The following is a 57671-nucleotide window of genomic DNA, read 5'->3' as shown; positions in this document are numbered from 1 at the left end:
AAAATCATATCCGCAACACCCACACCTTCTAAAATTCTCGAAAACAATGTTCTTTTGTGGACTGGAGATGGGGTGATAAGATTCCCGGAGGTCATTTTTGAACCTCTTGATTGAGAGACGAGGGGTATGAATCTGGAAGAATTGGCGGAAGAGTTCCTCGAATTTTTGGATGAATCCGAATCTACGGCGATTCTTACCGGTGCCGGAGTTTCGACTGCAAGCGGTATTCCGGATTTCAGAGGACCACAAGGTTTGTATAAGAAACTCCCTCAATACGTTTTTGATCTCGTATTTTTTCCTGTCACAACCGGCTGAGTACTACAAGATTGCTGCAGATAGAATTCACAACCTTTTTAACAAAGAACCTAATGCCACTCACAGGTTACTGGCAATGCTGGAGAAAAAAGGAATGATAGAAGGAGTAATTACCCAGAATATAGATGGTTTGCATCAGAAAGCTGGATCAAAGAAAGTGATTGAATTGCATGGCAACGCTCAGAAATTCTTCTGTATGAGCTGTGGGAAGCGCTACACTGCAGAAGACGTTTTAAAAATGCTTGAAGTAAGTGATTTTCCTAAATGTACCTGTGGTGGACTCATAAAACCGGATGTTGTTTTCTTTGGAGAAGCTCTTCCAGAAAGTGCCATGGCTGAAGCTTACATCCTTTCAGAAAATGTTGAACTCTTTATTACCATGGGGACTTCCCTTGTGGTGTATCCGGCGGCCCATTTACCTACCTTTGCAAAACAAAAGGGAGCAAAATTGCTCATAATCAATCAGGGTGAAACAGGGCTTGATTATATAGCAGACAAGAAGTACGAGTGCGATTTAGCAGAGTTTTCAGAAAGGATTATTTCCCTTCTGGGCGAAGTATAGCGAACCGGATTTTACCGCTGAGATCTCTTCTGAATTTGACTGTGTAACGTTTCCGGTATTTCTTAAGAAAGTCTTTCAACGGATTCCGGGAGTAAGTGGCAATTTCAAGATACACGAATTTTCCCTCTGGGAGAACTTTTATAAACTCCCTGAAAAAATTCATTCCATCTTCACCGCCATCTAAAGCGATTATAGGCTCATAGTCTTTGACCCTTTTATCGAGTGATTCAAGGACCGTGGTTTTCACATACGGTGGATTTGAAACTATAATTTCTATTTCATCCATATAAGCTTCAAGGGGTTTAAGATTTTTCCCGTGAAGGAAGGCTATTCTTCCTTCTACTCCATTGATTTTCGCGTTTTCGAATGCAAGTTCTAAAGCTGGTTTGGAGATGTCGGTGGCGTAGATCTTTGATGCTGGGAAGTGTTTTGCTAGAGCGATTGCTATGGCACCGCTACCGGTGCCTACGTCTGCGAAGGCTTTTACGTTCTTACCTTTATGCTCGTTTATGATCATCTCCACGAGTTCCTCTGTTTCCGGCCTTGGGATTAGAACCCTTGAATCAAGGTTAAGCTTGGCTCCAAGAAAATACTTCCAGCCAATGATATAATCCAGCGGTTCACCAGCCTTTAGCCTTTTCACCGCGTCGAATAGAAGCTTACAGGTTTTTGTATCGATTTCTGTGGCAGTATCAACAAACACTTTATGTTTTTCTATCATTGCAATACTTTCAAGTAAAGTAAAAGTAACGAAGCGAGGATTTTCAATCCCCGCTTCTTTGAGTTCGAACGTGATTCCTTCAAACAACTCTTTGAGTTTCATTCTTATATTCCAAAGATTTTTTTTACTTCGTCAGAAGCTTTTTCGGGTGTCCATGGTGGATCGAAAGTCAGTTCAACATCAACTTTGTTGACACCTTCTATCTGTTGAACCTTACTTCTGGCATCCTCGATGATAAAGCCTGCAAGAGGGCACATTGGTGTGGTCAGCGTCATGGTTACCTTAACGTTGTTTTCGTTGTCTATCTCAACACCATATACAAGCCCGAGGCTAACAATATCAAAGCCGATTTCCATATCGTAAACCTCTTTGAGAGCTTCCATCACCTGTTCTTTTGTCACAGCCGCCATGTTCTATCCTCCTATTTCGCCAACTTCGATTATTGCCTGTTCCCTGAAAGGAACAAAATACTGTTCGATAAAGGTATTCCATATGTTCTTCTTTTTCTCTTCTAGAAGCTTTTTGGAAATTTCATCACGAAGCTCTTCGAGAGATTTTTCTCCCGAAAGATACACAACATAATGTTTGGTTTCAGTGCTAATGACCTTTGGATACAGGCCTTTTTTAAACTCATCGAACAGGAAAACAGCTGTATCCGTACTAATTCCCGTTTCTTTTATCAGGTTTTCGTATGTATATTCCCTGTCTTCAACGTCGAACAGGGATACAGGATCATCGGAAGCCTTTGCGTTGTTTAAGAAAGTATACGCGGGAGCGAAGGAGTCAAACCCCTTTATTTTTAAGACAATTTTTTTGTTTGCTTTGTAATACTGAACGATCTCTTCCTCGGTAACGGTAGCATCGGAAGTCAGAGCCTGATAGATAGCGTCATAAGTTTGACGATACGCGGTTTCGTTCAAAACCCTGACTTCGTACATCTCAAGACCACCAGTATAGCCTTTAAGCGTGTAGTATAAATCGGCGATTTCAATACTTATGTTATTCTCCTTGAGATTTTGTATGATGATATTGTGAATTTTCTCTTTAAGAGCTTGCATATCGATGGCAACGTCAAGCTGTTTTGCAAGCTGAAGGAAGAGTTTTCTTTCGATCATCTTTGCGAGTACTCGTTTCTCATATTCTGTAAGAAGCGTCTTTCCGGCTTCTGTTGAAGTTAAAACCTCAGAAAACAACGGATCGACTTCTTCCACTTTTTTGGCAATTTCCATGTAATTTGGCATTACTTCCGCAAGAAACTCGTACATGGTTATCGGTTCTCCATTGACAGTAGCGACCGGAGTAGTTTTGTCGGGATTAATTTCCGAAGTGGCGAATATACCAGCGGAAAATAACACCAAAAGAGAAATCACAAGGAATTTTTTCATTGTTTACCCTCCTTTATTTCATTCCAGAGTTCATCAAGTTCTTTCAAAGAAAGCTTGTCGATTTCAAGATTCCTATCTCTTATGAGACTCTCAACAGCCCTGAATCGGTTCATAAATTTTTCCGTTGCTTTTCTCAAACTTACCTCGGGGTCAACCTCTATGAATCTTGAGAGATTGACCATGGAAAAGAGTAAATCACCGAATTCTTCATTTATTTTTTTCTTGTCGCCAGATTTAATGGCGTTCATGAGCTCGCTCCATTCTTCTTCGACTTTTTCCGTAACATCTTCAAGATTTTCCCAATCGAAGCCGACTGCAGCGGCGTTTTCCTGTACTCTTCTAGCAAGGCTGAGTGCTGGTAAAGCGTGATTTATTTCTCCAATCGCAGAGATCTCTTTCTTTCCCTTTTCTTCTGCTTTTATCTTTTCCCATTGTTGATAGGAGTACCCTTTAGCATTACCAAAAACATGCGGGTGACGCCTGATGAGTTTATCACTCAGTGTTTCCACGACATCATCAATGGTAAAAGCATTTCTTTCTGATGCTATCTGACTGTGGAAGATGATTTGAAGCAGCAGATCACCTAATTCTTCGGCAAATTCTTCATCGTTACCTTTATCGATGGCAGCGAGAACCTCGTATGCTTCTTCTATAAGATAGGGTTTCAGAGATTCATGCGTTTGTTCTCTGTCCCATTCACAACCCTTTTTACTTCTGAGTATTCGCATCAGTTCAACCAATTTTTCAAAACGTTTTCCGGTTTCCACGCGATTCTACCTCCGCTAAAACAACATTCCAACTCTGAAAAGCCTTCGTTCAGATATGACATCATTTTGCAACCAAGATAAAACGATCTCTCTGTTGAGCAGCGCCTTTACCGGGCTGAAGGTTAATCTGTGCCACAAGGTTGGGCCGTAGATTTTTAAAGCTTTCAAATGTTCTGCGGTACCGTAACCTTTGTTTTTGTCCCACGAATATTCAGGATAGAGCACTGCCAATGCTTTCATCAATCTATCTCTGAATACCTTTGCCACAATAGAGGCTGCAGCTATGGAAGCGCTTTTTTGATCTCCGGAAACAATACACTCACCTCTGTTGTTCAACTTCAAGTGTTTTCCATCGATAATCACATAATCGGGTTGTATTGGTAATTTTTTAATGGCACGATTCATGGCGAGTTTCGTTGCTTCAAAGATATTGAATGTATCTATCTCGTCGGGACTGGATAGTCCGATACCAACCTTTGCTTTTTTTATAATCTTATCGAATAGTTCTTCTCTGACTTTCTCAGTTAGTGCTTTCGAGTCGAATAATCCCTCAATTTTTTCGCCGAGGATAACCGCTGCTGCTACAACAGGTCCCGCTAAAGGGCCACGTCCGGCTTCGTCCAGACCCGCTATCACGCCAAACTTCTCAATGTACATTCTATCAAAATCAAGCAGTTCTTCTGTATTTTCACATCTCATAAGGTTTCAACATTCGGGTACTCTTCATCTTAGAGAAAAGAAGAGAGGGGTTGCGCCTCCTTTCCTTGGTACTGTTGTATCTGTTCCATTGTATAATGTTCCTGATATGTATAGATAAAACAGACATGAGCATTTTTAGTATAGGTTTATCAAAGAGCGTGGAATCATAACCAGTGTTGCCTGTTAGGAGTTCCCGGTACAGAAATGGTCAGTAATTTGATTATACAGCAATTAAAAACATACTTCTATGAGTAGCTTCCCCTGGCATTTTTTGAAGGTTAGGATGTAATGTTATAATTTTTCTAGAACTTGAAGCAGAGGTGGCGCGATTGTGAAGATAAGTAAAAGAACAGCTAGAGACATAGAACAAACTCTGAGATCCATATACATAAAGATAAAACGTGAAGGAAGAAAGGTGTTGAAGGACTTTCCCATAACACCTGCCCAATTTGATGTGCTCCAGATACTTTATTTTGGTGGAAAGCGAAGAATGAGTGACATAAGCAGGGTACTTGGAATAACAAAAAGTACCACGACAGGTTTGGTATCAAGGCTTATAGATGCAGGATTTGTGGAGAAGAAGCGTTCTGATGTTGACAGGAGAGCTTACATAATCGATATTTCTGAATCGGGGAGGGCTCTTATCGAAAAGGTTATCGAAAGAAGGATCGCATACCTTCAAACAGTGCTTTCAAAATTCGATAGAGATAGAGCTAAAGAATTGAAGCAAATTTTAAAAGAACTTCTAAACAAGATGGATAGTAGCGAGACTTTAAGGGGGAACGCAAGATGAAGAAAAATATTATTGTTTTGGTTGTTTTTCTTTTGTTGGTATCATTACTGATTGCTGCTGGTACGGTAAAAATAAGGGCGAAAAATATTGTTGGGTCTAAAGACCAGGTTTATCTCACAGGAGATGTTTATATAGAGAAAGAAGGAGAGGTTTCTGTTGAAACCGATGAGGCAACTCTCCTGGCGAAGAAAGGTAACTGGAATTATATTGTTGCAGAAGGAAGCACATATGCTCTTTTTTCAACCGGAGAAGCCACAGCTACTTTTCTCGAGTACAATATGGATACCTCTTCAGGAGTTATGAAAGGAGATGTAATTGCATCTTTGAAAGATGATAAGGGGAAGCAGAAGCTTCTTGTGAAGAACGCGGCTGAGCTTGATTTCAATCTCGATACTGAAGAATTCATAGGTGAAACTCTATCCAAGAAAGATCCAGCTTTTAAGCCCGTGCTCATATACTACCGTGATGAACTTGAAGCTCGAGCGCTTTATTTTGAATATCATGGAAAAAAGGGTATTTTCTATCTGAAAGGCGATGTCTACATTGTTGATAAAAAGAACAATAGAACCATTACAGCTTCAGAATTGACTTATAATACCACCAACGATACATTCGAAGGTAAAGACGTTTACCTCGAAATAATACTTGAGGAGGGTGAGCAATGATAGATATCCGTCTTGTGCGTGAGAATCCGGAAAAAATAAGGGCGGCTTTGAAGAATAGATGTGTAGATGAATCTATACTCGATGAATTGCTCGAGTTAGATAAGGCAAGACGCGAAGCTATAAGTACTTCCGATAGGAAAAAAGCGGAGAGGAACAAGATATCTTCACAGATCGCAAAAGCAAAAGCTTCAGGTGATGAAGCTCTGGCTAAAGAGCTCATGGAAAAGGCAAAGGACATCTCTGTTGAGGTAAAAGAACTTTCTGAAAAGGCGAAGAAACTCGATGAAGAAATGAGAAATAAATTGCTTTACATACCGAACATTCCTCACGAGAGCGTTCCTGTGGGCGAAAGTGAGGAAGACAATGTTGTTGTTAGAAAATGGGGTGAGCCAAGACAATTTGATTTTGACTCCCTCGCACATTGGGATCTTGGTCCCAATCTTGGTATGATGGATTTCGAACGAGCAGCGAAGTTAAGTGGTTCGAGATTTGTAATTCTAAGGAAAGAACTGGCCAGGCTCGAGCGCGCTCTCATTAACTTCATGCTCGATCTTCATACTAGAGAGCACGGTTACGAAGAAGTTGCTTTGCCACACCTCGTAAAAAGGGAAACAATGCAAGCCACAGGGCAGCTTCCAAAATTCGAGGAAGAAGCTTATAAAACCGATCCGGACGATATGTTCCTGATACCAACAGCTGAAGTTCCTCTTGTAGCACAGCACAGGGACGAAATTCTTAACCTGAACGAACTTCCGAGGAAATATACAGCTTATACCCCGTGTTACAGAAGAGAAGCTGGAAGCTATGGAAAAGACGTGAAGGGAATGATAAGGGTACACCAGTTTGACAAGGTGGAACTTGTCTGGTTTGTTCATCCAGATGAATCTTACGAAGCCCTTGAAAAGCTTACCGCTGATGCGGAAGAGGTTCTCAAAAGACTCGGGCTTCCATACAGAGTAGTGGCTTTGTGTACAGGGGACCTCGGTTTTGCTGCGGCTAAAACCTATGATATAGAAGTCTGGCTGCCATCTTACAACGCTTACAAAGAAATCTCGTCATGCAGTAATGTTGAGGATTTCCAGGCGAGAAGGGGAAATATGCGCTTTAGAGATAAAGACAATAAATTGAAATACGTCCACACCCTCAATGGGTCTGGGCTTGCTGTTGGAAGGACTCTGGTTGCCATCGTTGAGAACTATCAGCTTCCGGATGGAAGGATAAGAGTTCCAGAAGTCCTGGTTCCTTATATGGGAACGGAGGTAATAGGCTGAGTGCCAAACGCTTTCTTTGTCGAAAGGGTTGAAGAAAAACGACTTATATTTGATGAGATTGAAGCTCATCATATGAAGGTTGTTCGTGTAAAACCAGGTGATGAGCTTGTTGCCACTGATGGTAAAGGCACACTCTATGAGTTTGTTCTCCAGGAGCTTTCAAAGAATTACTCTGTCGGACGAATGCTATCAAAAAAGGTCTTCCATCACGACGATAGAACTGTTATCGTCTCTGTGGCGTCTATGAAATGGCTAAGGCTCCGTTTGATTTTAGAAAAAAGTACGGAGCTTGGTGCGGATCGAATAGAGATCTTCAATTGTGAGAGGACCGTAGCCAGAGTTGATCAAAGAAAAGTTGAAAAATTTCGTAGAATAGTGAAAGAAGCAGCCAAGCAAAGTGTTAATCCCTTTTTACCTGAGGTAGTTATCCACGAAAAACTGCCACGGTTCAATTCGGATGATTTGAATATTTTCCTGGACTTTAAGAAAGAGAGCATCTCTACCTTGCAAGAGAAAATAAGAGGGTCGAATGTTGTTCGGATAATAGTAGGACCTGAAGGTGGTTTCACCAAAGAGGAAATCCGTGAGATGCAGCAAGACTCCATTTCCGTTTCTCTTGGGTCGAGAATCCTTCGAACGGAGACGGCTGTGATAGCTTCTTTAAGTTTCGTAAATTTCTCTATTGGAAGAATGTGAAGAAGTCAGGGGGTGAAATAATGGGAGAAAAGAAGTTCTTTTCTCATGTTAAAGAATTAAAAGAGATCGAAAGTGAATACAGGGAAAAGCTCATGGAAGCGAAAAACCCACCTCAGGTTGTCGATGTTTTTATAGATACCACTTTTAAGCTATTAAAGAAAATCGTGCCTGATCTTGATCTGCGGCATATCGAACACATTAGCTTTGCACCGGAAGAAGAAATACCTTTCCATTTCGATAAACCTTTAAGAGAGCTGCTTGAGAGCTATTTCGATAACAGTGATTTGGAGCAGATAATAGCCAAGCTTGCCGAGACTGCGAAACATAGATATATGCAAATCCTGCACGATGAAGACAGAACGGATATGTTCAGGAGATGACAGGATGATTTTCACTTTAACACTAAATCCATGTCTGGATAGATACCTTTACATCGATGATTTAATAGAAGACGATACTGTTCGTGTTAAAAAAGTTAGTGATTATCCTGCTGGTAAAGGAATCGATGTTTCGCGCGTTATAAATGAACTCGGAGGCCATTCAGTCGCTATTGCATTACTCGGTGGGCATACGGGACAAATCATACAAAAAATGCTCAATGAAGAGGGTGTCGTTTACGCTTCGGTTTTCACCCACAAAGAAACGAGGGTCAACACCATACTTCAAAAGGGCAACACACAGTACCGTATGAGCCTCCCGGGACCGGAAGTATCCGATGAAGAAGAAAGGAAGATTATAAAGACTATCGATACCTTACTCAGGCAAGGAGATTTTTTGATACTCTCCGGAAGCCTCGCGAAAGGAATAAAAAGTTCTATTTACCTGGAAATTTGCAAATTTGCCAGGAAAAAAGGAGCAAAGGTATATCTCGATTCTGACGGGAAACCCTTAATGCTGGGGATAAAATGCCCACCAGACGGGATTAAGCCCAATCTTCATGAATTCTCGCGCCTTTATGGAAAAGTACCTGAAAGTCACGAAGAACTGAAAGACGCGCTAATAGAGGTAAGCAAGAAGTACGGGATAAACGAGATTCTGCTGACATTGGGAAAAGACGGAGCTCTTTGTTACGTCGATAATTCACTCTATCGTGTTAGCGTTCCTGAAGTTCCGGTTAAAAGTGCAGTTGGTGCTGGCGACAGTTTCCTTGCTGCTTACTGTATGTACAGGGAAGCAGGAGAACCTGTCGAAGAAGCTCTCAGGGTGGCGGGCGCGGCCAGCAGTGCTACAGTAATAACACCCGGCACAGAACTTTGCCATAAAAAAGATGTCGAAAAACTTATGAAAGATGTACAGGTAGAGCGACTTTGATGATTGAGACAAAGAACGAGAGCGGGTGCTGGAGACTGGAGAAAGCTGCTTTGCAGCGGCACGAATCTCTTCGAGATTGTCACGACCGGCTTCGCCAGTGATACGAACTCCTTCGGAGTTGACATTACTTAAAATAAGAAACAGTTGCCAAAATTGCTCATTCCAGACTTAATCCGTAATCCGAATTTATTGTAGGGGCACAGCATGCTGTGCCCTTTACTCAGCGGCGTAGCCGCTCCAAGCATCAATCAGCGAAACTGATTCCAAGCATCAATCGCAACAGCGATTCCAAGCGTCATTGCCAAAGGCAATTCCAGCATCTGCGCATGCTTTCCGCGCTTCAGTACGAGATCCTGAATCGAGTTCAGGATGACAAGTTGGCTTTTGTAAAATCAGTTTTATCAGTTTTTTCAACTGCAAAGCAGTTCGGAACAACCACGCAGTGGTTCGAAACAACTCTGAAAGAGTTCGCAACAACCGCTTGCGGTTCGTGTCGCTTCACTAACTGGCAGTGTCTGCAAGCGTCCGGAGCGTAGCTCTGCACTTTAGCTGTGAAGCGGCTCAAAGCATCTCAACCTTCAAATTCTCGCCTTAAAATTCCATAGCGAAGAATATCCCAGTACTTACCGTCAACGTATCTCGCTTCCCTTAATCTTCCCTCGAGTTTGAACCCGAGGCTTTCCATGAGTCTTATAGAAGGCTCATTGAATTCCATAACTTCCGCTTCGAGGCGGTAAAGATTGAAAGTACCGAAAGCAAGTTCCATAATCTTCTTTAAGGCACGTTTCCCATAACCCTTTCCCTGGTACTCCGGGACGATGAATATACTTATCTCCGCCTTCCGATTGAACCAGCGTATCGTTTTCAACGAGACTTCACCGATTACTTTACCTTCGGACTCTATCCTGAAGCTCATCTGAGAGGGCATAGCAAAAGGGTACATCCTCGTTTCCGACATATGCTTCAGTATCCTCGCATCTTCCTGGAGTTTCTTTAGTTCGGGATCGTCTGCTATTGTAGAGCGCAAAATGAGCTCACCATCATGAATAAGCACTATCGCTTGCCCCCTTTCAAAGCGATAAAGCTCCCCTTTTCAACTCCGATATAACCGCTGACCACATCACATTTTGCCATTAACAAGAAATAGATCTCCCTGTCCAGATCACTTAAACTCTCAAAATTTCCCTGGCCTTTAGAGATAACGACATCAGAACTGTAAAGAATATCTTTGAACTTCGGAGTAATTCTGTCTAGAAGCGTGCCCGGAGCATTGGTACCACTTTCTATAACAGTTGCGACCTCTTCGATACCTATGAGCCTCGCTTCCCTGATAGTTACATCATTGAGAACAGGGGCACTTCTTACAGCGAAGTACTTAACAGGGATATCAAGCAATTCAAGAAAAAGTTTATCCAGAACAGCTTCTCCACAATTATCCCCTATTACCAGGATACTCTTTGCCTTTTTCAGATCTGCCAAAAGTTTGTCGAGGTCATTGACCGCAAACCCCGTTTTAATGGATTCCTTAAGGGTTCTCATAACATTTATTTCATGCCCCGGCGCAAAATCTATGATGTTACCGGCAACAGAAAATCTCAAAGCAGTTTCGATAGGATTTGAAGATTTCAAAACTTCAGCTTTCAAATCATCATACAGAGAAAGTAGCAACTCATTAGCTGAATCCTTCATTTCGCGGTACAGATCAACTTCTCCAAAAAGCTCGGAGATAACGCACCTTATCTCGCGTCCCATATGAACAGGAGTCAGATCAAAACTATCGAGACTTAAGAGCCTCTCCATGAATCTCTTAACCGCTTTCTGCTGCGCCTCAGGGCTCACATTAGCTTTTTTCAGGATACGGATCAACGAACTCATATTACACGGAATACATTCGATAGAACTCCTCAATACTATCTCCTCCTGTCCTGTACTGACATAATTCTATCACCATAACAGTTACAGGGAAACGCATGTAAAAAAAACGAGGCCGCTCCGCGGCTGAAGTGCGGAGCTACGCTCCAGACGTTTGCAGACACTGTCAGTTAGTGAAGCAACACAAACCACAAGCAGTTGTCACGAACTCCTGCGGAGTTGTTTCGAACCGCTTCGCGGTTGACAAGCGCCTTCGGCGGATAGAACCAAAGGCGGATCTCGGGTTTTGGACTCTCGGTTCTCGGATCTCGATGTCGCGTACAACCTACAACGCACAACCTGCAACGATTTTGTATTTTCGCATTCTCGGTTCTCGAATCTCAGAGCCTATTCCTCTTCGCTTAATTCTGGGGCGTTTATTGGTCTGGGGTCAACCTCCAGCGGCTGAATGTCGGGTTCTTCTCCTTCTATCTCTGAATACTCTTTGAATTTTCTTGCTCTTGGGAGTAGTCGGGTTTCCAGTGAACCGACGGCTGTGTTGTAAGCCTGTACCAGTGACTTCAATCTCTTTCCGACTGTGTCGACATCGTTCAGAAATTTACTGAGCCTTTTGTACAATTCTTTGCCTTCTTCTGCTATTTTCTTGGCATTCTCCGTGAGCTGGAATTGTTGCCAACCGTAAGCGACTGATTTCAACAAAGCCAGGAGAGTTATTGGTGTGGTTATGAGAACCTTTCTTTTAACTGCGTCTTCTAGAAGAGTGGGATCCATTTCAAAAGCGGCACTCACCGCTGCTTCTAAAGGAACAAACATGATTACGAAATCTGGTGATTGCTGGAATTGTTCCCAATAAGCTTTGGAACCGAGATTTGTAATGGTTTTTCTCAGGTTTTTGATGTGTTCGTTGAGTTTTTTCTTCTTTTCCTCATCGCTCTGGCATTCCATTGCTTCCAGATAAGCGTTTAACGGTGCCTTTGCATCTACGGGAATAACGCCACCGTTGGGTAATTTTATTATCATGTCGGGTCTTCCGGCCTCGGTAACTTCCTGTTCCTCGAAATCTATGTGAGCAGTCATTCCCGCAAGTTCAACGATTCTCTTAAGCTGGAATTCTCCCCAGCGTCCCCGTGCGGTGGTGGATTTCAGAGAAGAGGTTAATTTTGTAATACCTGTCTGCAGTTCATTGTGTACTCGCGACAGTTCTTCAAGGCGTTTTTCAAGACCGCCATAGGCCTTTTCACGCTTGCTTTCAATCTCTCTGATGTTGTTTTGAAGAGTATCTAGGTTATTTTTCAGAGGGTCAAGGAGTTTTTCAAGTTCGGTTTTTTGATTGTCTATAAGGCCTTTAAGTTTGTCGTTTGCTTGATTCAGGAAGCTCTCAGTATTTTTCAACGCGACATCGCTTGCGAGAGCTTTAAAGTTCTTTTCGAGTTCTTCCTTTGCTTTTTCAAGCCAGCTCAGTTTATCATCGAGTGATTCTATGTCTTTCTCGTATTTTGCTTTTTCGATCTTTAGATGTTCGTTTTCGGCTCTCAGGGAGTCTATTTCTTTCAACAGATTTTGATTCTCTTCACGGTAGTGTTCGAATTTCGATTTTTCCTCGATGTTTTTTTTCAGTTCTTTGTACAATTTTAAAGCCGAGATAGCCATTATGATTGTAACCACAAGCGCTACCAGTGTGATAATCCAACTCAACAAGGAGATCACCAACTTTCATCTGTTTGATCTAATTCATTTTAGCATTTTGTAAGCAACACATGTATATTAATTACTCCCGCATACTCAAACAAACCTTCGCAATGTTTTACATTACAAATATAGAAGGCCTTAATTCTTATTTGTGGCATTAATTCAGCATTTTTAACCTTTAAGTACTTTTCAAATGTGTGTTATTCTCTTTGTGCTAAAAGGTAAATTAATCTTGGCGTATTCTGGTGGGGGGATCAATAATGGCAACTATTTCCGGGGTAAAAAGGGAAGATGTAAGAAAGGAAAACCCACTTTTTTCGAGGTTTAGAGTCACGATAGAAACACCTTTTTATGGAAACAATGTTGTTAATGTTACTTCTCTGAAAGAAGCGTACAAACTTGCAAAAAACTCACCCGGAACTATTGTTACAGATTTAGAGATTTTTGAACCGGAGAAACTTGGGCTTGACCCAGGGTCTAAGGTTCTTCTCTTCAATGATGGAGCGGTTTACGGAAGAGCCGCTGCTGCCAGAAGAATACTGGGTCAGAAAGGTGTGAATCCTGACAAGTATGCCTCTTTGCTGAGAGAGGCTGTGTACAACACGAGATATCGCAACCTATATCATGCGCAGGCTTTTGTTGGTCTTCATGAGGATTTCATCGTAAGAGCTCATATATTGATTCCTGAAGGGTATGAGAACCTTTTGTATAACTGGCTTCTGAATTTTCAGCCTGTGACCGAAACCTATATTGAGATGTATAGGCGTTCAAGAATCTTCGAAAATGAGGGCGATATCTTTGTGTTTTCTGATCCGGATTGGTCTGACCCTGAGCACCCTCTGGGATTGTCTTTCTTCGATACAGAGCATAACTGCGCTGCCTTACTCGGAATGCGCTATTTTGGGGAGTTCAAAAAGGGAACGTTGACGCTCGCCTGGAGCATTGCCAGCCGAAATGGGTACGTAGCATGCCATGGCGGGCAAAAGCGGTACAACCTTCCTGACGGCAGGAAGTTCGTTGTTGGTGTTTTCGGGCTCTCTGGTTCCGGGAAATCCACCATCACCCATGCACATCACGGTGATAAATACGACGTTACCATTTTGCATGATGACGCCTTCATAATATCCCTTGAGGACGGTTCTTCGGTGGCTCTTGAGCCGTCTTATTTCGATAAGACAGCCGACTATCCTTTAACATCTCCAGACAACAAATACCTTCTCAGTGTTCAGAATGTAGGTGCGACCCTCGATGATAAGGGAAGGGTGGTTATTGTAACTGAAGATATCCGGAATGGTAACGGTAGGGCGATAAAGTCGCGTTTATGGTCTCCGAACAGAGTGGATAAGTTTGATGAACCCGTCAGCGCGATCATCTGGCTCATGAAAGATAATAGTCTGCCTCCCGTACTAAAGGTGACCAACCCGATCCTGGCATCTGCGATGGGAGCGACTCTCGCAACAAAGAGAACCTCCGCCGAAAGACTCCCTCCTGGCGTTGATATGAATGCGCTTGTATTTGAACCGTATGCGAATCCTTTCAGAACATATCCGCTTTCTCATGATTACTATGGTTTTAAGGAACTTTTTGAATCGCGAAATGTTGCGTGTTACATATTCAATACCGGTTATTTCCTCGATAAGAAGGTTACAAAGGAGCTTACACTCTCACTATTAGAAAGCATAATTGAAGGAAGCGCAAAGTTTAAAAAATGGGGGAAATTCAGTGATTTTGAAATACTCGAAGTTGAAGGGTTTATACCTGATTTCAGTGATAAAGATTATAAAGATTTGCTGGAGAAAAGGATAAAGGACAGAATTAACTTCGTGATTTCGAAAGAAAGCGAGAGAGGCGGTTTTGATAAGTTACCTCCAGAGGTTCTGGAAAGTCTGGAAAAGCTCATTGTGGAGCTTGAATAAAAAGGGGGATTATCCATCCCCCTTTTTATTTCCAGCTATTTCAATTTTCAATAGTTTTCGACAAAAAGTTCAAAGTAGCTTCTCGCATGTTGGCAGGCGGGACACTTTTCCGGTGCTTCTTCAGCTTCAAGAACATAACCGCAGTTTCTACATTTCCAGAGAACTTTTTTGTCTTTTTTGAACACTTTTCCTTCCTCTACGTTTTTTACCAGCTTTAGATATCTTGCTTCGTGCCTTTCTTCCACTTTTGCGACTTGTCTGAATGTATTGGCGATATCTTTGAACCCTTCTTCTTCAGCGATGTCGGCAAACTTTGGGTAGAGTTTTGTCCACTCCTCGTTTTCGCCAGCAGCTGACGCCTTTAGGTTTTCAAGAGTGCTACGCAACTCAACCGGGTAATCGGCATCTACATGGATAGTAACGGGAAGCTCATCGACGTTTTTAACAATATGTTTGTAAAAGAGTTCTGCGTGTTCTTTCTCGTTATCCGCCGTTTCCTGAAAAATCGCCGCTATCTGTTCGTATCCTTCTTTTTTGGCGATGGAGGCAAAATAGGTGTACCTCATTCTTGCTTGAGATTCTCCAGCAAAAGCTTTCATAAGGTTTTCAAGTGTTCTGGTACCGTCAAGTTTTCCCACAAAAATTCCCCCTTTACTAAATATGTAATAACGTTGTCAATACTGTTCAAGCATTCTTTCAAACAATGCTTCTATTTCGCTTTCTACCTTCATAAACGCTTCAACGATTTCTGGATCAAAATGCGTTCCTTCCTCATTTTTTATTATCTCAAGGGTTTCAGGATGTGTTTTCGCTTTTCGGTAAGGTCTATCAACCCTTAAAGCGCTGTAAGTATCTGCAATGGCAATGATTCTTGCTTCTAAAGGGATTTCTTCTCTAATTAAAGAACATGGATAACCACTTCCATCATACCACTCGTGGTGGTTTAGGGCGATGCTTTCGGCCATCTTTAAGAGAAGGTTTTGAGGGCAGTTTTCTTCGCGGAGCTTGCGCAAGAATTCAGCACCGGCAATAGTATGTTTTTTCAGCAGCTGCCATTCGTTTGGGTTTAGTTTGACTGGTTTTCTCAGTATATTCTCCGGGATTTTCTGGAACCCAACATCGTGAAGCTTAGAAGCAAGCCGGATGTTGGCAAGAAAGGCTGAGTCTATATTATATCCCGTCTCTTTAAGTTGGAAAGCTATAATCGCCGAGCATTCGGATATCAGTTCGAGATGTAAATCTGCCTGTTCCAGAACATTTTCAGCTTGAATTGCGAGGCTATTAACAAGAGCATTCTTAAGCTGAGCATTTTCGCGCTTGAGTTTTTCCTGTTGTTCTTTATTTACACAGATACCGGTGACGAAATAATCGTTACCCAGTTTAAAAGGGACTTCTATCAGTTGGTAAGCTTTAGGAATTCCAGAAGTCTCTGTTATCCATTCTTTTGTGATAGTTTTTTTCTCCCTGAGTGCTTGCTCAAATATTTCATAAAATATGTTTATGTCCTTGCCGGAAAGTATTTCAGCGGGTTTCTTTCCCTTCAACTCGTTTCTGGATTTTTTTAAGAGTTTCAGGAACCTGTTGTTGAAAAGTAGAAACTCTCCTGATTTATTCTGTAACCACATTGGGTGAGGACTCTGAGTAAATATGGTTTCAATCAAATCTTTTATACCCCCGATTCTTGAGAAGAGCAGCAGAGTGGAAAAAAACAGGCTTATATATTCAACGAACTGCGGATTAAACTCCACACTTTCTGAAAAATTATCCATCAAGATGTATATGAAGGCAAGTTTATTTTTTACGGTGTTTAGCGGCACAATGCAAAGTGTGCCCCCGGAATGTGTGAGCCATGGCATGAGTTTTTTCGCTTTTTCTATGGCCAACTTCTTCATTCCGTTATCGGTAAAAACAAGTTTCTGGAGTGCCTCGTTCTGGTAAGTTTGTAAGAGTTCTTTCGTATTATTGGAGGTTAAAATCTTTAACCCGTTTTCTTCTTCAAAAGCAATAGAAACCTCTATAACTTCAAGAAAATCAGTTGTTCTCTTAAGTGCTTCGGTTATAAGATCGTTGAAACTGTTTGGCATAACTTCGCAAAGTTCAATAAATAGTTGATGAAATTGCTGAATGAAATCACGGGTATTTTTACCTATTGTATCCGGCATTTGTAACACCCTCCATAAAAAGGCTTTATCCTTTAGTATGTCGGTCTTTTCTGGTTGTTTCAACGGATATACCGAAATTTTCAGATTCGATGTTCCCAAGAGGTTCGATATGAACATGTACATCATAAACGCTCTTCTCATTGTTCATTATAGCTTCTTCTATCTCTTTTGCGATTTCGTGGGCTTTTTGTACGGTAAGGTTTCCATCAACCTCAATATCCATATCAACGAGATATTTATGCCCCATTTTCCTGATTCTAACTTTGTGTGGATTTGAAGCGCCTTCAACTGTATTTACCGCTTCGAAGACTCTTTTGTAAATATTGTCGTTGCCAGGAATCCCATCCATCAGTTCTGTACTGCTCTGTAAGAATATTTCCACAGCGCTTTTTATAACAAAGGCGGAAACAATCAATCCCACTATTGTGTCCAGGATAGTTAACCCTGTCAACATAATAAGAAATATTCCACCAAAAACAGAAAGGGATATAAGTATATCACTTCTCATATTTACCGCATCAGCGATGAAAACGCTGCTGTTTATCTTCTTTCCAATATTGAGTTTGTATCTGTAAAGAAAATATTTTCCCAGAGCCGACATCAATGCGACTCCTAAAACGAGGCCAAGGTTATTTATTACAGGTGCTTCTAAAAACAACTTTTTAATCGAAGTAATGGCAAGTTCACCACCAGCAAAGAGAACAATCATAGCAATAATCTTCGCTGCTATCGCTTCAGCTCTTTCGTGGCCGTAAGGGTGTTCTCTATCTGGGGGTTTGCTTGCGATTCTAGTTGATGCGAGGGTAACCATGGATGTCATCACATCGATGGCAGAATCAAGACCATCAGCGAGGATAGCCATACTTCCCGTAAATAAGCCGGTAACAATCTTTCCGACAGAAAGAATGAGATTTCCTACGACTCCGACGATAGATCCTTTATTCGCGATTTTATCCCTGTTATTGTACTCCATATAATTGTTTCCTCCACAAACTTTTGAAATAGATGAACCCTTTTGAACTTTCACAAGTCAAAATTATAGAAACTTGCCCCCCTATTCCTTTTTTTACGGGCCAGCTGGCCCATTTTTTATTTATGGATGATGACCGCTGAGCTTAAAGGTCCCAATAAAAACTCTTCTCCATGTTTTAGATAACCATTAAGAAGTATAGGATCTTTATTTTTGTCTACTATTTTTTCGCCCATCGTGTAGTTATGAATAAACATTGCACTTTTTCCGTTACCTACCAATTCTATACTAACTAATCCATCTGAATTTTGCATCTCCAGTATCATTGCGTTTTCTATCCATGAATTTTGTTTTCGGAATTCAAATAATTTCTTGACTCTTTGATAGTATGAGTTATCTACGTTTTGCTGATATTCAAGAGATATTCCCTTGTACGGCAGATTTTTACCGCAAGCCTTCCATTCTGCCTGCAAAGGGCCGTACCCCGCTTCAAACCACTGGAAAGGTTCCAGCTGTTCCTCGTTATAAAACTCTCTGTATTCACCTTCCATTCCCAGTTCTTCACCGTAATAAAGAAACGGTACACCAGGAAGGGAAACAAGCGTTGAAAGTGCTAACAGGGCTTTTTCCTTATTTCCATTCATATAGGTAACCAGCCTACTCATATCGTGATTGGTAAGAAAGATTCCGAAGTCGTAGTTCCTGTTTTCATCGAAATAGTTCGACATAGTATTTTTAACGCCTTCCACCAACCTCCAGGGCGATAATTCCGAAACAGATTCTTTTATCACATAGGACAAAGAGAAGTTAAATCCCATACCAAAAACGGAAGAGTACATATCGACAATCTCTTTAGAATCCCAAACCTCACCGATAAATATGCTGTGTGGGTTGATTTTTTTACAATAATCGATCATTTCTTTCCAGAAAGATATATTACGATCATGCTGATATTCACAGTATCCCTTTTCCATAGAAAAATCGAATATGTGCTTGGCTGCATCGAATCGAAAACCGTCAAATCCTATTGCGAGCCAGAAAGCAAGAACCCTCTTTATCTCTTCCCAGAGTGAGTGGCTTTCATAATTTAAGTCAGGACTGCCCGGGCCAAATAACGTGTATACCCATTTTCCTCCCAGCTTGCTCCAGACCGGTTGACCGTCCCAGGGGCGTCTGGCATTCAACCACTTTTCATTTCTTAACCACAGATACCAATCAACATAGGGTTTCTCACCAGCAAGGGCTCTTTGAAACCAGATGTGATTTGGAGATGTGTGATTTAGTGGTATATCCAGAAGAATCTTTATTTTTCTTTTGTGGGCTTCGTCGAGAAAAGTTTTCAGGTCTTTTATGTCACCATATGTAGGGTTTATATTGTAATAATCCGTAACGGTATATCCATGATAAGCAGGTGATGATGTTATTGGTAGAAGCCATATGCCATCAACACCTAATTCCGCTAAATAATCGAGCTTTTTTGTAGCTCCTTTCAAGTCGCCTATACCGTCACCGTTCCCATCAGCAAAGGAACGGAGATACAATTCGTAATACATCGCAGTATGGACCTCCTATAAACGCTTCTCATCCGATTTTAGCTTTTCATTAATACATAACTGTTAAATCAATATGTTAAAATCCATAAGTCAGAAGGAGGTGGGGGATTCTATGCTTATCAATGAAATACTCGAAAAGGGTGAATTGTACAATGCTAGCGATATTCATATAACGACTGAAGAAAAATTGAAATATAGAGTAAATGGCGACCTCATTACCGATGAAACTCTTTTAATTGATCGTGAAAAAATGCTGGTTATACTTTCCGAATTAAAGGAACTAACGGGAATGGAGATGACCGATATTGATAAAAAAGAGATCGATTTCTCTTTTTCCTTCGGTCACTCGAGAGTCAGAGGCAACCTCTTTTATGCCAACAAACTTCCCGCAATAGCCCTCAGGCTTATTCCAAGAACAATTAAAACAATAGATGAATGGGGATACCCAGCACTGTTCAAGGAATTCTGTACACCCGATAAAGGGTTGATACTCGTAGCTGGGCCAACGGGTAGTGGTAAATCAACAACCCTTGCGGCAATGCTAGAATTTATAAACAGAACAAGAAGCGTCCATATCATAACAATTGAAGGTCCCGTCGAATATGTCTTTGATCCTAAACACGCACTAATCCATCAACGAGAGCTTGGAGCGGATACAAATTCATTCGCCAATGGGTTGAAATACGCTTTGCGACAGGATCCAGACGTTATACTCGTTGGTGAGATGCGAGATCCAGAAACCATGGAACTTGCGATGACCGCAGCTGAAACGGGACATCTTGTGTTCTCAACCATCCATACAAACTCCGCGGCTACCACGCCTGAAAGGATCGTTGGAGTTTTTCCCCCGCACCAGCAGAACCAGATAGCTATGCAGTTAGCCAATACGCTTGTAGCTGTAATATACCAGAGGTTACTTAAAAGAAAAGATAAAAAGGGACGTATTCCGATAATCGAGATTATGGTTGTAAACCAGGCTATAAGGAACCTGATAAGAGAAAAGAAATTCCATCAGATCGAGTCTATGATGCAAGCGGGCGCGAAACTAGGAATGATAACCTTCGATGATGCGCTTCTCAATGCTTACAAAAAAGGAATGATTGATTTAGAACAGGTCAAGAATTATGCCAGAGACCCAATTGCTATTTCCAGGAGGCTAATGCGATGAATCTGGAAAAACTGATCGAACTCTTTAAGAAACAGCTTGAAGAGGTTGAAGCAAAATTGTCAGACTCTTCTATTGTAGGAAATCCTTCGAAACTTATGGAACTAAGCAAACGCCATGCGGAACTCAAAGAGATTTCCAGAAGTTATGATCTTCTCGCTTCTAAAAAACAGGAGTTACAGGAATGGGAGGAGATCAAAGAACTCTTATCACCTGAAGAAAGAGAAGAAGCGGAGAAAAATATCGCTGAACTTCAAAAAGAAATTGAACAGATTGAACTCAACTTGAAATTTCTCCTGATTCCTGATGAACTTGGTGGCAAAGATATTATCGTAGAAATACGAGCCGGTACAGGTGGTGAAGAGGCAGCGTTGTTCGCAGGTGATTTGTTCAGAATGTACACGCGCTATGCCGAACGAAACAGCTGGAAAGTTGAAACCCTTGAAAGCAATGAAACTGATTTGGGAGGCTTTAAGGAAGTCACTTTTCAGATAAAGGGCAAAGATGTTTTTAGAAAGCTCAAGTACGAAAGCGGCGTTCATAGGGTTCAAAGAGTTCCTCAAACAGAGTCTGGTGGAAGAATTCATACTTCTACTGCAACGGTTGCGGTATTGCCTAAGGCTTCAGAAGTAGATGTTGCGATAGATCCTTCAGAACTCAGGATAGATACTTTCCGTTCTTCAGGAGCTGGAGGGCAACACGTTAACCGAACAGAATCGGCGGTAAGAATTGTTCATCTTCCAACGGGAATAACTGTAACTGTTCAAAGCGAACGTTCGCAGCACCAGAACAAAGCGAGAGCGATGGAGATATTGAGGGCAAGGCTTTATAGCTTGTACAGAAGTCAGCAGGAAAGCACACTTTCCCAACAAAGGCGTTCGCAAATCGGTACCGGAGAAAGAAGCGAGAAAATCAGAACGTATAATTTCCCTCAAAATCGGGTTACAGATCACAGGATTAATTACACAACCTACAGGCTTCAGGACATACTCGATGGTGATTTAGACGAATTGATTGCTAAATTGGCAGAAGCGGATATCAATATAAAATTGGAAAAACTTCTTGAGGAAATGACAACTGCGTGAGGATTAACAAACTCGAGATCCGAGAAGGCTGCTTCGCAACGGATACGAATCCTTCGGGATTGACACGAACTCCTGCGGAGTTATTTCGAACCACTTCGTGGTTGTTATAAACTACTTCGCTGTTGGTACGCGCCTGCAGCGGATTAAAACGTGTTCTACTCCGTCTCGAAGAGACGCATGGCCGTGACAAAGTCACGCATAGCTTGGGCGGAGCCCAGCGCAGCCGCTGCGAAGCAGCGCACAGCGTCTGCAAACCTCCTGGACGCAGCCCTGCATTTCGGACAGCTATGCTAACCCTTTCAGATTCCCGGTTCTCGTTTTTTAAAGTACATGAACGGGTAGTGAAAAAAGGAGCTGATGACGTGGGCAAGGTAGTACTTGTCATACTTAGTATTTTGGCAACTATAATCCTCCTGATTATCACAGTAATATTTATAGCAAACTTGCTGTTCAACCAGAAAGTGGCAAGAGAAGTGAAAGAGTTATTTGCTGATAATTCAGAAGATAGCGATGGGATCATTCAAAAATCAGATTTAGAGAAGTTACCAATACCGGTCCAGAAATGGCTGAAATATTCACAGGTAGTTGAAAAAGAAAAAATCAGAGCAGTTCGCTTAAAACAAAAAGCGATAATGAGGTTGAAGGAAGAACAATCATGGATGCCGGTGGAAGCAGAGCAATATTTTACGATAGATGAACCCGGATTTATCTGGAAAGCCAGAATTAAAGCTGCTCCGTTATTTTATATTGTTGGAAGGGATAAGTATTATAAAGGCAAAGGAAATATGCTTATCAAGGTTCTTTCATTAATCCCGGTCGCGGATTCTAAAGGGAAAGAAATGGATCAGGGCACGTTGTTGCGGTATCTTGCTGAAATGGTATGGTTTCCAACAGCGGCTTTAAGCAGCTACATTACCTGGGAAGAAATCGATACGAACTCAGCAAAAACCACCATGAGTTACGGAGGGATAACAGCTTCTGGAGTATTTACCTTTAACGATAAGGGCGAAGTTATTAACTTTGTTGCTGAAAGATACAGGGAACATGATGGACAATACTCATTGGAAACATGGTCGGTTACTATGGGGAATTATGAAGAATTCGATGGCATAAAGATCCCTACCACAGGAGAAGTAACCTGGAAACTTGAAACCGGGGATTTCACATGGTTTAAGTTTGAGGTTACCGAGGTTGAAAATAACCAACCTGTTGTTTATTAGGCACTCTCAATGAGAACAAAAACCAATTATCCCCCTTCGATAGTCGTCTGGAGGGGATTTTTGGTTAAAATAGATTCCTGATGAAAAGCAATAAAAGAGGACAGACATATAAATGATGTCTGTCCTGTGTGTTCCATGTGTCCTCGGGTTTTACTTTATTTGAAAAACTGGAACACACTTTCAATACCTGCCATGATTCTGATACTGCTCAGGTCTTCAAAGGGGAGATCTGTGCCTATGCCGCCGTAGATATATAATTCCCTGAAAATCCACCAATTCCAATCGAAGAAGCTTCCTGCATTCAGGGCGACGAAATAATTATTTTCAGATGTGTTCATATTGTAGTTGTAACCGGCGATGAATTTTATATTGCCCCTTTTCTCCAGGTTATTCAATTTTATTTCACACACGACAGACAATCCCCTGGCAATAGTCATCGTAGGATCTGGTGAAGTATAGTTATAGTCTTCCTTCTCGGAATACATAGCGCAGACACTGGCAGAGAACCTTCCGGGATAGTAACCTATCCCGACAAATACTGTACTTGTCTGATCATACGAAGCAAAGGCAGGAAAATACCCGTAACCAATGGATGCCCAGAAATCTCCGATGTTGGTCCCCAGTTTAATGTATGGAAGAGGATCAAGACCAACTTCCATGATATCCAGTATTCCATATCTTAAATACGGGTCAATCCCCAAAGAAACTTTACCAACTCCATTAGGCAAGAGCATGGGTTCCACAAATTCAATTTGTCCTAACACAACAATCGATGCCATCAAAAGCAGCAAAAGTATTAACTCCTTTTTCATACCATCACCTCTATCGCGTAAGTTAGCATTCTTACTTCATTATACCCGTTGTTCTGTTAAAAGCTAAGTATTAAAATAAGAGAAAAAATTCTATTGCACAATAATGGATGATAAACACCTCATTTATTTTCAGATTTTATCTTCAGAGATTTGGGGAGCACTCTGGTGTGTGTATGAATCTAGCTTCACCGATAGGAATCCCTCACGAAACGTATAATAAAAAAAGACGGGAAACCAAAATATCCCGTCTGCTAAGATTCTTATCCGGGCTAGACTGAATCTAGTATGATAGGAATACCAATATCACATCGATAATAGTTCCAACGAATCCCCAGAATAACGCTGTTGTCTTCCGTATTTTTTTATAAGTGCTAATGTAGTGTGACGTGATGTTGGGATCAGAAAAAGATTGAGCTACCGCTAGCCTTTCGGCTGGAACACTAAATGTTTTAGTGAGCGTCACCACGGGAGTAAGTATAGGAAAACACATACCAAGAAAAACTGTACCTACCACCCTTACATCTTCTTTGGCATGCTTTTTTGCAAGTCTTTCAGCATCAGCAACAGAAGCGATCCCCGCAAAAGCCGCTGTAGCCAAACCAAAGATGACTAAAAAAGCCACAAATTGTTTCATACCATCCCTCCTCTCCTGGATACACGGGATTATACAATATAATGCTATATAAAAAAGTTTTATGAATAGTTCTTATAGAAAGTCTAAGATCCATTTGAAGAGTGAACATTAGGAAAAGTCTTCTCCAGTATTAGAGAAGATAGCCAAAAAAGATGGGGTGCCTGGATGTGAAAGAATGTAGCGGAAGATTATTCAGATTGTTTAGTTATCCCAGCATCTTCGTTAACCTATCAAGGTAATCCGTTATCTGGTGTATCCCAAAGTTTCTAGCCCAGCGATTAAGTTCTTTTCCATTGTGAAAGGCAATAATTGTGGGAACCGTGAAAACAGTGAACTCTCCGGAAACTTCGGGGTTATCCAGCATATTTATGGAATAGAATTTCCACTCAGGGTAGTTTTCCTCGATTTTCTGGAGCTTTCTCTGAACAGCTGCGCAAACACCACATGTAGGTGTAAATACTTCAATTAACACAAGTCCCTTATTCATTTCATTTTTCAGTTCCGAAAAGGATATTTCTTTCATAAGATCCCCTTTCATAAAATATTCGACGGCTATTATATCAGCTCTTTTCGTGCTATATTTTTCAATAAGATAAACCGTTGGAGGAGTTGTATTGAAGAAAGCAGCTGTTATCGTTCCGGTTGTTAGCCTCGAAGACGAACCGTATTTAATTCTAACGAGGCGTTCCAGAAAGCTGAAAAGCCACCCTGGACAGATCAGTTTTCCTGGAGGTATCCGTGAGAACGGAGAAGAATTACTGGAAACGGCTCTAAGAGAAATGGAAGAGGAGATCGGGGTGAGCCGTGATAACGTATTGTTTGTTCACAGCTTGAAAATGACGGAAACACTTATGTCAAGGATCGAAGTTCATCCATTTCTTGCACTTCTAAATAAAAGGGAATTCGTATTGAATCGCAATGAAGTGGAAGTGATTATTTTCGTTAAACTTTCTCTATTTCAACAAACGAAGGAAGAAGTTATACTGCTTCCATCCGGGGAAGAAACCATAAGATACAGATTTCCCGGCCTCGTAGTCTGGGGTGCCACAGCAAGAATCATAGCTGGTTCAATCGATGAGATTCTCAAAAAATTGTCAGAGTCAGGATATATCAACATCATTTAATTCTTAATAGAATAAATATGAAGCAACCAAGAATATCTGAAAGGAGCAAAAAATGGATTCTATCGAAAAGGAAATCATAAAATTCAGGGATGAAAGGGATTGGAAGCAATTTCACAATGCCCGCACACTTGCTGCGTCTATAGTGATTGAATCAGCCGAACTGCTTGAACTTTTTCAATGGGCTAAAGATGAAGAGATAGAAGAAATTGTGGAAAAAAAGCTGGATAAGATAAAAGATGAAATAGCAGATATATACGCTTATTTGGTCATACTTGCTCATGATTTGGGTATAAACCTTCAGGATGCAGTGCGGGAAAAGATGAAAAAGAACGCGCGAAAGTACCCCGTGGATAAAGCAAAAGGTAACGAGTAAAAAATATACGGAATTTGTTGAATAACAAAAACATGAGAGCCCGAGAATCCGAGAACCGAGATAGCCGCTACGCACTGCTTCGCAGCGAACACGAATCCCTTTGGGATTGTCTCGAACTCCTTCGGAGTTGTTACGAACTGCTTTGCAGTTGACACGACCGGCTTCGCCGGTGATTAGCACCTGTGGCGATTCAAAATCTCAGACTCTGTAAGTCTGCTCTGTCATCCTAAACTTGATTCAGGATCTCAAGAACAAATCAGCTTCTAAGAGCGAAGCTCTCGCCCAGGTGTGTCCGGCATCAATTAGCCCAGTTCCTGTAACGCCTTCACCATTCTGTCAATACCCACCATAATTTCGTCCATTTTTTTGGATGCCAGAAATGCGGGGGTAGTTACTACTTTGTTTTTTCTATCTATCACGCATTCTTTTGCGGAGCAATTAACAGCATTAACGTTGAGTTCTGAGAGTAATTCCCCATACGCATCGTTAGCCGTAGCAACCTTTAAGTCAGAAACATGCTGCGACAAACTCTTAGCTATCAAAATAACGGCTCCACATATTCCAGCAATAGACTTTTTTGATAAATACATGGCTTTCAATAAATCGTCAACGTTTTTATTAACCGTGAAGGACTTTTTATCTACTATGAATGTGGATAGGTTCTTGAATACCCCTAAACCTCCAGGAATTATAATGGCATCTATATCTTTGCAACTGACTTCCCTTATATCGCAGATTTTTCCTCTACCGATTCGTGCAGACTCAATCAATATATTTCTTTTTTCATTTTGAGGTTTTTCCGTATAATGATCGATTACATCATGTTGCATTTCGTTAGGGGCAAAGGTTATATAGTCTATTCCGTACTTATCTAGAGATAGATATGTAAGCATAACTTCTTCGATCTGAGTACCATCGCCTAAGCCGCAACCGGATAAAAGAATGCCCGCTTTCACTAGAATTGTCCCCCCTATTCTGCTTACATCCTAAGGATTCTTGCAGATATATTTTAGCGTTTCCCATGTGAATTATTCAATGGTTCGAGCTGCCACATAAAAATTTTTCGTCTTTCTCCAAATTTAGAGACTTGAATTGTCCAATAAGCTAACAAGCTCTAATATAATCTATCGAAATCGATATAACTGAGTCTCCAGGGCATAGCCCTGCATTTCTGCCGCAAAGTGGCTCTTGCGGATTTCAGATCCCGGTACTTCTGTTTTTACTCTTAATTTTTTGAAAAAAACGAAAAATTTATCGAAATTCAATAAATATATCTTGATTTACATAAAATCACGTGTTATGATATCTCTGACAAAACAAATTTTCAGGAGGGAATATTATGAGGTATGTTGGAAAAAAATCGATATCTTCTTTTCTCTATGTGGTTATCAAGTTGAGTATCATTGTAGCCTTCATAGGTCTGTTCCTGAGCTTTCTTGTGTATATGTTTCCTGATTGGTTCAAGGCCAACGGCTTTAAAAGTTCTTTTAATTATCCTGGATTCGCTGTTAGGGTCAATAATGCTACAGCGGTTTTGGAATATCCCTTGGTCTATATAAGTTTATGGATTTCAGGATTAATTTTAATAGGAATTCTCTATTGCCTAAAAAATATCTTCAAGGAATTTGCAAAAGGTAAAGTCTTCACAGACAGGAATATAAGATCTATGGGATGGACGGGAATTTTTGTTCTACTATTCGCTGTTACAAGTTCCTTCTATGACCTTTTCAGAGGGTTCATGCTGGCAAGTTATTTTGAAGATCTCTCGAGCGAAGTTGAGTTAATAGCCACTTATAGAATAAATCCTGCAACAGTTTTTGTTGGATTACTTATTCTAATTTATACGGCGATTTTTAAGACTGCCAAAGAATATAAAGAAGAGAATGACCTGACGATATGAAGGTGAAACTATGCCCATTATTGTGAATCTTGATGTGATGATGGCGAAACGCAAAATTTCCCTCAACGAGCTTTCTAGGCGAGTGGGAATTACTGTTTCAAATCTTTCGATTCTAAAAAATTCAAAGGCAAAGGCAATCAGATTTTCTACCCTTGAGGCTCTTTGCAGGGAATTGAAATGTCAGCCAGGAGATATCCTTGAATATGTTGAAGAGGATAAAGATAGTATTACGCCATAAATAGTATTATTTGCTTCCGTTGCTTTTTAAATAAACATTCAATAGTATGAGGCAGAAGTTTAGAGGAGAACTATGAATTTCCTGACAGAGAATAGCTAAAGGGCTAGTATAAGGCCTCCCGGGCCGGCGTAGGTTGCAAAGGTCGGCCCCATGCCATTGACGATTACTTCAGAGTTGAATTGTTTTTCGAGAATTTCTTTGAAATAATTCGCATCTTCTATGTTGTTCACATGGGTTATGCCGAATATCCTTCCGGGTTCAGGGTTCAAACCGTTTATAATTTTCAGTATCGCTTCTCTGAAGCGTTTTTTTCCGCGCACTTTCTTGAGCATTTTAACCTCACCCTTTACCCCGTGAAGGATTACCTTTATATTGAGCAGTTTTGCGACAGTGCCCTGAACTCTGTTAAGCCTCCCGCCTTTTATTATGTTTTCCAGTGTATCCAGAGGGATTATTATCTTTACCGATTCTCTGTATTTTTCAAGAGCTTCGAAGATCTCTTTCATCTTCTTACCAGCGGTGGCGAGTCGAGCAGCCATAAGCACCTGGATACCATGAGCAAGTGAACCGGCAAGGGAATCAAAGACAACGGCCTTTTTACCAACCAATTCATTTCCAAGCATTGCTGATTGGTATGTACCACTCAACTTTGAGGAAATTGTTATACAAAGAGGTACATGACCTTCTTTAGTAACTTTCTTAAAAACTTCAGCGAAGAGAGCGGGAGATGGTTGAGAGGTTTTTGGGAGAGAGCGAGCTCGTTTCATCTTTTCCCAGAACTGTTCCGGGGTAATGTCAATACGCTCGGTATAACGTACTCCTTCGATCTCAACTGAAAGCGGTACCGTACGAATTTCATATTTCTTAATAAGTTCATCAGGCAGGTCGCAGGAGCTGTCGGTAATTATTTTTATCATACGGATCCCTCCAATACTTGAGGATAGAAAACATTATATTATACCGCGTGACTTGAGGTGAAAAAGAACTCTCGGACTCTCGATGCGGTCTGACCCCCAAATATTGGACAAAATCAGAGCAACATCAAGGATTTACATACACAGGCTCGTTGTGGCTAGAGAATTCAGTATAATATCTTGTTGTTTGGTATTTCAATGACGCATGAGGCCTCAGGTTGTTGTAAAAAGACAGATATACCTTCAGTTTTTCACACAAGTCTTCGAGATTCTTGAATTCGTTGTTTCTTACGAATTCCCTCTTCAAAGAAGAGAATGTCGGTGTGCCCGGCATCAATTATCTTAGTTCCTGCAACGCCTTCACCATTTTGTCAATACCCACCATAATTTCGTACATTTTTTGGATGTCAGAAATGTACCATCGCCTAAGCTGCAACCCGATAAAGGGAGGCCCACTTTCACTAGAATCCCCCCCTATCATGCTTATATCCCGTGTGAGTTATTCAATGATTCGAGTTGCTGCAAAAAATTTCCGTCTTTATAATCTTGAATTACTCAATAAGCTCTGATATAATATATCGAAACCGATATATCGGAGGCGATATACTTGAACAAGGGATTTCTCAGATTTGCTGTGCTGGGTATCGTGGTGAAAAAGTATCCTGTACATGGTTACAGAATAATGGAACTCATTGAGGAAAAAATGGGATTTAAACCGTCTCCTGGTTCAATTTATCCTGTCTTGAACAAGCTTGTTTCTGATGGGCTCATCTATTCAGAAACTTCAGGAAAAAGGAAGCTATATTATCCAACCGAAAAAGGGAAAAAGATCCATGAGGAACTCGAAAGCCAACGTGCAGAGTTAGTCAATAGCCACAGAAAATTCGCTGAGTCCCTGGCGCGCCTGGTTGGTGTGAAAAGTAAGGACATCTTCCCCGAAAATTTTTCAAGCATTCCTGGAATTGTTAAGCGACATATAGGAAAGGTAATGTTAAAACTCCACAAGACAAACTGGAAAAAAGGCTCTCACATCGATGAATTAATATCGGAACTAAACACTTTAATCGAAATTCTAACAAACTTAAAAGCTGAGGTGGAAAAAGAAAATGAAGGTAATTGAAGCTAAAGATCTATCCAAACGTTTCAAGGAAGTTCTTGCCGTAGATCAGGTGTCTTTCGAAGTCAACGAAGGAGAGATACTTGGTTTTCTCGGTCCGAACGGTGCTGGAAAATCCACAACCATAAGAATACTAACCACTCTAACCCGTCCAACTTCAGGAACAGCAATTGTTGCAGGTTATGATATTTTGCGGGAACCATCAAAAGTGAGAGAGAAGATCGGACTGGTTTCAGAAAAAACGATACTCTATGACAGACTCACTGCCATGGAAAATCTCATGTTCTTCGCAAAGTTAAACGGACTCGATGATAAAAAAGCTAGAAAGCGCTGTCTCGAACTTCTCGAGGTGGTGGATATGCTCAAATGGAAAGACACGATGGTTGGTAAGTTTTCCACCGGCATGAGGCAGAGAATCAATGTTATAAGAGCTCTCTTACACGATCCCAAAATCATTTTCCTCGACGAACCGACTTTAGGGCTCGACCCTCAGACCACGAGAGCCATCAGGGAATTCATAAGAAAAATGAATGACGAAGGCCGTACTATTATCCTTACCACGCATATGATGACGGAAGCGGATATGCTTTCCGATAGAATAGCGATAATCGATCACGGGAAAATAGTGGCTCTCGATACCCCCAAAAATCTTAAAAGGCTTCTGAAAGATTCAGATGACGAAATTTTCGATCTTGAAGTACCCGGTATAAATAACGAGATAGTAGAGAAACTGTCGAGTATAGATTGTGTGAAAAAGGTAATAAGCAGATCGACAGAAGAGATCAGGGTATTCATGAAATGCGATAACGCTGTAGGATTTATAACAAACTTTTTTGCGAAGCATTCGCTCAAAATCATATCGATAAAGAGTGTTGAACCATCCCTTGAGGATGTTTTTATCAAACTCACAGGCCACGAGATGCGCGACCAGGCAGTTAAGAAAATGAAATTCATAGGGAGAAGGATGATGCATTCATGAAGTACGCGGTACAAATAGCTATAAAAGAATCTAAAATACTTTTTCCGCAGCAAGACAGCAATATTTGCCTTTCTTGTTATGCCTGTCTTCATGATGCTCATAACCGGATACATCTTTCCAAAAGTGCAATCCGGGGACAACATAAAGATTGCTGTTTATTCTCTAGATAAAGGTTTTAAAAAGATGATAGAAAGCAAAGGAAGCGAAAATTTCGTCTTCGTTGAAAGTGAAGAGGAACTCCGAGAGGTCCTCCTTGAGGAAAAAGTTGACGTTGCCTTGGTAATTCCTGAGGGATTTCTAACCGCGGTACTGAGAAAACAAGAGGCCTCTATAAAACTGATTCCCAGCCCCTCTAACCCTCAAATAGCCATGGCTGCTGCTCAGGGAGTAACCTCGTCTATTGGTGCTTCCCTTGGGAGTGTGGGAGGAAAATTTGATGTTGAAATAGAAAATCCAGGAGGCGGCGAATTCAATTACTATGAATTCATGGCACCCGGAATAATGGCTATGGTTGCAATTATGAGTGTTGTTAACGGTTTAGCGGCTGCAATTACTATGGAAAAAGAAAGAGGAACTCTCGATGGAATTCTGGCAACTCCTATCCCGAGGTCTTCTATCGTTCTTGGCAAAACCCTTGCACAAACTGTGAGAGGGATTTTACAGGCTATAATCATACTGGCTTTGGCGGTATTGCTGTTTGGTGTTACTCTCCACGGTTCTTTGCTTTTAACATTACTTATACTGATTCTTGGTATATTTAGTTTTATCGGGGTCGGCATAATCGTAACAGCTGGAGCACCGGATCAGGAAACGAGTCAAATGGTGCTTACAACCATCTCATTCCCCATGATGTTCCTTTCAGGCGTGTTTTTTCCTGTGGAACAGATGCCGTCGTTCATGCAAACTTTGTCGAAGTTCTTCCCGCTCACTTACACTGCTGATGCACTCAGAAAAGTAATGATACTCGGAGGCAATTTATCTAACGTATCAAATGATGTGGTTATGCTAGTTATATTCGCAATCGTGACACTTTCCCTTGCCGTCCCGTTGTTTGGAAGACTTACAACGAATTAAAAAAGGAATCTGGCGCTTGCCGGATTCCTTTTTTACTAATAACGAAGTTACCACGGCCGTGACAAAGTCACATATAGCTATTGTGAAACAGTTCTCACCGAATCCCGGATCTCGATTCTCATAACAGAAAACTTTCTCTCCAGCGATACATATCCTGGAGCATCTCTGTTGTAATATTGTAGATTTTCAACGGTTCATGAGATATCGCTTTGAGCGTGTTACCGTAGTAATCAAAAGCGATTGAGAGATGATCGTAGGTGGTGATAGGATCCTCACCTGAACGATTTACACCGAATATGAAAGTCTGGTTTTCTATTGCCCTTGCCTTTAAGAGGGTGTGCCAGTGGTCTTTTCTCTTCTCAGGCCAGCTGGCAATGACGATGAAAACATCTGCACCCTTCGCATCACGAAATAATTCCGGAAATCTCAGATCAAAGCAAACAAAGGGTGAAAATTCTATCCCTTTGTACCTGAATCTGCTCGCTCTGTCTCCAGGTGTATAATATTGATCTTCTTTTCCGTATTTAAAGAGTTTTCTTTTGAAATAATCCATTGTGGTTTTCGTGAAAGGATCATAAAAGGTAGCTGCATTATAGAATGAATCTTTGTGCTTTACAATACGACCAAAAACAACGGCAATTCCATATTTTTCTGCATTTTCTTTGAAGAATTCCAGGTCTTTTCCATCATCGTACATGGATGTGTTCATAGTAAAACCTGTGAGGGTCATCTCTGGAAATAGCAGGAGTTCAACTTCTCCAGCACGGGCTTGGTTGAAGAGCTCACTCACCATTTTTTTGTTTTCATCCTTGGATTCCCAGAAAGGTGCAATTTCCGCTATTGCTATCTTCATAGCTTGGCCTCCACGACCTCCAGGATTATCTCCATGGCCCGCTGCATTTCGATAAGCCCCATGGAAGGTATTTGCGGTCTTTCAGCTACCTGCCGATGAAGATACGGAAAATGAATAAATCCAGCTCTTATACTTAAATCATTTTCAGATAGGTAATGCATAATCTGGTAGAAAAGGCTGTTGCATACAAAAGTCCCCGCTGTGTAGGAAATAGCAGCGGGAATTCCGTTTTTCCTGAGTTTTTCAGTTATTTCTCTTACAGGAAGAGTGGAAAAGTAAGCGGTTGGTCCACCTTCAACCACAGGCTCATCACAGGGTTTGTTTCCTTCATTATCTTTTATCCTTGCATCCATAATGTTTATAGCCACTTTTTCCGGGGTTACAGCCGTTCTACCACCGGCTTGTCCCAGCATGACCACTGCAGAAGGTTTAGTCTTTTCGATTTCTTTTATAAGTATCTCACCACTTTTTCTGAAAACAGTAGGGAGTTTGACGACTTGTACATTGTTCCGGGTTTTAAAGGTACTTAACAGTATTTCTGTGGAGTTTTCTCTATCTTCACCGAAAGCATCGAAATGACTGAGCAGTATCACCTTATCACCTCCACGAAATTACAACTTTAATAAGACTTAGAGTCATAGTATTCCACCAGAGTGATGAAATTCAAAAGCACCATGAAACCATGATTAAATTTCTTGTTGTCGCCCTTTTCCGGGTGAAATTGAACGCCGTAAATTGGCTTTTCACGGTGTTTTATCACTTGAATGGAACCGGATTCACCGATAGCGAGGAGTTCGAAATCTTCGGGAACTTTATTGAGAGTATACATGTGATTTTCCCAGACATTGAAGACTTCCGGTAAGCCTGTGAAAAGAACGTTATCTTTCAGTTCTTTTACCTCAATCCAGCCGCGTTCTTCGAGATAGATTAGAGATGCTCCGTAGATCTTACCAATTAGCTGGTGTCCCATACATATCCCCAGAACAGGGACATTGCTTTCCGTTATTAGTTTTACCGTTTCTTTCGCGCTTCCATCATTATTAAAAAAAGCGCTCATATCACTTCCACCGCTACAAATTATGCCCGAATAACTTCCTTTTTCCGGGAATTCTCCGAGAAAAGTTCTGTAAAGCTTGTAATCAACTTTGAGATCTTTAAGTGCTTTTTCTATGAGAGAGGTAGTATTTAGATAGTCTCCGTCGTTTAAAAGTAGAGCTATAGGTTTGTTCAAAGCAAATATGCTTATTGAAAGTAATAGAAGGGAAACTACCAGAAATACTTTCAATTGGGCGACACCTCCTATTTGTTAATCAGAGATAGTTCTTAGAAATTCTCGCCTTAAAATCCCCATAATTATTTCGTCGTAGTATTTTCCTTTTCTAAAAATCTGCTCTCTCAAACGGCCTTCTACTACGAACCCGCATTTTTCATAGCTTCTTATAGCGCGCTCGTTGAAGGAATAGACATTTAAGAGCACTTTATTAAGGTTCATCTCTTCAAAAATGAATCTGAGCAGCAATTTCATGGCTTCTGTACCGTAACCCTTAGACCAGTAAGGTTTACCCAGAAAGATCCCGACGTAAGCGTAGCTGTTCTTCCAGTTGACTTCGTTGATTCCGCAGCCACCTATATACTGACCATCCTCTATCCTTTCTATGGCGAAGTTATAGGTATCCTTCGAAGAACTCAAGTTTTCATACCATTTGTACTCTTCTTCCAGAGTCATGGGAAAGGGTATTCCTGGAACCAAATAACTTTTCACTTCAGGATCGTTGATGTACTTCCATGCTAATTCAACATCTTCTTTTCTGTAAGCCCTTAGCCTGACAGATTTTCCCTCAAGCATTCTCTCCCCCCTCTACCAGCTATAGACAGTATTTCACTTCTGTTGAATGGTTTTGGAATGGAAAGGTCTATTATCTGAATTGGGTTTTCAAAATTATATCATCAGGATAGCGAACCACCAATTAATAGAAAATTCGGTTATTTTGTAAAACGTCCCTACTGATTGCGCTATAATTTTTATGGAGGTGTTTTAATGGGAATAAAGGAGAACATTAAGAAGATTCTTTCTGAGATACCGGATTATGTTACCGTCGTTGCTGCAGCTAAAACCCGAACACCAGAGGAAATATTAGAAGCAATAGAGGCTGGAATAGAAATAATCGGTGAAAACTATGTGCAGGAAGCACAGAAAGCTTTTGAAGCGGTGGGGAAAAAAGCACAATGGCACATGATAGGTCATCTCCAAAAAAATAAAGTGAAAAAAGCTGTACAGATTTTCGACATGATACAGACTGTTGATTCAGTAAAGATAGCAAATGAAATCAACAAGCGTGCTGCACAATTCGGCAAAGTCATGCCGGTTCTGATAGAGGTCAACAGTGGCAGAGAAGAACAAAAAGCAGGAGTTCTTCCCGAAGATGTTTTTCGGTTAGTCGAAGAGATCTCTAAACTTGAAAACATTAGAATCGAAGGCTTGATGACGATGGGGCCTGTTGTTGACGCTCCAGAAGAACTTCGCCCTTACTTCAGTTTGACCCGTGAGCTGTTTGAGAACCTTTCCAGAGAAAAACTACCGGGAGTCGAGATGAAATGGTTATCTATGGGTATGTCAGATTCATATAAAATAGCCATTAAAGAAGGCGCAAATATGATAAGGCTTGGAACAATCCTTTTCGGTCCCAGAAAATGAGAGATTAGAACCTTTTTGGTTTCAATATTTCTTCCAGTTTGTCGAAATGCTTACTGAGACGTTCGCTCATGCGTGCTACAACTGTTTTGTAAAGGATATCAAGAATCAGAAATTCACCGATCCTGCTGACAGTGAATTCGCTTGTTGATGGTTTCCCGGCCGCAGTGTAGAGAACCACATCTCCTACCTCCGTTATCGGGGAGTTTATACCGGAGGTTATGACGATTGTTTTCGCCCCCGCTGCATGGGCTACCTGCACAGATTTCACAGTATCTCTTATCGTTCCTGTGTGTGAGATTCCAACAACAACGTCTTCATTCGTTAAACCAGAGGCAACCATAACCTGAGCATGCGGATCGATGTAATGAGTGCTGGAAAAACCCAGCAAAGCAAAATTAAAACTTCCACTTTGAGCTACCACGGCAGATCTACCAACACCAAAAAAGACCAACCTCCTGGCGTTAATTATCAGTTCCACAGCTTTTTTCAACGCATCAAGATCCAGAACAGCCATGGTTTCTTTTGCCAGTGATATGTTTTCCTGAACGATTCTTTCTACAAAGTTTTGGTAACTACCTTCGCTACCTTCTTCTATTACTTCCTGGGGTATGCTCAACTCTCTAGCAAGAGATATCTTAAAGCTCTGGTATCCACTAAACCCTAACTTTTTAACCAATCGGTATACAGTAGCTTCACTGGAATGAGAAAACTTTGCCAGCTCTGTTATAGTGTAATGTATAACATCGTCCGGCCTCTCAATAATATACTTAGCAACACGCCTTTCTGATTCACTCAAAGAATCGTATATACCTTTTAGCTGAACGATTATCACGGAGTTTATCACCACCTATCAACCAGTTCGGATTTTTTCTTCAGGAAAACCTGAACAAGGTCTTCTACTAATGTTTCAGCTTTCCGGGAATCTAGATCGATCGTCTTATACACAAAGTCTGCAACTCTCGCGAAATACAAAGGTATCATAGCATCTATGATTTGTTTCCTCAACTGAGTATTTTTATAAAGTTTAGCAAATTCATAGACAAAGTCTACCCAGTTTTCTTTATCTAAAGTTCCCTCAGTACTTACCGAGTAAAAGCGCTTCTGCAGATATTCGGGAAGAAATTCTGACACAAAGCCTTCAACCTTCTTTGTACCTTCAATTGCTTTTTTCTTCAAATTTTCAATATCCACTTCCAGGGGTTCGGGAGTTACATCGGGAACATCCCCGTAAATCTCAGCTGTTTCAAGCTTTGTAATGCTCTTCCATCGTTCTTCGTAGGTTTGCATGAGGGTGAACAGTGTTCCTACAACCTGGCTGAACATAGGTCCCAGATGTTTTCCAGGATCTTTCACATCATGGATTTTTGCACCCAAAGCTGCCTGCATAGGTCTTTTTTCAGATTCGTTTATCGCTATGGTTGTCATCCATATATCGATTCCAAATCTGGCAACGTCGGTTTCCCAAACGTCTTCGGGTTTGGTCATGTATTTCTCTATCATTTCCAGACCAACCCCAAAATCTCCGCCGATAGGTTGCCTTATTTTAAGGCCATACAGCGCGGAAGTAACGGGATAACAGATGTTGTTCGTGATAGTACCGTCATATTTATGACGCACATAATAGGGGGTTATATAAGAAGTTTTGCCATCAAGAATTGGAATTCCAAGACGTTCTAACCACCATGGTTTAATGCTGCGCAAATCGGAATCTAAAAATATGGTTACCGGTGCTTGCATTTTGCAAGAAATCTCCATAACCGATCTCATTGCACTTCCTTTTCCTGGAATACCTTTATACACATAAGAAAGCTTTTTGATCTTACCAGTATCTGTACTCAAAAAGACTTGACGGGTTCTATCATTCGAATTTCCATCAGCGTTGACTATTATCCCACAGCCTCCAAAATATTTTTCTATTCCTTCCGCAGCCATTTTGGTTACGAATGAAATTGTTGATGCGTTATTATAACTCGGGATTCCAACAACCACTTTAATCTTTCCAAAGTACTCCAGTGTTTCAATAATTTCGTCAGGCACCGCAAACATTACGACCACCTCCATTATTCTTTAACTCCACCAACGGTTAAACCGCTTGTTAGGTATTTTTCCATTATTGTGAACATAACGACAACAGGAAGAGCCGTTAGTACAGAAGCCGTCATCATCTTTCCCCAGATAGCATGTTCAGAGTAGAAGAGTTCATTCAAACCGATAGGAAGAGTATAGTATGTTGGGTACGGCCTTACAAAAATAGAAGCAAAAAGGAATTCGTTCCACGCTATCATGAAGGCATAAATATAGACAGTTACAATAGCAGGTAATGATAACGGAACAACTATTTTGAATATCGCCTGGATTCTGGTACAGCCATCTATTATCGCTGCTTCCTCTATGGAGTAAGGTATTGTTCTAAAGTAATTTCCCAGCATGTAGAGCGACACGGGTAACGTTTGTACGATGTATATTATGAAAAGCGCAAGGAAAGATTTTAAACCAGAGCCAACAAATCCTAGTTTCACAAATATCTGGTACAACGGTACCGCGAGTATAGTTCCACCGAACAGATAAACTACAAGAACGCCACGTTGTAAGACACCTCTTCCGACGTACTCGAGACGACTGAAAGAATACGCGCCAAAAACGGAAACGACAAGACTTATGAAAGCGGAGATCCCAGCAACTGTTAAACTGTTCCGGAAAAATCTGAGAAATGGAAAGGATTCCTGTTTCCTCTGGGCTTTAATCTCAGCAGCAACCTGTTTTTGCAATTCCGGGGGGAGATCTTTTATGAGTTCTGTCAGTTGTTCTTCCTCACGGGAGAGCTCTTCTCTTATGGATTTGACAAAACCAAGAAGTTCACCGTATTGTCTGAGAGTAGGCCTCTTTGGGATTATACCAGGTTCAAAGGCATCGGTGTCGTACCTTAAAGATACGGAAATCATCCAGGCGAACGGATAGGCAACAAAAAGAACCACCAGGATAACCAGTATATAGAAACCAATTTTTTTGGGTATATTTTTCGCCTTTACCATTTCAACACCCTCTTTACGTATATTCCGATCAGGATGAACATTACAACGAACAAGATCGTTGCAATCGCAGCAGCAACACCCTGTTCCGGAACACCAACAAATGCTTTCTCATAGATGTATATCGGGAGCGTGCCAGCGAATTTTGACATCAAATAAACTTCATCGAATTTGTAAAAGTTCCAGATACCTCTCAAAAGAGCGACAGAACCAATTACAAAGTAGAGTTCCGGTAATGTGATGTATTTGAATTTCTGAATGGAATTTGCGCCATCTATTTCAGCGGCCTCGTATAGTGTGTAAGAGATAGACTGCAGTCGTGAAAGGATCATAAGATAGACAAAAGGAAAGTTTCTCCAGATATTGAATATGGATACTACCCAGAAAGCATTGTTCGGATTGTTTATGAAATCAACTCCCGGATCGATCAACCCTATCCCGGCCAGTAACCTTATCAGCGGACCGTCGATTGGGAGAAAGATGTATCGCCACGCGAACACGATAGCAATCAAAGGGGTTATGTATGGAAGCAACAACAATGCCCGTACCAGCGAACGCCCAAAAAAGTCCCTATTCATCATAAGTGCCACGACAATTCCAAGGATTATACTTCCACCGACGGTTAGAATTGTGAACAACACAGTTATCGAAAAAGATTTCCAGAAATCGGGATCTGAAAGGATATTGATATAATTTTTAAGTCCAACAAATTCGTTCGGTTTCTCTGGGGAAAGGGAAACATCAAAAAAGCTAAGGTATATGTTATAGGCGACAGGATATAGTATAAAAGCTGCTATAAGAATTATCGTTGGCATGATCAGCTTCCAACCGAGAGAACTTTCCTTCTTTTTTAGTGTCCCCACTGTTGCCATTCGCGAGTTAGTCAAAGTCTTACACCTCCATAAAAACCCGGTGACCTCTTGCAGAGGCCACCGGGAAAAATGGGGCCGTTCAATTATTTCCCGAGAATCTTTTCGGCTTCAGCTTGTGCCCAATTAGCCGCTTCTTCCGGAGTCCAATCATTTGCAAACATGAGGTTGATCGCCTTACCAATGATGAAGTTACCAGAAATCTTACTCATATCCATCAGTACATGGCCTTCATAGAAGTCAAACCTTTCCACGTTCTCGAGAGCAGCGATGATCTCCTGAATCTTTTCGCTACCGTACCTTTCAAGAACCGGATTATTAAGGAAAGCAGGATCCGCGGCTACCGACTTTCTCGTTGGGTTCATTCCGCCGGGAGCCATGTGGAGCCAGTAGATGTAGTTAGATCCGTCCATTAAGAATTTGACAAATTCTTTGGCTTCTTCGCTGTTTTTCGATGTTTTCAGTATTCCAAGTGCGACTACCTGCCCATAAGAGCTTGGCTTGATATTTATCATGTAATTGGCAAAACCGGTATTGACAACAAGCTTCGGGTCAAACTTATCGATTCTACCTCTCTGGACCTCTTCAACAGCGATATCATCCATTATGTAGGTTGAATAGAAAATCATTCCCGTTTCACCAGCGAGATAACCTTTTAAAGCATCCAAGACGGTTGTGAATCCGGGTTTTGAATATTTTCCAAGTTCCTTGTAGAACCTGAAAGCTTCAATCATTTCTGGGGTGTTGAATTTTATATTTCCTTCAAGGTCGATTGGTCTTGCACCGTTCGCAAGGGCTATTTCGGTGAATACCTGTTCTGCGTAAGCATCCGCTTTTTTCGGCAATATTATACCGTAAACACCATTTTCAGGATCATGGATTTCCCTTGCTGCTGTTAGAATATCGTACCAGGAAATAGGAGGTGTCAGTTTTTTCTCTGCGAACATGTCTTTCCTGTACCAGATACCCTGGACCCAGGCGTGGAAAGGAATCGCAAAGTAGCCTCCTTTACCATTGGAAAGGAGCCTGGAGGCGCCTGTGTAGATATCACCAAATTCATTAATGATTTCAGCGGCGAGATCTTCATTTAAGAGCCCCTCACTTCCGAGAAGAAGCATTGGTTCAATTCCACCTTCGACAACATCCGGAAGTGTTCCTGAAGCTTTGGCAATTGGAATTTGCCTCAGCAGGTCATTTTCTTCAACCGGCACAACCTCTACAACTATTCCAGTTTTCGCTCTAAACAATGTCGCGAGTGCTCTTATTCTCTGCATCCTGTTTGATTCGACTTCAGTAGTCCAGAAGATAATCTTGGCAGTTGCAAGTGAAGCAAACAAAACTAACACGAGCAAAAGAACAAGCACTTTTCTCATACTTAAACCCTCCCCTTTTGCGGCCAAAGGCCGGATTAAAATGTGGGTAATATGTATGAAGAATATTTTCATCATAAGTCTACCATAGATTGGTAATTTTCATCATACAGATTAGGGTGTTCTTTTGGTAAACATTTAGTTACGATGGAAGATGATGACGCTTGGAGCCAGCAAAGCTGGCTGAAGTGCTGGACTACGTTCAGGAGGCCTGCAACATTGTCAGCTGATAGGGCGATGTTCGAAGACTGAGGCTCACAACGTTGAAGTAAAAACCAGGTATCCACGCTGGCCGGTACTGCAGCCCTATTTCGCAGGAAATATAGAATCCCAAATCTTCGGTTCTTATCAGCCTCGCAATCGTCACCCTCTGTAAGCGTCAAACTTGTGAGCGTCCAGAGCGTTGCTCCGCACTTCAGCGTATGATCTTCACGTCTTTCCAGAGGTTGTCATCCTGAACTTGATTCAGGATCTCGTACTTAAGAAACCCAGATTCTGGATTAAACATTTCCAGAATAACGGTACGGGCTAAGATTCTGGATTAAAGATTTCCAGAATGACAGTGGCGAACTAAGATTCCGGATTAAACATCTCCAGAATGACAGGTATCCGTTGGCTTCTGAAAAATGACAGCGTCTGCAAGCCTCCTGGACGTAGTCCAGCACTTCGCAGCGTAGCTGCTTCCCGCCGAAGGCGCGTGTCAACTGCACAGCAGTTTGGGTCAACTCCGTAGGAGTTCGTATCACCGGCGAAGCCGGTCGTATCAATCCCAAAGGAATTCGTACCCGCTGCGAAGCAGCTCTCGGTTCTCGGACTCTCGGGTTCTCGATCTCTCGTTTTATACGCGTACAACCAAAAACGATTCTATATTCTCGCCCTCTCGCTTTCTCGGTTCTCGATTGTCACGTACAACCTACAACGTCTTTTCACGGATCTTGATCCTCGTTCTCTCGAATAAGAATTTTACTCATATAATTGACTTTTATCATATTTAAGTTGTATAATAAAAAGCAAAGGCTAAGGATTATGAAAGTAAAAATAAAATGTTTGGAGGTGATGATGTGAAAAGAAGACCCATTTCGAATTGCCCTGTATGCGGGGACAAACTGGCGATAACAGAGTATCACTGCGATAGCTGTGGTACCACGATAAGGGGGCGCTTCGAACTCGATGAGATTATGAAGCTCTCACCGGAGCAGCTCGCATTTCTCAAGATTTTTATCAAGAATCGGGGAAACCTTTCGGAGGTCCAAAAGGAACTCAATATTTCGTATCCAACGGCAAAAAACAGACTGGAAGATATTGTTAGGAGCATGGGATACGATACCGTGGATAAAGAACAGGAAGAAACAATCAAGATACTTGAAAAACTTGAGTCCGGGGAAATGAAACCTGATGAGGCTCTCGAACTTTTACGAAAAATTAAGCGCAGGAGGTAGGTGTAAAAGATGAATAGAGAAGAGATAATGAGGATACTGAATTTAATATACGAGAAAAAAATAACCCCTGATCAGGGATTTGACTTAATGGAGGAGCTTATTAAGGTTGTTGAAACCAAGCAAAAGATGGCGAGAAGGTTGAAAATAGAGGTTTTCAATAAATTAAAAAATAAGACAGAAGTTAATATAACACTTCCAGCAAAACTCGCCTCTTTTGCTTCGAAGTTTATGAAAGGTAAATCATTCAAGATTGGCTCTAATGATCTGGATGTAGATCTGGACATAGATATGGATGAACTCATAAAAGAGGCTATGAGTACAGGTGAAACGATCAATGTAGACACCGATGAATACAGGATAGAAATCAGATTTGAAGAGTGAGATTTGAAAAATAAGGAGGGGGCCTTATGAAAAGCTTCACCTATGAACTTGAGAAAATAGATAGCGTGTCTTTATATACCGCTTCAGCTGACCTGGAAATAATCTCCACCAAGGAAAACATACTTATAGCTGAGGTTGAAACAGATGAGGAAGACTATGAACCAGTTGTAGAAATTAGGGGATCAGAATTACGCATAAGATTCGAGAAAAAAGAGATAAAGGGATTTACAGGATTATTTCACAATATCTTTGACAATGAAAGAATAGAGAAAGCAAAGGTTTATTTGCCGGAAAAGATTGAAAGATTAAAGATAGGGACTGCTTCCGGAGATATAACAATCTCAGGGGTATATCTAAGTGATTTAAGAATAAATGCCGTTTCCGGTGATACAAGCATTTTCTCTGGATCAGCTGAAACTTTCAGGTTGGACGATGTCAGTGGTGATTGTGTCCTTAAGGATTTTAACTTCAGGGATGCGCGTTTTGGAACGGTTTCGGGGGATATCAGGATAGTTCATTTAGCACCAATGAGTAGGGATTTGACCGTTTCCACAGTAAGCGGTGATCTTGAAGTTATTTATTCTCAGAAACCGAACGTAGAAGTCCTTCTCTCCACTGTTAGCGGCGATGTCTTTTCGAAACTTCCATTCGTTAAAGAAAAGAAGTTCTACATTATCGAGGCGGATCCAGATAAACCGAGAGAAAGAATCACCATGAATTCTGTTTCTGGCGATGTGTGGATAAAAGCTCAGGAGGGGTTTGAAATGCCAAAAAGAGTTGAACCAAGGCAAGAGAATACTTTCGATGATTTGAAAGAGGAAATCTCTAAACCAATGTATTTTGAAGAAGACAAGGAAACAGAGAAAACACTGAAGTTGTTTAATGACGGGAAAATTACGGAAGAGCATGCGCGACAGATCCTTTCTTTGCTGGGATATAATGATGAAGAAATAAACGAGTTGTTAGGAAAGGGAGGAAAAGAAGAATGAGCGCATGTTGTGGAAAGTCGAAATATTTTGACGCTCATAACGAAAGGAGGAAAAGAAAAGTGAAATTTGGAGCAATTGTTGCTATATTCATAGGTACATTAATATTACTTTCGGGTATAAACGTAATCGATTTTTCTTTTTGGGTGCTGTTTGAACTCTTGTTTGCTGCTTTATTCATAAACAACGGTTTGAAGATTTTCAGATACCCGAAAGGTGAATACCTGGGAAGCTTGATTTTTGCTACCGTTTTGATAATCGATGCATTCAATATATGGGGACTGGATTGGAATTTTGGAGAGCTTTTGCTGGCACTCATAGGTTCCTATATGCTCAGTTGGGGGATAATGTCCCTTTTTAGAAACCCTCGATTCTCCAAGGTTCGCAAAGTTTCTTCCAGGCAACATATCTCTTTGTCCAGACCCATTGAAGCCAATACTTATGAAGTTGAACTGGATGCTAACCTTAGTAAGGTACTTCTTGTAGATGGTAAGGAGGACAAGGGTTTTGAAGTAAATATGAATTTCGATAAAAAAGATTTTAATGGTAATGTCCAGTACAACATGGACAATTCTAAAGCGAATTTAAAGGTAAAGTGTAAAGCCAAAGCGGGCGTTTCCAGTGTTCTATCCAAATCCCGGGTAGATGTTGAACTTAACAGCAAACCGGTTATATTCTTGAATGCTACCCTTGATGGAACGGATTCAGTGCTGGATTTTTCAAACATCAATCTCGACAGTGCCACTATAAGAGCGAATCTTTCGAGGTTATCATTGATTCCGTCTAAGATGCGTGATTCCAGAATAGAGGTGGAATGTGAGGTAACCTCTTTGAATCTTAGAGTTCCAAGGGATGTCGGCGTGACCATTGTGCATGAAGGCGAGCTCAACTGGAGTAGTTTTGAAGAGCTCATTCCAAGAGAAGAAGGATATGTTTCCCGAAACATAGAGCACGCAAAAGTAACCTGCCAGCTGTTCATCAAATCCGATATGTCCAAAATATCTTTTGAGTGGTTATAAACTGAAAGCACAGTGCATGCGGGGCGAATGCCCCGCTTTTTAATTTGTATTGAAGTGTTAGGGATTCTGCGATAGAATTGTTTCAGGGGTGGTATTATCAAAAGTTTACTCCTTATCGACCTTCAGAAAGATTTTGTCGAACCGGGAGGAGCACTCTTTGTTGATGGTTCCAGAAAGATTTTTCCGGTGGTGCTTGAACTGATAGATCGGTTCAAGAGGCAGGGTTTACCGATAATCACCACCATGGATTTTCATGAGAAGGATGACCCGGAATTTGAGTACTGGCCCCCTCATTGTGTTAAAGGGACAAAAGGAGTAGAACTTGCTGACGTCGTAAAACGTGAGCTTATAGGTTATGAAAAGCATTATACGATAAAGAAAAGGAAATACAGTGCTTTTTATCAGACCAAATTCGATGCGTTAATCAGGGAACTTGATCTGGATGAATTTCATGTAGCAGGCGTGGTGACCAATATATGTGTGCTCTTCACTGTCGAAGAGCTGAGGAACAGGAAACTTAAAGTGGTTTTGTATGAAAAAGGCGTGATCTCCTATGACAACGATCTTCACAGATTTGCTTTGAGGCAGATGAAAGAGGTGCTCAATGTAGAGGTGATTGAATGAAAAAAAGATTAGATCCGCGGGTATTCAAGGTACCAATTGACAAAATAAGAGCTGGTTACTATTCAGATAAATATTTTACCCGGTATGTCGAGGTTTTGAAAAAAGCAAATAAGTCGTCAGAAGTCCTGTACCAGTATTTCCCAAGGAATGACACGATAGTTGTTGGAATCGATGAGGCGCTTGCAATTTTAAGGTTTGGGACAGGATATTACAAAGACGAAACAAAGGCAAACGAGCTTTTTGAGAAGATCCTCGAAGTGGAAAGAAAAATTCAGTATGCCGCCTGGGATATGAACCTGAAAGCCTTGCATGAGCTATCGGCGAAGAAGTGGCAACTGAAACTTGAATTGAACAAATTATGGGTGGATAAATGGCCTGAAATTGAAGTGCACGCCCTGTACGATGGCGATGAATGTAAGGATATGGAACCGGTGATGACCATAAAGGGAGATCCCAGGTATTTTGGCTATCTTGAAACCATACTTTTAGGAGTAATGGCGCGCGCTTCATCAACAGCTACGGCTGTTAAAAAAGTGGTGAATGCGGCGAAGGGAAAACCCATATTATTCTTCAGTGCGCGGTTTGATCACTTCTGGACACAGGCGATCGATGGTTATGCTGCCCTAAAAGCCGGTGCTTTTGGCGTATCCACGGATGCCAATGCTGATTACTGGGGCGTTGAAAGCATGGGTACCATCCCTCATGCTCTTATAGCCGCCTATGAGGGAAATACTGAGGACGCTGCCGTTGCCTTCGATGAGTATATCAGTGAAAAAGTCAACAGGATAGTTCTCGTTGATTGGGATAACGATGTAATTAATACCACATACCGCGTTATTGCGAGATTTTACGAAAGGGCAACAGGAAAGAAATTTGTTCTTGGGGAAAGCGATCCTTCAATTGTTATAGGTCCGGGTAAAGGAAAGATCTGGGGTGTCAGGTTCGATACCTCTGGAACGCTCAGAGATCGTTCTGTTGTACCAAAAGATACTTCGTCTTTGGGAGTATGTCCGGAACTGGTCTGGAAAGCTCGACAGGAATTTGACAAGTACGGTATGAAAGATCTAAAGATAGTAGTTAGCGGTGGTTTCGACGCAAAAAAAATAGAACTGTTTGAGAAATTGGAAGTGCCAGCAGATGTTTACGGTGTTGGTTCAAAGTTACTGAAAGAAAAGGTAGATTTCACAGCTGATGTTGTTGAAGTAAACGGACGGCCGTGTGCAAAATACGGCAGGAAAAAGGGAGATACGTCGAGGCTTTCTAAAGTGGAAGTGGATTATTGGAACAATAACAAATAGAGAAGAGAGGTGAGTAGTATGGAAGAAAGGGGAACATGGGTAGTAAAAAAAGGTTTTGCTGAAATGTTCAAAAACGGGGTTATCATGGATGTCACAACACCTGAACAGGCTAAGATAGCCCAGGAAGCCGGTGCTGTTGCCGTAATGGCCCTTGAGAGAGTCCCTGCAGACATAAGAAAAGAAGGCGGCGTAGCGAGAATGGCCGACATCAGACTTATCAAATCGATAATGGAGGCAGTTTCAATACCTGTAATGGCAAAAGTGAGAATAGGCCATACCGCTGAAGCCAGAATCCTTGAAGCTATTGGCGTTGATTTCATTGATGAATCTGAAGTTCTCACTCCAGCCGATGATAAATATCACATTGATAAACATCAGTTCAAAGTTCCGTTCGTTTGTGGAGCACGAAATCTTGGAGAAGCAGTCAGGCGAATTGCTGAAGGTGCTGCGATGATAAGAACCAAAGGTGAAGCTGGTACAGGAAACATTATTGAAGCTGTAAAACACATGCGTACGGTGAATGAAGAAATAAGAAGAGTACAACTCATGAGTGATGAAGAACTTGTCCATTATGGAAAAGAAATCGGTGCACCTGTGGAGATATTGAAGCAGGTTCGTGAGCTGGGCAGACTTCCCGTTGTTAACTTTGCCGCCGGTGGAGTTGCAACTCCTGCTGATGCTGCGCTCATGATGATGCTTGGCGCAGATGGTGTTTTCGTTGGCTCTGGAATCTTTAAATCCAAAGATCCGAAAAAAATGGCGAGAGCCATAGTTGATTCAGTTCTTCACTGGGACGATCCCAAAATGCTTGCAAAGATTAGTGAAGACATTGGGCAGCCGATGGAAGGTAAAGATATTGAAGAGCTTGATGTTAAACTACAGGAGAGGGGCTGGTAAGTTTGAAAATAGGGGTTCTCGGTATCCAGGGAGACATCCAGGAGCACCTTAGAATGATAGAAAAAACGGGAAATGAACCCCTATGGGTAAAAAGCACTTCGGAGCTTGCGGAAGTTTCCGGGTTGATCATGCCTGGCGGCGAATCGACAACCATGATACGGTTGATGAAAAAATAATGAACTCTGGGACGCTCTGAGAGAAGCGATTGCTTCAGGGCTACCTGTTTACGCTACCTGTGCAGGCATGATACTTTTAGCGCGTGAAATAATAAATTATCCCGAACAGGAAACTCTCGGTGTTCTGGACATAGCGGTTGAAAGAAACGGTTATGGAAGACAGGTAGCGAGTTTTGAAACCGATCTCGAAATACCGGCTATAGGGGATACCCCTTTTAGGGCGATTTTTATTAGAGCTCCTATAATAGAAAAATGCGGGGACAGTGTTGAAGTACTCTCCACGTATAAAGAAAAACCGGTGTTAGTTAAGCAGGGCAAAATTCTCGCATCATCCTTTCATCCCGAGCTAACGGATGATTTGAGAATTCACGAATACTTCGTGAAAGAAATAATTGGGAAAGAATAAGGATCGAGAACCGGGAGTCCGAGATCCGAGAAAACAGGACGCTTGCGAGGTTGTGCGCTGCGGAACAGCGGACACGAATCCCTCCGGGATTGTCACGAACTCCTGCGGAGTTGTTGCGAACTGCTGTGCAGTTGACACGCGCCTTCGGCGGGAAGCAGCTACGCTGCGAAGTGCTGGACTACGTCCAGGAGGCTTGCAGACGCTGTCATTTTTCAGAAGCCAACGGATACCTGTCATTCTGGAGATGTTTAATCCAGAATCTGGGTTTGTTTTAAGGTTGAAATTCTGAATCGAGTTAAGAATGACGAGACAAGTTCAGGATGACGAGTCAGACTTGTAAGGCTGTAATAGATCGTTGCTTTTTATCGTAGGGGCAGAACATGTTCTGCCCTTCGTGGTTAATATAATTTGCTATTGGTTGTCTTGCCCTCCCGGATCCCGGTTATCGAATCTCAGTCATCAAATCTCGTTTCCGAAGGTGATAACATGTGCAGAATGGTAGCTATAAAAGCTAAAAAAGATGTTGAAACAAAGATTTATTTTGAATTTCTAAAATCTATGGCGGTCGATGGAATAAAGAACCCACATGGTGACGGTTTTGGGGTTTTTTATGTAAGTCAGGATAGAGCAGGAATCCTCAGAGATACGGCTTCTATCTGGAGCACAGAATACCATCCTCCGAAAGCGTGGCTTTCTTTATTCCATGCCAGAAAAGCTTCTCCGGGATATAAAGTTAATCTTAATCACGTGCATCCCTTTATTGCAAGTATAGAGGAAAAAACTTATGTCTTTGCTCATAATGGGACAATTCATGGGATATCAAGCGAAAACGGGCAAATAGATAGCCAATACTATTTTTCGAAGATCCTTGAAAAACTTCAAAAAATGTCTCCTAAAGAAGCCCTCCTTGAAAGCGCGAAGGAAATAGAAAAAGAGAGAAAATTCACTTCATTAACCTGCTTTTTGAGCGATTTTGAAAACATCTGGGCAATGAAATATTGCTCAGATCCTGAAGACAGCTACCATAATCTCTACTACACTGAACACAACGGGGTAAAAATTCTTTCAAGCGAGCCCATCCAAAAATATATCGATATTGATATCAAAAACTTCCGGGAATTAGGAAATAGAGAGGTAATTGTTATTTGAGGCTCAATAACCGAGAATCCGAGAGCCGAGATCCGAGATGGCCGCTGCGCGACGGATACGAATCCCTTCGGAGTTGAAAAAGATTAGATGCTTGCAAAGTTGTAAACTGGTAAACGTGCCTTGAAAAACAAAGCTGTCATCCTGAACTTGATTCAGGATCTCGTACTTAAGAAAGCCAGATTCTGGATAGAACACCTTCAGAATGACAGTTTTTTCAACTGAGCAGCAGTTGGCACCCCTGACGTAGTCAGGCTTACCCCCAGCGTAGCAGGGCTTACCCACGCGCAGCGTGCTCACCAGCCGCATAGCGGCCATCTCGAATCTCAATTATCGTTGTTGGTTGTACGTTATACGTTGTACGAATTTTTCTAAACCCTAGACCCCAGACCCTATACCCGCTCTTGTATTTGTAATCAACTCCGCAGGAGTTCGGGTCAATCCCGAAGGGATTCGCATCCGCTGCAAAGCAGCGTTCTCAGCTTTTCCCTTTCCTTCTTTTTATCCAGCGCCCAGTAAGCGAGGGCGGTCTGGGTTTTCTTTAGCCTGTATTTCTGGGTGAAGGGATAAAGTTCTGCAGGAGGTTTGAGTCTCAGGCCCCAGTTCCTGTCGTAGCGAACGTAGTTTCTCATGAAGGTATCTATTACCCCTCTGTCTTTATCTCCGAGTTCAAGATACTTATGGATGAACTCTTTTCTTTTTCTCGCAGGTAAGGCCTTCAGGAATTTCCAAACAAGGTCTCTCCTGCCTTCAAGAAACGGATGAAGCTCAAAGAGTTGAGCAACGAATTTCTTTGTTTCATAACGATTTTCCGTAAATTCTCTAAACCTTCGAAGGTCTTCTTTACAAAGTTCCAGTGCGCGGGAAAGCGTTCCTTTTCTGCTCAGGTAAGGATAATCTTTCCTTCTGTTCAAAAGAGCGGTGTATGTTGAGAGGATTAATATTTCACGTTCGGATGGTTTGAGTTTTTCCAGTTCTGTTATCGCATTTTCAAAGCCTTTATCTATCTGAAGTTTTATCCATTCGTTCACGATCGGATAAGGATCGTTGAGTGGATCAACCTCGATTTTCAATCCTGTGATTATCTTCCTTAAAGTTTCACCCCTGACGGTTTGGGTTTTGCCGTTAATGAGTTTGCTGAGGTTATCCCAGGCAATTCCAGTGTTCCTACTAACAGCTAAAAGGTTGTTCATGCGATTCTTCAAGTAATCCCTTATGAGTTCATTGTTTGCGTATTTTGATCTTCTAGGATTGAAAACTGGGCTTTTCTTTTTCAATATGGTTGAGGTACTACTATTTCTGAAGCCGACAAACCGCTGTATTTCAGCGGTTTTATATAATGAAATAACGTGATTTTCAAATTGGATAGTTGCGAGGGTATCGAGCACATAAGGAGCGGCAGCTAGGTCTTCATCGTAGTAGCCAGAATAGTAGGAGGCCTTTTCTGCTAATTTCAAGGCACGTTCTTTCGTATCTAACTTCAAGTACCAGGAAAAATCGTTGAGGACGTTTATAAGTCCCTGCGGATCTTCGAGTTTTTTCGCCAGTTCATAAGTCTTTTCGAAGAGTTTTAACGCATTTTCTTTATTGTTGTCAAGAGCCTCTTTTCTTGCTTTTCCAAGGAAGAGCATTATCGTTGCAGTGTTCTCCTGCTCGTATCTTTCGCTCCACACTCTGAAGGCTTTGAGTTCTCTTTCGGTATGATAGATACTGTGATAGTTGATTAAGGCCCAGACGACTTCTGGTCTCACTCTTACCGGTATTCTGCCGAATTCTCTTCTAAGCCTGTTGTAAAGCTTATCGTTCTGTCCGGTTGATACGAGTAGTTTGAGAGAAAGTAGTAGATAAAAGAGACTACGGTTTTTCATATTACTCTTCAAGCCTCTTTCAATCTGAGACTTTGCTTTGCTGAAGTCTCCTTCACAGTAGTACTTAATGGCTCTGGAATAATGCTTCCATTCACTGGAAGGTTTGTTATCTATTAGCATATTTATCATTGGTCTCGAGTAAAAAACACCAAAGGCATGGTTGAGTAATTCAGGAACTTTACGGTTTATACGATTCCCTCCCTATAAATATCATCACTTCCATTTTCTATTCTAGTGTTAAGTATCAAAAAATCAAAAAGGATAATTGTTTATTATAATGTCTATTTGTACTCCGCTTCAAATAAGACTTACGAAATACTAAAGACTTGAAAATCATATATGCACAAGTAATATTTTAACTGACTAAACCCGAAAAACATTTTCCAGAGACCAAGAAAAACTCTTTTGAAAATTGGTTAAATGAATTTCTAGATTTTAACCAAAAGAAATAAACAAAAATTCCGGGGGTGACAAAAAATGTCTAGCTTGCAAACGAACTTTAGGCTTTATTATTTTGGAAGGTTAGTATCACTTCTTGGGAGTGGTATACAATCTCTTGCTCTGTCGCTTTACATATTGGATATCACAGGTTCTGGCGCTGCTATGGGTACTTTCTTGCTTATAAATATGCTACCACGAATTGTCTTTGCTCCTTTAGCCGGGGTGTTCGGGGATAGACTAAACAGAAAATGGCTAATGGTATACCTCGATTTGTTCCGTGGTATTATCATCTTTCTTATGGCTTTTCTTGCCTTTAAGGAATCCATGGGAATTATTCTTATTTATGGCTTTCAACTGATTATTTCCACTATGGATATCTTCTTCGATCCTGTTACAAGAGCTATACTGCCAGATATAGTCCCAGAAAATAACCTTACATCTGCAAACTCAATAGTTAATGCAACCGATAGCTTTAGTTACATTGTTGGTCCAATTCTTGGAGGCATTCTATATCCCCTTGGAATATGGCTCGTTTTTGTATTAAATGCCACGACCTTCGTTATATCCGGCATTAGCGAGATATTCATAAGTTATGAACAGACAACAGTAAAAAAGAAAATAACCGTCAGACAAATTTGGGAAGACTTGAAAGATGGTGTCAATGCTTTCAAAAAACTAGCAGGAGTACTTCGAATAATGATTTTCATAATGCTTACCAACTTTCTTATGGGACCAGTGATAATGCTTGTGATTCCATATTTTGCTAGGGAAATCGTTGGATTCAATAGCTATCAATATGGAATTTTGAATGCTTCATGGCTTATCGGTATTACTGCGGGAAACATACTTCTTGTAATCATTGCTAAGAACAAAAGTATAAAAAGATTGTTCTTAACCGGTTTGTTTTTCCAATTAGTTCTTTTCTACACTTTCGACACTCTTACTTTTCCACGGATGATAAGCTTCTTTGGAGGACCAAGTTGGATATACCTTATATTTATAGCAGGATTTTTCGTTGCCATGGGCTTCTTCAATGCTTTCATCAATACACCTGTTGGAGTATATTTCCAATTGGCAACCCCAACAGAACTTAGGACCCGTGTACTATCGGCAATCTCCCTTATCGCACAGATAAGCATGCCAATCGGTATGGCTGTTTACGGATTAATTGTAGATAAATATCCTGTACATTTAGTTATTTTTGGTTCACTTATTTTAACGACTCTTATCACACTGGTCTATCTCTTCACAAAAACTTTCGACTTTCTTGAAAGCAAACCAAAAACCGAAAATTCAATTGTTGAATCATCAGAAACAGTTTGAGGATTTCAAATAAATCTCAAAAGTCTATTAATCAGCTTTTTCCTTTCCTTCTTTTTATCCAGCGCCCAGTAAGCGAGGGCAGTCTGGGTTTTCTTTAGCCTGTATTTCTGGGTGAAGGGATAAAGTTCTGCGGGAGGTTTGGGTCTCAGCCCCCAGTTCCTGTCGTAGCGAACGTAGTTTCTCATGAAGGTATCTATTACCCTTCTGTCTTTATCTCCGAGTTGAAGATACTTATGGATGAATTCTTTTCTTTTTCTCGCAGGTAAGGTCTTCAGGAATTTCCAAATAAGGTCTCTCCTGCCTTCAAGAAACGGATGAAGCTCGAAGAGTTGAGCCACGAATTTCTTCATTTCATAACGATTTTCCGTAAATTCTCTAAACCTTCGAAGGTCTTCTTTACAAAGTTCCAGTGCACGGGAAAGCGTTCCCTTCCTGCTTAGATAAGGATAATCTTTCCTTCTGTTCAAAAGAGCGGTGTATGTTGAGAGGATTAATATTTCACGTTCGGATGGTTTGAGTTTTTCCAGTTCTGTTATCGCATTTTCAAAGCCTTTATCTATCTGAATGTTTATTCCATTCGTTCACGATCGGATAAGGATCGTTGAGTGGATCAACCTCGATTTTCAATCCTGTGATTATCTTCCTTAAAGTCTCGCCCCTGACGGTTTGGGTTTTGCCGTTAAGTAACCCTCTGAGTCTGTGCCTGGCGATTCCTGTTTTATTAGAAGCAGCTGTTATATTAGATATCCTGCTTCTTAGATATTCAATTAATGCCAATTCCGATCGGTAAGAGGAAACTTCAAGGTCAGTTATGAATTTCAAGCACTCCTTTAACATCCCCTCATATCGTTTGTATAGATAACCCTTCGCTGTTTCCTGAATCAGTTCGAATATTGAATATAAAATCATTGCGTTTTCACAAAGACATTCAACCTTTGTAAGCTTCAAAACCTCGTGGTATGTGTCAAACTCATTTATTACTCCGTTGAATTTTTCATAGTACTGACCGTCTATGTACAGGCATTTCTGTGCCAGTTTTAGTGAAAATTCCGAATCATACTCTCTTAAATACCACGCAGCATCGTTTAAAGAATCACTCATCCCCCCCGGATGTGGTATGCTTCTGGCGATTTCAAAAGCATCCAAAAATAATTCCTTCGCCATATCTAGATTTCCGGAAATTGCTTTTCTTCTTGCCATTCCAAGTTCGAGAAATACTCTTGTGGGATTGTGCTCGAGGTATTGCTTGCTCCATGTTCTGAATTCATGCATATCTTCATTACTTTGCAGTTCTGCATGAACACCTATCATCACAGTTGCAACAACATTCCTTGCTGTTTTTGGTATCTTTGAGAACCCATATTTCAACTGCTTATACAGTGAAATTGCTTGTTCAGTATCCAACCTGGATAACAATGCAAGTTTCTCTGCAAGGAGAAAATACGTCAGCGTTTTGTTCTTCCTGACTCTTTTTAATACCCTGTCAATCTCTCTCAGAGCTTTCGGATATTCTCGCTTCCAAACCAATTTGAGTATCAAAAAATAATCCAGCCAATCCGAGTCCTTCGAATGATTGAAGTAATAATTTAAAAAAGGTTTTCCGTAACCACCGTACTCCAAGAAAGTCGCAACAAATTCAGGGAATTTCTTGCTAATCAAAAATCACTCCCATTACACATTTTATATATTTTAACTTTACCATATGGACCGTTATGGGTTGAATTTTCCTGTAAGTGAAAATTACACAAAAATACTTGACTGTAAACCTTTACCAGAAATGCTTACAGAACCCAGCAAACTTGAAAATCATATGGTGGTTGATAAAATTAGGTTACAAAGGAGCTCAGGGAGATGATATTGTGTTCAAGAAAATTGCCATATTGTCTATTGTCCTATTCCTTTTTTCTGCAATTATTTTTGCTAGTCCAGGTGATAGAAAGAAATACACAGATGGAACCCCACCATCTACAGTCAACGAAAGCGTGAATGAAATTTACAGAATGATTCAGAGTTAAAGCTCTGCACCTTTGCTGGCTGATCCAGATGACGTGGTTGGACCAAAAGATGGTTCAAGCAAATGCACCGCGGAAAACGTATATGAAAATTCTTTGAGTTTCGATTTTGAAAATCTCAACAGCAATCAAGACACACAGATAGTTTCTGGATTATTACCTGATCGACAGTTGGAAATATTTGGACAAATTTTTTATATCTCCTGATGCGTTAGAGGTGGATTTTTTCAAAACATCGAAAACGCAAGAAAAAAGTTCTTCTGAAACCCCTAGCTCACCTGCGTTTCAGAAGGCAAGAAATTTGAAAATCATATAGAAAAATATATACTAGTTTTGAACGACTTCGGAGGTTAGAAAAATCGAAAGCGGTTGTTTAGAAAAAAGCGTCGGTCACTTATTTTAAGGCCAAAAGAGATATTCGAAGATTCATGGGTTTATATAAGTTTGCTTGATTTTTTGTCCAGTTTTTTGGGGAGCATTACAATTTCTCTCCTACCTCTTTTGAAAGGAGCATGAAAAAACCATGAAGGCAAAAGAATTAGTACTACTGCGTTTTGTCTTTAAATACGTAAAGTCCAAGATGAAACTGTTCATACTGGCTTTTGCTTTTTTGGTTGCGTTATCTTTGGTCTCACTTTTACCACCTTACCTCACCAAACTTGCTTTCGATGAAGGAATAATGAGCAGAAACCTGAATCTATTAATCAAATACGTCTTGCTGCTCGTTGGGGCGTACGTGTTGAAGAGTCTTTTCAACTACTTAAGTTCGGCGCTTTTTACATTTGTAAGCCAGAGCACACTCTTTGACATGCAAAAAGACTTAACGAACCGCATTTTGAAACTACCACTCGAGTTCTTCTCCAATAGCGAAAGTGGATACATCGTTTCGAGGTTCAAAGAAATCGATTCCTTGAGTCCATTGTTTTCTTTGCAGAGTTTCAAGCTGATTCTCAGCGTTTTCGAATTCATAGGAGCTTTAGTGATCATGTTGTCTATGAACGTACAACTGACTCTGTTATTGATCCTTGTAATACCCGTTTTCTATGTAGTGACCAGAACTTTCGAATCGGCCTTCGCTAGAGTCACCGATGAAACCATGGAGAAAGGGGCCATCTTCCATGGAAAAATACAACAGTCCATAAGCGGTGCAGAGGAGATAAAAAGAATGTCCTTAGAAGAGAAAGAAGCACAGAAGATAAACGAAGTGAACAAAGAGTACGTGAAATCAGCCATAAAATACGGTATTTTGCTATCTTTCGGCTCTGAAGCGATCATACTTCTTTCTTCTCTTGCAGGTGTTCTCCTGCTTTATTTGGGAGGGAGATCCATTCTTCAAGAGAGTATATCTGTCGGGACTTACATGGCTTTTGCTGGATACTTTGGAAAACTCTACGCTCCTGTGGTCAACTGGAGTTTAAGCATGTACACCTTCAAACCTGCCTTTGTGGCTTTAGAAAGGATCAGAGATTTCTTCTTGAGATATCCCGAAGAAGATGAAGGGACTGACAAGATCAAGATAGATAAGATAAACGAAATAGAGATGAGAAACGTGAATTTCCGATACCCCGATGGGAAGGAATACGTTTTGAGAAGTTTCAATTTGAAGGCAGAAACTGGAGATAAAGTGCTCTTGAAAGGGCCGAACGGAAGTGGAAAGTCAACGGTAATAAGATTACTTCTGGGATTTTACGAAAATTACGAAGGAGAAATTCTGATAAACGGCGTGAAGTTAATGAAGATATCGAAGAAATCCCTGAGGAGCCGAGTGTCGATAGTGTCACAGAGGATTTTCTTGTTCAACGATACCATCGAGAACAACATAAAGATAGTAGACAATGTCGACGATGAAAAGTACGAAATGGCCTTGATCAAATCAGGTTTGAAAGATTTCGTAGAGAGCTTACCTTTAAAGGATCAAACCTTGGTGGGAGAAAATGGAGTGAAACTCTCTGGTGGTCAGATACAGAAACTGGCGATAGCTCGCGCTATTGTGAAATCCGATTCTGATGTTTTCATATTCGACGAAGCAACGGCTCATTTAGATACAGATACAAGAGAACTGATCAAAAAATTTATAAAAGAAGAGTTGAACGACAAGATATGCGTAATAATCGATCATTCTGACTACTTCGATGACGCTTGTAATAAAATCGTGCATTTGACAAAGATTAATCTTTTAAGGTAATTGTAAGGAGGTAGAAAAACATGAATGATGTCTTGGTCTTCGAAATAGATAATAAAGGCACCTATGTATACCACAATATACTGCTCCCCTGAAGAATTTGACATATAAGTAGAGAGATAAAGTAAAGGCAAGGGGGTACAGATAATGGCAAAGAAAACCTCGATGGAAGAAAAGACGGCTTGGAAAACGTAAAGAAATCCAGGGTAAAACAGCTCGAGGAAAAAGTTGAAGAACTCAACAGTCAACGCTCACAGATTATTTCCGGATTATTACCTGATCAACAGTTTGAAATATTTAGACAAATTTTTTATATCTCCTGATGCGTTAGAGGTGGATTTTTTCAAAACATCGAAAACACAAGAAAAAAGCCCTTCTGAGCCCCTCATTCCACCTGCATTTCAGAAGGCAAGAAATTTGAAAATCATATAGAAAAATATATACTAGTCTTGAAACGACTTCGGAGGTGAGAAGATGACGGTTGCGTCTATGGAGAATGTATCGTTTTCTTTTGCCAATGGGCCGAAAATATTCGACAACTTCTCGTTGAGCGTGAAAAAGGGTGAATTTGTTTATATAAAAGGTCTAAACGGTTCCGGGAAGAGTACGCTCTTAAAAATCCTTTGTGGATTAATACCTCCAACAACTGGGAATGTTAGCGTTTTTGGAAAAGAA

60 protein-coding genes and 4 pseudogenes (1 of these 64 running past the window's edge) are annotated in these 57671 nt (G+C 41.0%); 33 read left to right on the top strand and 31 right to left on the bottom strand.

Annotation, left to right across the window (positions count from 1 at the left end; translation table 11 throughout):
• Both DU53_RS04380 and DU53_RS04375 read left to right on the top strand, forming a co-directional pair.
• A protein-coding gene (locus tag DU53_RS04380) for a DUF4897 domain-containing protein (RefSeq protein ID WP_015868235.1) crosses the window boundary here: on the top strand, window positions 1-114 show its final stretch. The gene continues 477 nt to the left of window position 1, outside the view; only the last 114 of its 591 coding nucleotides appear in the window; the start codon falls outside the window, past its left edge; its stop codon occupies window positions 112-114.
• 12 nt (window positions 115-126) lie between these two features.
• Window positions 127-877: pseudogene (locus DU53_RS04375) on the top strand (NAD-dependent protein deacylase).
• Here DU53_RS04375 and prmC read toward each other — a convergent pair.
• From prmC to DU53_RS04350, 5 genes are read right to left on the bottom strand one after another with little or no spacing between them, the layout of a single operon-like run.
• Window positions 852-1700 (bottom strand): peptide chain release factor N(5)-glutamine methyltransferase, encoded by an 849-nt coding sequence (gene prmC / locus DU53_RS04370; protein ID WP_063727672.1) that lies wholly within the window; start codon window positions 1698-1700, stop codon window positions 852-854. The pseudogene DU53_RS04375 and the gene prmC sit on opposite strands and share 26 nt — an antisense overlap.
• A gap of 2 nt (window positions 1701-1702) precedes the next feature.
• Window positions 1703-2008, bottom strand: a complete 306-nt coding sequence (locus tag DU53_RS04365; RefSeq protein WP_015868232.1) for a metal-sulfur cluster assembly factor — start codon at window positions 2006-2008, stop codon at window positions 1703-1705.
• A 3-nt stretch (window positions 2009-2011) separates the two neighbouring features.
• Window positions 2012-2983: a SurA N-terminal domain-containing protein gene (locus DU53_RS04360; RefSeq protein WP_063727671.1), complete on the bottom strand. Its 972-nt coding sequence runs from the start codon at window positions 2981-2983 to the stop codon at window positions 2012-2014.
• Window positions 2980-3750: a nucleoside triphosphate pyrophosphohydrolase gene (gene mazG / locus DU53_RS04355; protein ID WP_015868230.1), complete on the bottom strand. Its 771-nt coding sequence runs from the start codon at window positions 3748-3750 to the stop codon at window positions 2980-2982. Before mazG ends, DU53_RS04360 begins: the two co-directional genes overlap by 4 nt.
• Window positions 3751-3765: 15 nt before the next feature.
• Window positions 3766-4449 (bottom strand): ribonuclease HII, encoded by a 684-nt coding sequence (locus tag DU53_RS04350; protein WP_015868229.1) that lies wholly within the window; start codon window positions 4447-4449, stop codon window positions 3766-3768.
• Between the two features lie 331 nt (window positions 4450-4780).
• Here DU53_RS04350 and DU53_RS04345 point away from each other — a divergent pair, with 331 nt between their 5' ends.
• The 6 genes from DU53_RS04345 to DU53_RS04320 are packed head-to-tail and all read left to right on the top strand — an operon-like array spanning window position 4781 to window position 9185.
• Complete coding sequence (locus tag DU53_RS04345) at window positions 4781-5242, top strand: MarR family winged helix-turn-helix transcriptional regulator (protein ID WP_015868228.1); 462 nt, start codon at window positions 4781-4783, stop codon at window positions 5240-5242.
• A complete protein-coding gene (locus tag DU53_RS04340) occupies window positions 5239-5907 on the top strand; it encodes an LptA/OstA family protein (RefSeq protein ID WP_015868227.1) in 669 nt (222 codons plus the stop codon). Before DU53_RS04345 ends, DU53_RS04340 begins: the two co-directional genes overlap by 4 nt.
• Window positions 5904-7178, top strand: a complete 1275-nt coding sequence (serS, locus tag DU53_RS04335) for a serine--tRNA ligase (RefSeq protein ID WP_015868226.1) — start codon at window positions 5904-5906, stop codon at window positions 7176-7178. Before DU53_RS04340 ends, serS begins: the two co-directional genes overlap by 4 nt.
• The gene (locus tag DU53_RS04330; protein WP_015868225.1) at window positions 7179-7874 is read left to right on the top strand and encodes a 16S rRNA (uracil(1498)-N(3))-methyltransferase; all 696 of its coding nucleotides are present in this window, start codon (window positions 7179-7181) and stop codon (window positions 7872-7874) included.
• 20 nt (window positions 7875-7894) lie between these two features.
• Window positions 7895-8254 carry a hypothetical protein gene (locus tag DU53_RS04325; protein ID WP_063727670.1) on the top strand — a complete coding sequence of 120 codons (360 nt, stop codon included), beginning with the start codon at window positions 7895-7897 and terminating at the stop codon, window positions 8252-8254.
• A 4-nt stretch (window positions 8255-8258) separates the two neighbouring features.
• Entirely contained in the window at window positions 8259-9185 is a 927-nt protein-coding gene (locus DU53_RS04320; protein ID WP_063727669.1) for a 1-phosphofructokinase family hexose kinase, read from the top strand.
• 571 nt (window positions 9186-9756) lie between these two features.
• Here DU53_RS04320 and DU53_RS04315 read toward each other — a convergent pair.
• From DU53_RS04315 to rmuC, 3 genes are all read right to left on the bottom strand, one after another.
• The gene (locus DU53_RS04315) at window positions 9757-10239 is read right to left on the bottom strand and encodes a GNAT family N-acetyltransferase (protein ID WP_082853816.1); all 483 of its coding nucleotides are present in this window, start codon (window positions 10237-10239) and stop codon (window positions 9757-9759) included.
• Window positions 10239-11093 (bottom strand): DUF89 domain-containing protein, encoded by an 855-nt coding sequence (locus DU53_RS04310; RefSeq protein WP_063727668.1) that lies wholly within the window; start codon window positions 11091-11093, stop codon window positions 10239-10241. The genes DU53_RS04315 and DU53_RS04310 overlap by 1 nt, the downstream gene beginning before the upstream one ends.
• A 351-nt stretch (window positions 11094-11444) precedes the next feature.
• Entirely contained in the window at window positions 11445-12752 is a 1308-nt protein-coding gene (gene rmuC / locus DU53_RS04305) for a DNA recombination protein RmuC (RefSeq protein ID WP_148207988.1), read from the bottom strand.
• 254 nt (window positions 12753-13006) lie between these two features.
• Between rmuC and DU53_RS04300 the strand changes: the two genes are divergently transcribed.
• The gene (locus DU53_RS04300; RefSeq protein ID WP_063727667.1) at window positions 13007-14662 is read left to right on the top strand and encodes a phosphoenolpyruvate carboxykinase (ATP); all 1656 of its coding nucleotides are present in this window, start codon (window positions 13007-13009) and stop codon (window positions 14660-14662) included.
• A 47-nt stretch (window positions 14663-14709) separates the two neighbouring features.
• Here DU53_RS04300 and rbr read toward each other — a convergent pair whose 3' ends face one another.
• The 4 genes from rbr to DU53_RS04280 form a co-directional block, all read right to left on the bottom strand.
• Window positions 14710-15300, bottom strand: coding sequence for a rubrerythrin (rbr, locus tag DU53_RS04295; protein ID WP_201029991.1), 591 nt, complete (start codon window positions 15298-15300; stop codon window positions 14710-14712).
• Window positions 15301-15336: 36 nt separating this feature from the next.
• Entirely contained in the window at window positions 15337-16824 is a 1488-nt protein-coding gene (locus tag DU53_RS04290; protein WP_063727665.1) for an HD domain-containing phosphohydrolase, read from the bottom strand.
• 25 nt (window positions 16825-16849) lie between these two features.
• A complete protein-coding gene (locus DU53_RS04285) occupies window positions 16850-17797 on the bottom strand; it encodes a cation diffusion facilitator family transporter (protein WP_015868216.1) in 948 nt (315 codons plus the stop codon).
• 116 nt (window positions 17798-17913) lie between these two features.
• The gene (locus DU53_RS04280) at window positions 17914-19347 is read right to left on the bottom strand and encodes an alpha-amylase family glycosyl hydrolase (protein ID WP_015868215.1); all 1434 of its coding nucleotides are present in this window, start codon (window positions 19345-19347) and stop codon (window positions 17914-17916) included.
• 112 nt (window positions 19348-19459) lie between these two features.
• Here DU53_RS04280 and DU53_RS04275 point away from each other — a divergent pair, with 112 nt between their 5' ends.
• The 3 genes from DU53_RS04275 (at window position 19460) to DU53_RS04265 (ending at window position 22817) form a co-directional block, all read left to right on the top strand.
• Complete coding sequence (locus tag DU53_RS04275) at window positions 19460-20515, top strand: type IV pilus twitching motility protein PilT (protein WP_063727664.1); 1056 nt, start codon at window positions 19460-19462, stop codon at window positions 20513-20515.
• Window positions 20512-21597: a peptide chain release factor 1 gene (gene prfA, locus DU53_RS04270; protein WP_015868213.1), complete on the top strand. Its 1086-nt coding sequence runs from the start codon at window positions 20512-20514 to the stop codon at window positions 21595-21597. The genes DU53_RS04275 and prfA overlap by 4 nt, the downstream gene beginning before the upstream one ends.
• A 362-nt stretch (window positions 21598-21959) precedes the next feature.
• Complete coding sequence (locus DU53_RS04265; protein WP_063727661.1) at window positions 21960-22817, top strand: DUF6544 family protein; 858 nt, start codon at window positions 21960-21962, stop codon at window positions 22815-22817.
• A 155-nt stretch (window positions 22818-22972) separates the two neighbouring features.
• On the opposite strand, the gene DU53_RS04260 is transcribed toward DU53_RS04265, so the two are convergent.
• From DU53_RS04260 to DU53_RS04250, 3 genes are all read right to left on the bottom strand, one after another.
• The gene (locus tag DU53_RS04260; protein WP_063727659.1) at window positions 22973-23629 is read right to left on the bottom strand and encodes a hypothetical protein; all 657 of its coding nucleotides are present in this window, start codon (window positions 23627-23629) and stop codon (window positions 22973-22975) included.
• A gap of 280 nt (window positions 23630-23909) precedes the next feature.
• Window positions 23910-24263 carry a hypothetical protein gene (locus DU53_RS04255; RefSeq protein WP_015868205.1) on the bottom strand — a complete coding sequence of 118 codons (354 nt, stop codon included), beginning with the start codon at window positions 24261-24263 and terminating at the stop codon, window positions 23910-23912.
• A gap of 205 nt (window positions 24264-24468) precedes the next feature.
• Entirely contained in the window at window positions 24469-24801 is a 333-nt protein-coding gene (locus DU53_RS04250) for a co-chaperone YbbN (protein ID WP_082853814.1), read from the bottom strand.
• 76 nt (window positions 24802-24877) lie between these two features.
• Here DU53_RS04250 and DU53_RS04245 point away from each other — a divergent pair, with 76 nt between their 5' ends.
• Together DU53_RS04245 and DU53_RS04240 are read left to right on the top strand one after the other, a co-directional pair.
• Complete coding sequence (locus DU53_RS04245; protein WP_015868203.1) at window positions 24878-25387, top strand: CoA pyrophosphatase; 510 nt, start codon at window positions 24878-24880, stop codon at window positions 25385-25387.
• A gap of 52 nt (window positions 25388-25439) precedes the next feature.
• Complete coding sequence (locus DU53_RS04240; protein ID WP_063727658.1) at window positions 25440-25760, top strand: nucleotide pyrophosphohydrolase; 321 nt, start codon at window positions 25440-25442, stop codon at window positions 25758-25760.
• A 302-nt stretch (window positions 25761-26062) separates the two neighbouring features.
• On the opposite strand, the gene elbB is transcribed toward DU53_RS04240, so the two are convergent.
• Window positions 26063-26716 (bottom strand): isoprenoid biosynthesis glyoxalase ElbB, encoded by a 654-nt coding sequence (elbB, locus tag DU53_RS04235; protein WP_063727656.1) that lies wholly within the window; start codon window positions 26714-26716, stop codon window positions 26063-26065.
• A gap of 383 nt (window positions 26717-27099) precedes the next feature.
• Here elbB and DU53_RS04230 point away from each other — a divergent pair, with 383 nt between their 5' ends.
• Window positions 27100-27660: a DUF2975 domain-containing protein gene (locus tag DU53_RS04230; RefSeq protein ID WP_063727654.1), complete on the top strand. Its 561-nt coding sequence runs from the start codon at window positions 27100-27102 to the stop codon at window positions 27658-27660.
• A 10-nt stretch (window positions 27661-27670) separates the two neighbouring features.
• A complete protein-coding gene (locus DU53_RS04225; RefSeq protein WP_015868199.1) occupies window positions 27671-27898 on the top strand; it encodes a helix-turn-helix transcriptional regulator in 228 nt (75 codons plus the stop codon).
• Between the two features lie 95 nt (window positions 27899-27993).
• On the opposite strand, the gene DU53_RS04220 is transcribed toward DU53_RS04225, so the two are convergent.
• Entirely contained in the window at window positions 27994-28815 is an 822-nt protein-coding gene (locus DU53_RS04220) for a DegV family protein (protein WP_015868198.1), read from the bottom strand.
• Between the two features lie 124 nt (window positions 28816-28939).
• Window positions 28940-29131, bottom strand: a pseudogene (locus DU53_RS11890) (IS3 family transposase); the annotation flags it as partial.
• Between the two features lie 288 nt (window positions 29132-29419).
• Between DU53_RS11890 and DU53_RS04215 the strand changes: the two are divergent.
• From DU53_RS04215 to DU53_RS04205, 3 genes and pseudogenes are all read left to right on the top strand, one after another.
• On the top strand, window positions 29420-29932 hold the full coding sequence (locus DU53_RS04215; protein WP_015868196.1) for a PadR family transcriptional regulator: 513 nt from the start codon (window positions 29420-29422) through the stop codon (window positions 29930-29932).
• The gene (locus DU53_RS04210) at window positions 29919-30908 is read left to right on the top strand and encodes an ABC transporter ATP-binding protein (RefSeq protein ID WP_015868195.1); all 990 of its coding nucleotides are present in this window, start codon (window positions 29919-29921) and stop codon (window positions 30906-30908) included. The genes DU53_RS04215 and DU53_RS04210 overlap by 14 nt, the downstream gene beginning before the upstream one ends.
• Before the next feature lie 42 nt (window positions 30909-30950).
• A pseudogene (locus DU53_RS04205) lies at window positions 30951-31982 on the top strand (ABC transporter permease); the annotation flags it as partial.
• Window positions 31983-32100: 118 nt separating this feature from the next.
• Here the strand turns inward: DU53_RS04205 and DU53_RS04200 are convergent.
• Genes DU53_RS04200 through DU53_RS04185 form a run of 4 tightly spaced genes read right to left on the bottom strand, consistent with a single transcriptional unit; the run spans window position 32101 to window position 34681 of the window.
• Window positions 32101-32835 (bottom strand): nitrilase-related carbon-nitrogen hydrolase, encoded by a 735-nt coding sequence (locus DU53_RS04200; protein WP_015868193.1) that lies wholly within the window; start codon window positions 32833-32835, stop codon window positions 32101-32103.
• Window positions 32832-33428 (bottom strand): pyroglutamyl-peptidase I, encoded by a 597-nt coding sequence (pcp, locus tag DU53_RS04195; RefSeq protein ID WP_015868192.1) that lies wholly within the window; start codon window positions 33426-33428, stop codon window positions 32832-32834. Before pcp ends, DU53_RS04200 begins: the two co-directional genes overlap by 4 nt.
• A 26-nt stretch (window positions 33429-33454) precedes the next feature.
• Entirely contained in the window at window positions 33455-34120 is a 666-nt protein-coding gene (locus DU53_RS04190; protein ID WP_063727649.1) for a gamma-glutamyl-gamma-aminobutyrate hydrolase family protein, read from the bottom strand.
• Between the two features lie 21 nt (window positions 34121-34141).
• Window positions 34142-34681, bottom strand: a complete 540-nt coding sequence (locus tag DU53_RS04185) for a GNAT family N-acetyltransferase (protein ID WP_015868190.1) — start codon at window positions 34679-34681, stop codon at window positions 34142-34144.
• Between the two features lie 192 nt (window positions 34682-34873).
• On the opposite strand from DU53_RS04185, the gene DU53_RS04180 reads away from it, so the two are divergent.
• A complete protein-coding gene (locus DU53_RS04180) occupies window positions 34874-35530 on the top strand; it encodes a YggS family pyridoxal phosphate-dependent enzyme (protein WP_015868189.1) in 657 nt (218 codons plus the stop codon).
• Window positions 35531-35534: 4 nt separating this feature from the next.
• Here DU53_RS04180 and DU53_RS04175 read toward each other — a convergent pair whose 3' ends face one another.
• The 5 genes from DU53_RS04175 to DU53_RS04155 all read right to left on the bottom strand — a co-directional run bounded on the left by DU53_RS04175 (window position 35535) and on the right by DU53_RS04155 (window position 40801).
• A complete protein-coding gene (locus DU53_RS04175) occupies window positions 35535-36362 on the bottom strand; it encodes a MurR/RpiR family transcriptional regulator (RefSeq protein ID WP_015868188.1) in 828 nt (275 codons plus the stop codon).
• 8 nt (window positions 36363-36370) lie between these two features.
• Complete coding sequence (locus tag DU53_RS04170) at window positions 36371-37576, bottom strand: glycosyltransferase (RefSeq protein ID WP_015868187.1); 1206 nt, start codon at window positions 37574-37576, stop codon at window positions 36371-36373.
• 14 nt (window positions 37577-37590) lie between these two features.
• The gene (locus DU53_RS04165; RefSeq protein WP_015868186.1) at window positions 37591-38562 is read right to left on the bottom strand and encodes a carbohydrate ABC transporter permease; all 972 of its coding nucleotides are present in this window, start codon (window positions 38560-38562) and stop codon (window positions 37591-37593) included.
• Window positions 38556-39446 carry a carbohydrate ABC transporter permease gene (locus DU53_RS04160; RefSeq protein ID WP_015868185.1) on the bottom strand — a complete coding sequence of 297 codons (891 nt, stop codon included), beginning with the start codon at window positions 39444-39446 and terminating at the stop codon, window positions 38556-38558. The genes DU53_RS04165 and DU53_RS04160 overlap by 7 nt, the downstream gene beginning before the upstream one ends.
• 68 nt (window positions 39447-39514) lie before the next feature.
• Window positions 39515-40801 carry an ABC transporter substrate-binding protein gene (locus tag DU53_RS04155; protein ID WP_015868184.1) on the bottom strand — a complete coding sequence of 429 codons (1287 nt, stop codon included), beginning with the start codon at window positions 40799-40801 and terminating at the stop codon, window positions 39515-39517.
• 1058 nt (window positions 40802-41859) lie between these two features.
• Between DU53_RS04155 and DU53_RS04150 the strand changes: the two genes are divergently transcribed.
• From DU53_RS04150 to DU53_RS04110, 9 genes and pseudogenes are all read left to right on the top strand, one after another.
• Window positions 41860-42237: a DUF2089 domain-containing protein gene (locus DU53_RS04150; RefSeq protein ID WP_015868183.1), complete on the top strand. Its 378-nt coding sequence runs from the start codon at window positions 41860-41862 to the stop codon at window positions 42235-42237.
• Window positions 42238-42246: 9 nt separating this feature from the next.
• A complete protein-coding gene (locus DU53_RS04145; RefSeq protein ID WP_015868182.1) occupies window positions 42247-42618 on the top strand; it encodes a hypothetical protein in 372 nt (123 codons plus the stop codon).
• Window positions 42619-42644: 26 nt separating this feature from the next.
• A complete protein-coding gene (locus DU53_RS04140) occupies window positions 42645-43607 on the top strand; it encodes a DUF4097 family beta strand repeat-containing protein (RefSeq protein WP_015868181.1) in 963 nt (320 codons plus the stop codon).
• 59 nt (window positions 43608-43666) lie between these two features.
• Window positions 43667-44623 carry a hypothetical protein gene (locus tag DU53_RS04135; RefSeq protein ID WP_041288875.1) on the top strand — a complete coding sequence of 319 codons (957 nt, stop codon included), beginning with the start codon at window positions 43667-43669 and terminating at the stop codon, window positions 44621-44623.
• A 93-nt stretch (window positions 44624-44716) separates the two neighbouring features.
• Window positions 44717-45247: an isochorismatase family cysteine hydrolase gene (locus DU53_RS04130; protein ID WP_201029997.1), complete on the top strand. Its 531-nt coding sequence runs from the start codon at window positions 44717-44719 to the stop codon at window positions 45245-45247.
• Entirely contained in the window at window positions 45244-46545 is a 1302-nt protein-coding gene (locus tag DU53_RS04125) for a hypothetical protein (protein WP_015868178.1), read from the top strand. The genes DU53_RS04130 and DU53_RS04125 overlap by 4 nt, the downstream gene beginning before the upstream one ends.
• 18 nt (window positions 46546-46563) lie before the next feature.
• On the top strand, window positions 46564-47442 hold the full coding sequence (gene pdxS / locus DU53_RS04120) for a pyridoxal 5'-phosphate synthase lyase subunit PdxS (RefSeq protein ID WP_015868177.1): 879 nt from the start codon (window positions 46564-46566) through the stop codon (window positions 47440-47442).
• A gap of 2 nt (window positions 47443-47444) precedes the next feature.
• Window positions 47445-48024: pseudogene (gene pdxT / locus DU53_RS04115) on the top strand (pyridoxal 5'-phosphate synthase glutaminase subunit PdxT).
• 486 nt (window positions 48025-48510) lie between these two features.
• Window positions 48511-49173 (top strand): class II glutamine amidotransferase, encoded by a 663-nt coding sequence (locus tag DU53_RS04110; RefSeq protein ID WP_015868175.1) that lies wholly within the window; start codon window positions 48511-48513, stop codon window positions 49171-49173.
• A gap of 3 nt (window positions 49174-49176) precedes the next feature.
• On the opposite strand, the gene DU53_RS12270 is transcribed toward DU53_RS04110, so the two are convergent.
• Window positions 49177-49488, bottom strand: a complete 312-nt coding sequence (locus DU53_RS12270) for a hypothetical protein (RefSeq protein WP_041288647.1) — start codon at window positions 49486-49488, stop codon at window positions 49177-49179.
• A 119-nt stretch (window positions 49489-49607) separates the two neighbouring features.
• A complete protein-coding gene (locus DU53_RS04100; RefSeq protein WP_235599697.1) occupies window positions 49608-51167 on the bottom strand; it encodes a helix-turn-helix transcriptional regulator in 1560 nt (519 codons plus the stop codon).
• A gap of 348 nt (window positions 51168-51515) precedes the next feature.
• On the opposite strand from DU53_RS04100, the gene DU53_RS04095 reads away from it, so the two are divergent.
• A complete protein-coding gene (locus DU53_RS04095) occupies window positions 51516-52802 on the top strand; it encodes an MFS transporter (RefSeq protein ID WP_015868173.1) in 1287 nt (428 codons plus the stop codon).
• Between the two features lie 5 nt (window positions 52803-52807).
• Here the strand turns inward: DU53_RS04095 and DU53_RS12760 are convergent, their stop codons facing one another.
• Both DU53_RS12760 and DU53_RS04090 read right to left on the bottom strand, forming a co-directional pair.
• On the bottom strand, window positions 52808-53269 hold the full coding sequence (locus tag DU53_RS12760) for a hypothetical protein (protein WP_235599696.1): 462 nt from the start codon (window positions 53267-53269) through the stop codon (window positions 52808-52810).
• 85 nt (window positions 53270-53354) lie between these two features.
• A complete protein-coding gene (locus DU53_RS04090) occupies window positions 53355-54461 on the bottom strand; it encodes a hypothetical protein (protein ID WP_235599695.1) in 1107 nt (368 codons plus the stop codon).
• A 200-nt stretch (window positions 54462-54661) separates the two neighbouring features.
• Here DU53_RS04090 and DU53_RS12265 point away from each other — a divergent pair, with 200 nt between their 5' ends.
• The 3 genes from DU53_RS12265 to DU53_RS04065 form a co-directional block, all read left to right on the top strand.
• Window positions 54662-54817 carry a hypothetical protein gene (locus DU53_RS12265; RefSeq protein WP_158303005.1) on the top strand — a complete coding sequence of 52 codons (156 nt, stop codon included), beginning with the start codon at window positions 54662-54664 and terminating at the stop codon, window positions 54815-54817.
• A gap of 577 nt (window positions 54818-55394) precedes the next feature.
• On the top strand, window positions 55395-56999 hold the full coding sequence (locus DU53_RS04075; protein WP_201029990.1) for an ABC transporter ATP-binding protein: 1605 nt from the start codon (window positions 55395-55397) through the stop codon (window positions 56997-56999).
• A gap of 471 nt (window positions 57000-57470) precedes the next feature.
• Window positions 57471-57671: ATP-binding cassette domain-containing protein (locus DU53_RS04065; protein WP_153020817.1), on the top strand; the 201-nt coding region annotated here is incomplete at its 3' end.

The sequence above is a fragment of the Kosmotoga sp. DU53 genome, from assembly GCF_001639905.1.
GTDB lineage: Bacteria > Thermotogota > Thermotogae > Petrotogales > Kosmotogaceae > Kosmotoga > Kosmotoga olearia.
This window is presented reverse-complemented; position numbering and strand designations above follow the sequence as displayed.

Bases quoted from the DNA above. Each gene is read 5' to 3' on its own strand.
- prmC (WP_063727672.1), bottom strand. From the start codon at position 1,700: ATGAAACTCAAAGAGTTGTTTGAAGGAATCACGTTCGAACTCAAAGAA.
- DU53_RS04365 (WP_015868232.1), bottom strand. From the start codon at position 2,008: ATGGCGGCTGTGACAAAAGAACAGGTGATGGAAGCTCTCAAAGAGGTT.
- DU53_RS04360 (WP_063727671.1), bottom strand. From the start codon at position 2,983: ATGAAAAAATTCCTTGTGATTTCTCTTTTGGTGTTATTTTCCGCTGGT.
- DU53_RS04350 (WP_015868229.1), bottom strand. From the start codon at position 4,449: ATGAGATGTGAAAATACAGAAGAACTGCTTGATTTTGATAGAATGTAC.
- DU53_RS04340 (WP_015868227.1), top strand. From the start codon at position 5,239: ATGAAGAAAAATATTATTGTTTTGGTTGTTTTTCTTTTGTTGGTATCA.
- serS (WP_015868226.1), top strand. From the start codon at position 5,904: ATGATAGATATCCGTCTTGTGCGTGAGAATCCGGAAAAAATAAGGGCG.
- DU53_RS04325 (WP_063727670.1), top strand. From the start codon at position 7,895: ATGGGAGAAAAGAAGTTCTTTTCTCATGTTAAAGAATTAAAAGAGATC.
- DU53_RS04320 (WP_063727669.1), top strand. From the start codon at position 8,259: ATGATTTTCACTTTAACACTAAATCCATGTCTGGATAGATACCTTTAC.
- DU53_RS04300 (WP_063727667.1), top strand. From the start codon at position 13,007: ATGGCAACTATTTCCGGGGTAAAAAGGGAAGATGTAAGAAAGGAAAAC.
- DU53_RS04290 (WP_063727665.1), bottom strand. From the start codon at position 16,824: ATGCCGGATACAATAGGTAAAAATACCCGTGATTTCATTCAGCAATTT.
- DU53_RS04285 (WP_015868216.1), bottom strand. From the start codon at position 17,797: ATGGAGTACAATAACAGGGATAAAATCGCGAATAAAGGATCTATCGTC.
- DU53_RS04280 (WP_015868215.1), bottom strand. From the start codon at position 19,347: ATGTATTACGAATTGTATCTCCGTTCCTTTGCTGATGGGAACGGTGAC.
- DU53_RS04275 (WP_063727664.1), top strand. From the start codon at position 19,460: ATGCTTATCAATGAAATACTCGAAAAGGGTGAATTGTACAATGCTAGC.
- prfA (WP_015868213.1), top strand. From the start codon at position 20,512: ATGAATCTGGAAAAACTGATCGAACTCTTTAAGAAACAGCTTGAAGAG.
- DU53_RS04260 (WP_063727659.1), bottom strand. From the start codon at position 23,629: ATGAAAAAGGAGTTAATACTTTTGCTGCTTTTGATGGCATCGATTGTT.
- DU53_RS04255 (WP_015868205.1), bottom strand. From the start codon at position 24,263: ATGAAACAATTTGTGGCTTTTTTAGTCATCTTTGGTTTGGCTACAGCG.
- DU53_RS04250 (WP_082853814.1), bottom strand. From the start codon at position 24,801: ATGAAAGGGGATCTTATGAAAGAAATATCCTTTTCGGAACTGAAAAAT.
- DU53_RS04240 (WP_063727658.1), top strand. From the start codon at position 25,440: ATGGATTCTATCGAAAAGGAAATCATAAAATTCAGGGATGAAAGGGAT.
- DU53_RS04230 (WP_063727654.1), top strand. From the start codon at position 27,100: ATGAGGTATGTTGGAAAAAAATCGATATCTTCTTTTCTCTATGTGGTT.
- DU53_RS04225 (WP_015868199.1), top strand. From the start codon at position 27,671: ATGCCCATTATTGTGAATCTTGATGTGATGATGGCGAAACGCAAAATT.
- DU53_RS04220 (WP_015868198.1), bottom strand. From the start codon at position 28,815: ATGATAAAAATAATTACCGACAGCTCCTGCGACCTGCCTGATGAACTT.
- DU53_RS04210 (WP_015868195.1), top strand. From the start codon at position 29,919: ATGAAGGTAATTGAAGCTAAAGATCTATCCAAACGTTTCAAGGAAGTT.
- DU53_RS04200 (WP_015868193.1), bottom strand. From the start codon at position 32,835: ATGAAGATAGCAATAGCGGAAATTGCACCTTTCTGGGAATCCAAGGAT.
- DU53_RS04185 (WP_015868190.1), bottom strand. From the start codon at position 34,681: ATGCTTGAGGGAAAATCTGTCAGGCTAAGGGCTTACAGAAAAGAAGAT.
- DU53_RS04180 (WP_015868189.1), top strand. From the start codon at position 34,874: ATGGGAATAAAGGAGAACATTAAGAAGATTCTTTCTGAGATACCGGAT.
- DU53_RS04170 (WP_015868187.1), bottom strand. From the start codon at position 37,576: ATGTTTGCGGTGCCTGACGAAATTATTGAAACACTGGAGTACTTTGGA.
- DU53_RS04165 (WP_015868186.1), bottom strand. From the start codon at position 38,562: ATGGTAAAGGCGAAAAATATACCCAAAAAAATTGGTTTCTATATACTG.
- DU53_RS04155 (WP_015868184.1), bottom strand. From the start codon at position 40,801: ATGAGAAAAGTGCTTGTTCTTTTGCTCGTGTTAGTTTTGTTTGCTTCA.
- DU53_RS04145 (WP_015868182.1), top strand. From the start codon at position 42,247: ATGAATAGAGAAGAGATAATGAGGATACTGAATTTAATATACGAGAAA.
- DU53_RS04140 (WP_015868181.1), top strand. From the start codon at position 42,645: ATGAAAAGCTTCACCTATGAACTTGAGAAAATAGATAGCGTGTCTTTA.
- DU53_RS04125 (WP_015868178.1), top strand. From the start codon at position 45,244: ATGAAAAAAAGATTAGATCCGCGGGTATTCAAGGTACCAATTGACAAA.
- pdxS (WP_015868177.1), top strand. From the start codon at position 46,564: ATGGAAGAAAGGGGAACATGGGTAGTAAAAAAAGGTTTTGCTGAAATG.
- DU53_RS04110 (WP_015868175.1), top strand. From the start codon at position 48,511: ATGTGCAGAATGGTAGCTATAAAAGCTAAAAAAGATGTTGAAACAAAG.
- DU53_RS12270 (WP_041288647.1), bottom strand. From the start codon at position 49,488: ATGGCCGCTATGCGGCTGGTGAGCACGCTGCGCGTGGGTAAGCCCTGC.
- DU53_RS04100 (WP_235599697.1), bottom strand. From the start codon at position 51,167: ATGATAAATATGCTAATAGATAACAAACCTTCCAGTGAATGGAAGCAT.
- DU53_RS04095 (WP_015868173.1), top strand. From the start codon at position 51,516: ATGTCTAGCTTGCAAACGAACTTTAGGCTTTATTATTTTGGAAGGTTA.
- DU53_RS04075 (WP_201029990.1), top strand. From the start codon at position 55,395: ATGAAACTGTTCATACTGGCTTTTGCTTTTTTGGTTGCGTTATCTTTG.